Source organism: Corallococcus sp. AB011P (assembly GCF_003611605.1).
Lineage (GTDB): Bacteria > Myxococcota > Myxococcia > Myxococcales > Myxococcaceae > Corallococcus > Corallococcus coralloides.
On record NZ_RAVX01000002.1, the window covers coordinates 657,665 to 714,520 of the forward strand.

A 56,856-nucleotide genomic window follows, 5' to 3' on the forward strand; every position below is an offset into this window, starting at 1 on the left:
GGACTACGCGGACGCCTGTGGAGCCACCCTGGCCCGCGCCCATGCGCGCACCGGCGACGCCGCGCTCATCGCTGGATACCTGGGCAGCAATGACCACTTCGACGAGGCCGTCACCGAGTTCGCCTGCGCCTATTCAGACCAGGTGGACTCGGACTACGGGCACTTCATCGACGCGCAGGCGAAGGCCCTGGAGGCGCTGACGCACTGAGGTCAGAATGCCGCGCTTCCTGATCTTGGGGAGCGCCATGAGGCTGGCCGGAGCCGTCACGTTGTTGCTGCTGCTCGCGACGGGGTGTGCGACCCGCCGCGTCGTCCATATCGATACCGGGAGAGGACCACGGGTTGCCCACGAGCCGGTGGAGGTTGCCCCGGTCCAGGTGAGCGAGGACGCATTCACGTCCGCCCTCACCCAACTCATCCTGGACATGCGCATGGACGTTGCGTTCCGTGAGATGGAAGCGACGGATGCGCGAGAGCGGGTGCTGTCAGAGACCGGGGTAACGGATCGCCGTCGCGGTCGGCAGAACGGATCGCATCCGCTGATCCCTCAGCACGGGCCGCTGGCGGCCAGTTGCCCTGCGCCCGCCTCCGAAAAAGGATTAGTGGATGACCGACGAAAACTTCTACGACATCGGGATCGCGGACGTTCCTCAGTGGGCTCTGGAGTTGCCTGCCCTGGCATCTGGCGGTGAGCTGGATGATCCCTGGATGTTCGGTGACGGAAGACACCTGCCAGACCCCGGACCTCTCACGAGCAGACCTTTCCATGAGGGGCCGCGGCGCTCCTTCTCGGTGGCGAACTCAGGGAGGACCCCCATCGCGGACGAACAGGTCGCGAATGTTTTTCGCAAGCTGGCGCCCGACGACGTCCAGGCCTTCCCCATCAAGGTCGAAGGGGAAAGCAGAAACCTCTACATCATCAACGCAACCAAACGTTTCAGGTGTGTTGATGAAAAGAGCTCCAAGGAAGTGCACATCTATCCTTCAGATGGAGTCGCGCCGGAGAGGGCCGGAACGTACCGTGCGATTCACGACCTGCGGATCAACCCTGCCAGGGCAGAAGGCGCCCGGGTCTTCCGCATCCAAGGATATCTCTCCGCGCTCATCGTAGCGGCGGAGATCAAGCGTGCGCTGGAGGAGGTCGGGAACCTGGGGGTGTTCTTCACTCGCGTGACGGGGCCGCGAAGCGCCCCCTGAGTGAGGAGCGCTCCACGGGCCAGCTGGCCTGGCTGTCCCGTGCCGCACGGCCACGGGCGGCGGTGTGTCACGCCGCGGGCACCACCGTCGAGCGCCGCCCTGCCTGGCGGTGCCTTCAAGCAGTTCCCGCCAGTGAGCGGCTACCCGCCGCGCAGCGGCTGTAAGTCTTTGTCAGTCCCACCCGGCCAGTCCTTCACTCCCGTCCCGGGTGGCTGAATCCTGTCAGTCCCGAGTCGGGAGGGGACATGACGATTCAGTTCGGGTTCATCGACCAGGGTGATGGCGCCAACCTGCGGACGCTCCCCGCGGAGATGAAGGGCTCCACCTGCCTGACCCCAGCACCCCTGCCTCCGGGCACGCGGGTGAGCGTCATCCGGGACCATGCCCAGGCGCCTGGCTGGTCCTACGTGTCCACCGTGGCGGGGGGATACCTGCTGCAAGGCTATGTGCAGACCTTACGCATCACGACGCAGCTGCCGGAGCCCGCGGCGACGCTCTATCAGGTCCGCCCAGGGGACCGCCTGGAGCCCATCGCCGCGCGCCTCTACCGGCAGGCCATCCAGCCGGGGCGGGACCTGCGCTTCTACGAGAATGTCATTCATCACGTGAACGTGAAGGGTGGCCGCAAGGGTGTCGTCCAGCGCCTCGACGGTGACGTCCGGCTGGTCGCGGGCGAGCGCATCTGGCTGGTGAGCATCGCCTTCGCCAACCAGCTCCAGGGACTCGTGTCGAGCGGCTCCATCACCCACGAGGCGATGGCCCAGGCGCGCCGGGCTGCACGGCACCTGGAGGACGTCATCACCTCCGTGCGGCAGGCGGATCAGTACTTCGGAGAGGTCACCGGCCAGTACGGCCAGGCCATCCTGGACAACTGGCTGGAAATCTCCGCGATGGTGGTGGGCTTCATCGCCGCGGAGGCGCTGTCCACCTTCCTGGCGGCGACGCCCACCGGCGTGGGACAGCTCGCGGCGGCGCTCATCCAGTTGGGACTGGCGGCGTTCGGAGCCTACGGCCTTGTTGAAGCGGGAGGGGAGGCCCTGAAGCACGCGCAGCTGTGGCTCACCCAGGCCTGGGAGGCCAACGGCTCCCCGGAGAAGCTCAAGGAGGCCAGCAAGTCCTTCCTCCGGATGCTGGTGAGCATCGCGATGGCCGCGCTGGCGTTGATGGGCGTGAAGACCAACGCGGGACGTGGGTTCAAGCTGATGACGTCCGTGAAAATCACCCCACCCCAAATCTACATGATGGCGGCGGCGAGTCCCGGCGGTGCCTACGCGGGCGTCCCCGTGTTCCAACCGGGCTCCATCACCGCTGCCCCCAGCATTCCGCTTCCCTTCAATCCCTGGGGCTCCGGCACACCGTTGCTGTCAAAGGCCGTTGAGGAGGGCGGGACGTCCAGGCCGGACTCCGAGCCCACGCTGACCGAGCGCACGCTCAGCGACGCCGAGCTGGAGAGGCTGCTGGAGAAGCTCCCCAACTGGGACAAGCTCAAGGACTTCGTCGGACGCCGCATCCCGCAGGAGGGGACGCCGGAGTTCAACGCCTTCAAGCGGGAGCTCCAGGCCGCCGGCTACCGCCTGGAGAAGTTGACCTCGGACTCCCAGCCCTTCCGGCTGCGCCGTCCGGACGGGAGGGCCTTGGGCGACGAGTATGGGGCGCTCACGGTGACCCAGGACGGGCTGGTGGTGCTCAAGGTCGGCAAGGGCACGCCCCGCCTCAGCGTCTTCACCCGCTACCGGAAGAACTACCTGGACTGGGTGGAGAAGACCCAGGGCCCGGCGGCACGGGCGGCGGCGGAGGTCCGGATCTCCGCGGGCCATCCCATGCACCACCTCATCCCCGACGGGGTCGCCCAGAAACACCCGCTGACCCGCATGGCCATGGAGCGGAGCAAGGGCTATACGATTGACCGGGGCTCGAACATCCTCGACATGCACTCCGGGCTCAACGTGGAGGGCCAGCTCATCCACTCGGGCAGCCACCCGCGCTACAGCAAGCTCGTGGAGACCCGGCTTGAACTCGCATTGGATAAACTGGGCGCGAAGGGCCCCCCATCCAGTTGGACGCCCAAGGTCATTGAGGAGGCCATCCTCAATGTCGAGAACGAGCTGCGCCATGCCATCCAATCTGGGAGCCTGAAGGAGCCGGTCATCAAGGTGATTCAGGAGCAACGCGGCGGTAAGGTGCTCACGGGGAAGAAGCTGGCCTTGCTGGAGTTGTCCTCCCACGGAAAGTCACACACCACATGATGTATGCATTGACGGCTGACACCGCCCACATCGAGGAAGAAGATGTCCATGACGCCGAGATCATCGAGTTCGACGGCTTCGAGTGCGTGTCGTTCCGCGATCCCGGCATTGACTATCAGCGCCAGCAGGGCGCGCCCGAGGTCATCGAGTTCGTCGGCAACCTGGAGAACGCCGCCTGGCTCGACCACCTGTTCACCGCGCCCCGGGGGTGGTTGCTGATCTCCCGGCGCATGGTGCGCGTGCTCGAGTCAGTAGGCCCGTTCCGCCACCGCCTCATCCCCACGGTCATCTACTCGGAACGCATCAAGCACCTCGTGAGCAAAGGGTACCCCCGGAGGCGGACCTGGCATTCGGTGACGGACCCTGCGCTGAAGAACGAGGACTTCGTCATCCTCCAACTGCTGGACCGGACCGACTGCCTCGACCGGGAGCGCACCCTCGTGAAGGGCGTGCCCTTCCACCAGTGCGGCGAAGAACTCCTGGGCCAGGAGGACGCAGAGCCGCTCGTGCTCCGCCCTCCGCCGGGAGGCTTCCCGCCCGTATTCTCCGTCCCCGAGCTGCTCTACTACTGCTACACCGAAGAGGCACGGCAGGCGTGTGAGCAGGCGGGATTGAAAGGGCTGTGGTGGCGTCCCCAGCCTTGAGCCCGGGAACGGCCCTGGACAAGGCGTCCAGGTCTTTCGCATACAAGATAGCCCTTCGCGCTCGCTGTATCAGCGGAGCTCAAGCGCGCGATTGAGAGAGCCGGGCACCTGGGAGTCGCTTTCGAGCGCGTGACGGGTCCGCAACGCACACCCTGAGTGAGGAGCGCTCCACGGGCCAGCGGGCCTGAAGTGCCTCTCTTGAGGATGGCCGTCCCTGATCGGCCGCTGCTACCATGACCGGGATTGCCCCGGAGCGGCCTCCGCATGCTGCAACCCGCTCCCCCTTCGCTCCGGGTGCCTGGAAAGAATGCCGTCATGAGTGAGCCGAACCTCTCTTCCTTCATCTGGTCGGTCGCGGACCTGCTGCGCGGTGACTACAAGCAGTCCGAATACGGGAAGGTCATCCTCCCGTTCACGGTGCTGCGGCGCCTCGACTGCGTGCTCGAACCCACGAAGGCCGCCGTCCTCGCGGAGAAGGTGGTCCGCGAGAAGGCGAAGCTCAACCCCGAGCCCTTCCTGCTCAAGAAGTCCGGCCAGCACTTCTTCAACACGTCGCCACTCGACCTGAAGAAGCTCATGGGCGACCAGCACAACATTGGCGAAAACCTGCGCGCCTACGTGCAGGGCTTCTCCCCCTCCGTGCGGGACATCTTCGAGCGCTTCGAGTTCCACGCGCAGATCGACAGGCTGTCGAAGGCCGGGCTGCTGTACCTGGTGACGGAGAAGTTCGCGAACATCGACCTGCACCCGCGCGTCGTGAACAACGCGCAGATGGGTTCGGTGTTCGAGGAACTGATCCGCAAGTTCGCTGAACTGTCGAACGAGACCGCCGGAGAGCACTTCACACCTCGCGAAGTCATCCGGCTCATGGTCAACCTCCTCTTCATCGAGGACGACGACGCGCTCGTGAAGCCCGGCATCGTGCGCCACCTGTACGACCCGACAGCGGGCACTGGCGGCATGTTGAGCGTGGCCGGCGAGCACCTGGCCGAGATGAATCCAAATGCCCGCCTCGTCATGTATGGACAGGAGCTGAACCCCGAGTCCTACGCCATCTGCAAGGCGGACATGCTCATCAAGGGGCAGGACGTCGCCAACATCGTCTTCGGCAACACGCTCTCCGCGGATGGGCATCCCGGCAAGCACTTCGACTACATGCTGTCGAATCCGCCGTTCGGCGTGGAGTGGAAGAAGATCGAGAAGGAGGTCCGCAAGGAGGCCGAGCAGCAGGGGTTCAACGGCCGCTTCGGCCCGGGTCTGCCGCGCGTGAGCGATGGCTCGCTGCTGTTCCTCCTGCACCTGGTGTCGAAGATGCGGCCGGAGAAGGACGGTGGAAGCCGCTTCGGCATCGTCCTCAACGGCTCGCCGCTCTTCACGGGTGGGGCGGGTTCGGGTGAGAGCGAGATCCGCCGCTACATGCTGGAGAACGATCTGGTGGAGGCCATCATCGGCCTGCCCACGGACATGTTCTACAACACAGGCATCAGCACCTATGTGTGGATCGTGAGCAACCGGAAGCCTGCCCAGCGCAAGGGCAAGGTCCAGCTCATCGACGCGAGCAACTTCTTCCAGAAGATGCGCAAGAGCCTTGGCAGCAAGCGCAAGGAACTGAGTCCCGAGCACATCAAGGACATCACGCGCATCTTCGGCGCCTTCAAGAAGGTGACGCGGGAAGGCGTACCCATCAGCCGCATCTTCAAGAACGAAGACTTCGGCTACCGCACCATCACGGTCGAGCGTCCCGAGCGTGACCACAAGGGCCATCCGGTCCTGGGCACGAAAGGGAAGGGCAAGGGCAAGCCCATGGCGGACGCGAACCTGCGCGACACGGAGAACGTCCCGCTCTCCGAGGATGTGGAGACGTACTTCCAGCGTGAGGTGGTGCCCCATGCGCCGGATGCCTGGATTGACCACGAGAAGACGAAGGTGGGTTACGAGATTCCCTTCAACCGGCACTTCTATGTCTTCAAGCCGCCGCGTCCGCTCGCGGAGATTGATGCTGAACTGAAGGGCGTTACCGACCGCATCCTCACGATGATCGGAGGGCTGTCGAAATGACCTTTCCTCGCTACCCCGAGTACAAGGACAGCGGTGTCCCCTGGTTGGGTGAAGTTCCCGCCCATTGGGAAGTCTGTTCGTTGAAGCGGATTGTTAGGATGCAGAGCGGCGATTCAATAACCAGTGAAGTCATTGACGAGACCGGCGAATTTCCCGTGTATGGCGGAAATGGTCTTCGAGGCTATGGATCGCGGTTCACGCATGACGGGAATTTTGTCCTCATTGGGCGACAAGGCGCCTTGTGTGGGAATATCAATTACGCTGTGGGGAAATTCTGGGCATCCGAGCATGCGATCGTCGTTTCGCCAATCAAGCCCGTTATAACCAAGTGGCTAGGCGAGTTACTTCGCGCAATGAATCTGAATCAATATTCAATCTCGGCAGCCCAGCCAGGCCTATCGGTGGATTCTATTGCGCGTCTCACGACTTGTGTTCCATCCACGCAGGAACAGGCTGCGATTGCGAATTTTCTTGAGCGCGAGGCATCCAAGATCGATGAGTTGGTGGCCGAACAGCAACGATTGCTCGAACTGCTAAATGAAAAACGTGAAGCCGTCATCTCCCACGCCGTCACCAAGGGGCTGAACCCTGACGCGTCCATGAAGCCCTCGGGCGTCGAATGGTTGGGTGAGGTGCCTGCGCACTGGGAAGTTATGCAAAGTCGAAGGCTCTTCAAAGTGCGAAATGAACCTGCCCACGAATCAGACAGGCAACTAACAGCCTCCCAGAAACACGGAATACTGCTTCAGTCCGAATTCGTTGAATCCGAAGGTCGAAGAGTTGTTGAGGTCATAAAAGGAGCAGACAGCCTTAAGCATGTCGAGCCAAATGACTTTGTAATCAGCATGAGGAGCTTCCAGGGAGGCATTGAATGGAGCAGGCTTCGCGGCTCAATAAGCTGGCACTACGTAATGCTTACCCCCATCAAGAGCGTGCATGGGCCATTCTTCGCATACTTACTCAAAAGCCCTGGATACATTCAGGCACTCCGGTCAACAGCCGACCTAATTAGAGACGGCCAGGAACTAAGGTATTCGCATTTCATACAGGTTGACCTACCGCTTATTCCAATCAACGAACAGGCAAGAATAGCTAGCTTTCTTGATCATGAGACAGCGAAGATTGATGCCCTCATGGCCGAAGCTCAGCGCGCCATCGACCTTCTCCAAGAACGCCGCACCGCCCTAATCTCCGCCGCTGTCACCGGCCAGATCGACGTTCGCGCCATCGCCGGAAAGGCCGCAGCGTGAGCCTCCACAAGGAAATCAGTTTCGAGTCCGAGATCTGCACCCACCTCGCGTCTCACGGTTGGCTCCATGCGGACAAAGACGCAACCCACTACGACCGTCAACGCGCGCTCTTCCCCGCCGACGTCCTCGCCTGGGTGCAGGCCACCCAGCCCAAAGCCTGGGAGACGCTGACGAAGAACCACGGCAGCAATGCCGGGGAAACACTGCTCAATCGCCTGCGTGACCAGCTCAACCAACGTGGCACACTCGACGTCCTGCGCCACGGCATCGAATTGCTGGGCCTCAAGCAGCCGCTCAAGCTGGCCGAGTTCAAGCCCGCGCTCGCCATCAACCCCGACATCCTCGCGCGCTACGAAGCCAACAGGCTGCGCGTGGTGCGGCAGGTGCACTACTCCGTTCACAACGAGAACAGCATCGACCTGGTGCTCTTCCTCAACGGCCTTCCGGTCGCGACGGCCGAGCTGAAGACCAACTTCACCCAGAGCGTCACGGACGCCATCGACCAATACCGCTTCGACCGCCTGCCGCACCCCAAGGGGCAGGCCGCCGAACCGCTGCTCTCCTTCCCGAGCGGCGCGCTGGTGCACTTCGCCGTGAGCAACAGCGAAGTCCACATGGTGACGCGGCTCGATGGACCGGCGACCGGGTTCCTGCCCTTCAACCAGGGCGACGACGGCGGCGCGGGCAACCCTGTGAACCCGTCCGGCGGACACCGCACCGCATACCTGTGGGAGCAGGTCTGGGCGCGCGAGAGCTGGCTCGAAATCCTGGGCCGCTACCTCATTGGCCAGCGTGATGCCAGGAAGCAGCTCAGCCGGATTCTCTTCCCGCGCTACCACCAACTGGACGTCACCCGGAAGCTCCAGGCCGCCGTGCTCGCGGACGGGCCCGGCACGAAGTACCTCGTCCAGCACTCGGCCGGTTCGGGGAAGACGAACTCCATCGCCTGGACGGCGCACTTCCTGGCCGAGCTGCACGACGCCCAGCACCAGAAGGTCTTCGACACGGTGCTGGTCGTCTCCGACCGCAACGTCATCGACTCCCAGCTTCAGGAGGCCATCTTCGACTTCGAGCGCACGACCGGCGTGGTGGCGACCATCACCAACAAGGACGGAAGCAAGAGCGGCAAGCTCGCCGAGGCGCTCTCCGGCAAGAAGAAGATCGTCGTCTGCACCGTCCAGACGTTCCCCTTCGCCATCGAGGAAGTGCGGCGGCTGGCCGCGACGCAGGGCAAACGCTTCGCGGTCATCGCCGACGAGGCCCACAGCTCACAGACCGGAGAGACGGCCTCCAAGCTCAAGGCCGTCCTCTCCCCCGCGGAGCTGGCGGAGCTCAACGACGGCGGAGAGGTGAGCAGCGAGGACCTCCTCACCGCGCAGATGTCCTCACGCGCCAATGACGCAGGCATCACGTTCGTCGCGTTCACAGCCACGCCGAAGAGCAAGACCCTGGAGATCTTCGGCACCCGGCCGGACCCGTCGCGCAAGCCCGCGCCCGACAACGTCCCGGTCCCCTTCCACGTCTACTCCATGCGGCAGGCCATCGAGGAGAAGTTCATCCTCGACGTGCTGAAGAACTACACGCCCTACAGCCTTGCCTTCAGGCTCGCCCACGAAGGCAAGGCGGTGGACGAGAAGGAGGTGGAGAAGAGCGCCGCGCTGAAGCGGATCATGGGCTGGGTGAGGCTCCACCCCTACAACATCGCGGAGAAGGTGCGGATCGTGGTGGAGCACTACCGCGCGCACGTGGCTCCGCTGCTCGACGGCAAGGCCAAGGCGATGGTCGTCGTCGCCAGCCGGCTCGAAGCCGTGCGCTGGCAGCTCGCCATCGAGAAGTACATCCAGGAGCATGGCTACAAGCTGGGAACGCTGGTGGCGTTCTCCGGAGAGGTCGTGGACCCGGAGTCGGGCCCGGAGCCGTTCACGGAGAACAGCCGGACGCTGAATCCCCACCTGAAGGGACGCGACATCCGGGAGGCGTTCAAGGGCGGCGAGTACCAGGTACTGCTCGTCGCCAACAAGTTCCAGACCGGCTTCGACCAGCCGCTGCTCTGCGGCATGTACGTGGACAAGCGGCTGGCGGGAATCCAGGCGGTCCAGACACTCTCCCGGCTGAACCGGGCACATCCCGGCAAGGACACGACGTACATCGTCGATTTCATCAACGACGCGGCCGACATCCTCGAAGCCTTCAAGACGTACTACACGACGGCGGAGCTGGCGGCCACGACCGACCCGAACGTGGTGTTCAACCTGCGCGCGAAGCTCGACGCCGCTGGCTACTACGATGACTTCGAGGTCGAGCGTGTGGTGGGGGCGGAGCTGAACCCCGGCTCGAAGCAGAGCGATCTCATCAAGGCTGTCGAGCCGGTGCTGGACCGTCTGATGAAGCGCTTCAAGGCCGCGCAGGAGGCCTTCAGGGCAGCGGATGAAAGCGCCAACGCGAAGGCCCGCAAGGACGCCAGGGCCGAGCTGGATGCGCTCGTCCTCTTCAAGTCGGACATGGGCGCGTTCTTGCGGCTCTACACCTTCCTCTCGCAGATCTTCGACTACGGCAGCACCGCCATCGAGAAGCGGGCCATCTTCTACCGGCGCCTGTTACCGCTCCTGGAGTTCGGGCGCGAGCGCGAGGACATCGATCTTTCGAAGGTCAAGCTCACGCACTACACCCTGAAGGAGAAGGCCAAGGCCCCGATGCTGCTCGCCGTGGGAGAGAAGCCGACGCTCTTTCCGGCGACGGAGGCAGGCGCGGGCAGCGTGCAGGAGAAGGAGCGCGCGCGGCTCAACGAGATCATCGAGCGGGTGAACACGCTGTTCGAAGGCGAGCTGTCGGATCAGGACAAGCTCGTCTACGTGAACAACGTCTTGCTGGGAAAGCTGCTGGAGTCTCCCACACTGGCCCAACAGGCCGCGAACAACTCCAAGGAACAGTTCGCGAACTCGCCTGACCTCCAAGAGGAGATCATGAGCGCCATCATCGCCGCGCTCGACGCGCATGCGCTGATGAGCAAGCAGGCGTTGGACTCCAAGACAGTCCGGGACGGCATCAAGGACATCCTGCTCAACCATTCGATGCTGTGGGAAGCCCTGCGCTCCAAAGGAGCAAGCCACAGGTGACGGCCGTCGGTGGTGAGCCCGCTTCCTTCTGCGATTGGATCTCCTGATGCGGCTTCCATGGCTGGTGCTGTCTCTGCTCTGGGCGCTGGTCGGGTGTAGCAGTGCGACGAAGGCCGTCCGGCTCGACACGGGGCGCGGTGCGCCTGTCGTCCACGTGCCTCGTGCGGATGGAACGGCCCGGCCGGTCCCGCTTGATTCGGGGACTCTGAAGGAGGCCGTGGCGCGGCTGGCCCCGGGGCTCCGGTTGTCACCCAGGGCCCAGGATGCGGCCCGGCGCCTCTTCGAGGTGGAGCCCCGGAGCGGTTCGTACCTGATGGATGTGCAGCGCCGCCGCATCACGCCGCTCGGGCCGGGTGAGCACCTGTCCTCCGAGCAGACGCAGCCAGACGTGGAGCTGACCCGCGCCTATTTGCGCTGGTGCGGGCGGACCGGACGGGCCGGTGACTGTCTGGGACTGCTGAAGGAGAGCCCGGTCATCACGGGGGACGCGCGCTTCGCCCTGGCGCTCGCGTTGGCGAAGGGGGCGGTGCTGGACGAACTGTGGGACGCCGTGAAGGACATGGCGAATCCCGAAGCACTGATACAGGCCGCTTTGTGGACAGCGGTCACGTATGCGCTGCTCTGGACCGTGCCTGAGCCCGCGACGAAGGGCGTGGCGGCGGTGCTCTCGGCAGGGCTCATCGCCTACGTGGGCATCGACACGTTCTGGGCACTCATCCAGGGCTTCCGGCACCTGATGGCCGAGTCGGACGCAGCGCTGACATTCGACGAACTGCGCGGGGCGGGAGAGCGATTCGGCAAGGTGATGGGCCGGCAGGCGGCGCGGGCGTTCGTGATGCTGGCGACCGCGGCCATTGGAAGCACGGGGGCGACGCTGGGGGTGAAGCTTCCGGGCCTGCCAGGGGCGGCCCAGGCCGCGGTCCGGTCCGAGGCTGAAGCAGGCGTGGTCTACGCGGCCGTGGGGCAGGTCGAGACGGTTGCCATCGCCGCTGACGGCTTCACGGTCGGCCTCGCGCCGGGCGCCGTGGCCATGTCATCGAATGGAACGCACGGCGGTGGGAGCGCTTCCACTGGATACAAGGCCTGGCAGACACACCGGGGCATGACGAAGGCACGAGGGAGCGCGGGCACGAACAGGGAGTGGCACCACGTCGTCGAGCAGACCGAGGGGAACGTTCGCCGGTTCGGGCCTGACGCGATACACAATACCGAGAATGTCATCGCCCTGGACAAGACGCTCCACGACCTGGTCAGCGCGTTCTATTCAAGGAAGCGTGCCTTCATTACCGGCTCTCCGGATATGACGATTCGAGAGTGGCTGAGTACGCAATCGTATGCGGCTCAGCGGGAGTTTGGCTTGCTCGCAATTGAGAACATCAAGGCTGGGATGTGGCGATGACCCTGGAAGCCCTTGTCAAGCAGTTTGCCGACAACGTTGCCGCGCAGACTGATGCCATTTTCAAGCCTGGGGCCGACCCTGACGATCGCCATGGTGACCTCTACATCCAAGCGTTCAAAGAGCTTCGTGCACTTGGAGATTCCGGTCGTGAGGCGCTTGCGAGCCTCTTCACGCATCCGAGGGCCGATGTCAGGGTCGCGGCTGCTTCATTTTTGCTTCGCTATCGAACCGCCGAAGCCAAAGCTATTTTGGATGAGGTGGCTCAGCGAAAGGGGTTCTTTGCTTTCGAGGCGGGGCAGGCACTGAAGCGCTGGGAGGAGGGCACTTGGGCACTGGACCCAGAATAGCGAGCGGTCCGTTCGTAAATGGCTTCGCGGACCGACTTGTGGGATTCAAAGAGCCCTCAAGCGATGAGCCCCCTTGCGCGGATTGGGAACGACAAGACAGGAATCGGGCATGAGCTCGGATACACTTGTTGAACACTTTGCCGAGCATGTCGCGGCACAGACGGACGCAATCTTCCAGGTGGGTGCGGACCCCGAGGACAAGCATGGCGACCGATACATCGCGGCTTTGGATGAACTCCGTGCCCGAGGTAACGAAGGAAGAGAGGCGCTTTGCATCCTCCTGAAACACCCCAGGATGGACGTGAGGGCCACGGCTGCTGCCTTCCTGCTCCGTTACCGCACCGCCGAAGCCAGAGCGGTGTTGGAGGAGGCTGCAAAAGGAGAGGGGCTCGTTGCCTTTGGCGCCCAACAGACGCTGCAAGGGTGGGAAGAAGGCGTCTGGGACCTGGATCCGGAATAGCGGCGGGCCCCGCTTGAGCATGAAGACCCAGGACTTCAAGGCATTAGGAACAGAGGGGTTGATTGCGCGTTTTCGCGAGGTTTCAGCCAGGCACGGGCGCTTGCTGAACGCGCGCGACACTCGGGCTGCGAACAAGGACTACCGTCTCGCGGCAGCCGTCAGGAAAGAGCTGCGTACCCGTGGGCCCGATGCGGAGAAGCGCCTGCTGGTATTGCTGACCGATCCGGAGCCAGGGACGCGGTATTGGGCCGCGACGGCCGCCCTGGGCTTCGCGCCCAGCGACGCAGAACGTGCGCTTGCCATGTTGGCGGAGCCGCCGCCGACTCTGCTGAGTGTGAGTGCGGCGATGCCCCTGCGCGCGTGGAAGAACGGAACCCTTCCCCTGGAAGAGTAGAACCGTTCCAGTGGGTATGTCGGATGCGTGGAGGCCCCTGGGCGCTCAGCCTGCCATCCGCGTCCAATCGTCTTCGTGAGCGAAGAGCCTCACGCCCAGGCGTTCACAGACGTCCGCGTGCGCCTGGGCGGCGGGGCCTCCCACCCAGAGGGGCAGCCCCTTGGGCAGCGCGGCCTGGATGCGCGTCAGCACATCCTCGAACACCGTGGCGCCCCGGTTCGTCACCGCCGACAGGCCCACCACGTCTGGCTTTGCCCACGCCACCGTCTCGCCCAGTCCTTCCGCCGGCACGCGCTGCCCCAACAGCGTCACGCGCACCCCCGTGTGGCGCAGCCGCAGCGCCGCGCCCAACAGGCCAATCTCGTGCTCCTCCTCCGGGAAGCACGCCAGCACCGCGTGCTTGCGCCCTCCCCGGGGTGCACCGTGCAGCAGGCTCACCAGCCGCTCGCGCACCACCTGCGTCACCAGGTGCTCCTGCGCCACCGTGAGGGTCCCCGCATGCCAGCGGTCGCCCACCTCGCGCTGCACCGGCACCAGCACGTCCTCGAAGGCCTTCAACGGCGGCAGCGCTGTCAGCACCTCGTCCAGGATGCGCACGACGCGGGGTTGGTCATACGCCTCGGCCGCGGCCAGCACCGCCGCGCGCCATGTCTCCGGCTGCGAGCCGGAGCCGGTCCGCGCCTGGGGACTCTCGGCGGACGGAGGAGTCACCACGTCCAGCTCCGCGCGCAGTTGGGGCACCAGCTTCGCCGCCTCGCTGATGGCCACCCCCTCGTCCGTCAGCGCCTTGAGCCGCTTGAGCAGGGCCACGTCGCGGTCGGTGTAGACGCGGTAGCCCGCGGGCGTGCGCTCCGGCTCGAGCACCCCGTAGCGGCGCTCCCAGGCCCGGATGAGCTCCACCCGGACCCCCGACAGCTCCGCGGCGATGTGGATGCGATAGGTGCGCTCAGCCATGGTGTGCGTGCTTTACGGTCGGTTTTGCGCGTTTCGCGCCTGCTGCCAGACGGCGATGAGCTCCTCCGCGGACTCCGCATACTGCGCGCCCAGGGTGAACAACGTCTTCAGGTGCTCCCGCGCCCCAGGCCCGCCTACCACCACCGGCGCCGGCGCGCACGCATGCATCGCTCCGGACAACACCGCGACGAAGTCGTCCGAATCCCGGCGGCGGATGAACGACAGCGCCACCAGGTCCGGGCGCACCAGCAAACACGCCCCCTCCAACGCCTCCGAGGGCGTGTCCGCGCCCAGCAGCGTCACCCGCCAGCCCCGCGCCTTCAGGTGCACTCCCAGCGCCAGCAGCCCACCCTCGTGGTGGTCCCTCGCCGGACACGCCAGGAGCGCCCGGGGCCCCTCCCCCACGCGCTCCATTCCCGCCAGCAGCATGCGCAGCCGCTGCCGCACCAGCGCGGACGCCAGGTGCTCGCGGGCCACGTCCAGGCGGGAGGCCATCTCGCGCAGAAAAGGAATGAGGACCGTGTCGCAATACGTGGTCGCGCCCAGCCCCACCTGGGCCGCGGACAGCGCCGCGTCCGCGGCCTCCGCGTCCAGCACCATCACCGCCGCCCAGAAGCGCTCCAGGTGCCGCGCTTCCGGCGGGACAGTTGTCCGGGGCTCGTCGCGCACCTGGGCGATGGCCTCGCTCACCGAGAGGCCCTCCTCCATCAGCTTCGCCACCCGGCGGACAGCCTCCACCTCGTCACGTGAATAGACGCGGTAGTTGTTCTCGCTGCGCTCCGGGCGCGGGAAGCCATGGCGGCGCTCCCAGGCGCGCAGCGTGGCCTCGCGGATGCCGGTGAGCCGGGCGATGGTGCGGATGCGCAGACTCATGGGCCCAGGCCTCGCGCGCGGTCCCAGCGCTCCGCCACGCCTCGCGCCCCCGACACCTTTTGCGTGAAGCCCTCCAGGCTCGTGGCCTCGGACACCCGCCGCACCACCGCTTCCAACCCACTCTGGAAGCGCTCCAGCGGACCGGCCTCGTGGACCTCGCCCACCTCCAGCAACACGTCCGGCCGCTCGTGCTCGAAGAAGGCGTAGCGGATGGCGATGGGCACGCACTCCGCCTTCGCCGCGCGGGCGAGCAACTCCACGCCGCGCTCCAGCTTCAGCGGGTGGACGCCGAAGGGCCGGTGCTCGCCTTCCGGAAAGACACACACGGCCGCGCGTGGCTTGCGCAGCAATTCCTTCGCGTACCGCAGCGAGGAAAGGGACGACATCGCGTCCTGCTTGCGGATGCTGAAGGCGCCCATCTTCGTGTGGAAGGGATAGCGGCGCAGGTTCTCCTCGTCCATGAGGCAGTACCCGTCCCAGTTCGCCGCCTGGCAGAGCTGGTGCAACACGAAGCCGTCCCACCAGTTGGAGTGGTTCAGGTAGACGAGCCGGCCCACGCCATCGGCGGGCAGCTCGCCGCGCACCCACAGGCCCCGGAACGTCGAGCGGACCTTCCACCCGATGTACCGGTCCACCGCCCACCCGAAGGGCCCACCCTTGGCCGCGCGAATCAAGACGCCCGAGCCTCCCTGAGCCGCAGGAGCGCCGTGAACAGCGCGAGCCCCAGCGACACCAGCACGCTCGTGATGAGGAAGAAGAGGATCTCCTCCAGCGGCACTGCGCCAATGTACACGCCCACGTGCCGTCCCTCTCCGAAGTTCCAGATGCCGGTGGAGATGGCCAGGTGGTCCGCGATGGACAGGTACACGCCCACGACCAGGGCCGGGGGCAGCACCGCGCGCAGCACCTCGCCCGAGCGGGACTTGTAGTGGTTCACGAGCACCGCCAGCTGGATGGCGATGACGGGCAGCGTCCACCCCAGCAGGTGGATGAGGTACGCCCAGCGTGTCTCCATCATGGCGATACCTCGGAGGGCTCCAGGGCCCGCTCCGTGCGGACGGGCTTCTGCTCTTGAGACACGGGCTGAGGCTTCTTCGCCAGCACACGCTCCAACCGGTCGCGCGCCCACAGGCCCACGAGCAGCGTCTGGAGGCCGAAGAAGAGGTACTCCTCCAGCGGCAGGTAGCCCAGCTTCACGCCCCAGATGCGCTCCGGGTCGAAGCCCCACAGGCCCCACTTCACGGCCATGTTGTCCCACGGCGACGTGGCCGCGTAGACGATGATGAGCAGCAAGCCCAGGGGCGCGAGCCCCCGCCACGACAGCGTGCGGCGGTAGCGCACGAGCAGGAACAGGATGGGCAGGACGACGAAGAGCCCCAGGAAGCGCGCGTAGGTCATCCCGGGCCCCCACTCCACTGCGACGCCACCCGCACCATGCGTCCCCCAGCTTCCAGCGCGTAGGTATGGCCGCGCCAGGTCACCCTCCCCTGCCGCGTCAGCGAGGCCGCGAAGGCCGCGAGCAGCAGCAACTCACCCTGCACCCAGTCCGTCAGCGCGTGGCCCCGGTCCGCTTCCGAGGGCACGCGGCTCAACACGGCGAGGCGCAGCGACAGCAGCGTGCGCACGGCGACGAGCGCCGCCACCGCGAGCCATACGGTGACCTCATGGAGCCACGCGGCGAGCAGCAGCAGCGGCACGGTGGGCGTGAAGAGCAGCGGCACGGTGGGATACAGACCCGGCCGGTGGCTCGCGAGCACCTGCATCCACCGCGTGAAGCGCTCCAAAGGCACACGCCAGGATGCCCCGTTGGCGACAGGCACCCACGCGGGCGCGGGGCTCAGCGCCACGTCCAGTCCCTGCGCGTGAAGCCGCTTCGCCAGCTCCAGGTCCTCGCCAATGTGGTCCGACAGTCCGGCCAGCTCTTCCGCCGCGCGCGGTGACAGCCCGAGCGCCTTGCCGCACACGGCCTGCGCGCCCGCGCTCATCGCGTGCAGCGCGCGGAAGCTGTGATGCGTGTAGCGAAGCAGCCCCGCCATCGCGCGGCCCGCCGCGTCCACCGCGCCCACGGGCGTGGGAGCGGCGGTGCTCAAGGCGGCGCCGGCTACAAGGGGAGAGGCAAGGCCCTCCACCAGCGCGCCCGTCACCGCCACGTCCGCGTCCACCGCGAGCACCACCCGTCCGCGAACGTCCAGCGTCTCCAGCGCGTAGAGCAGGTGGCCCACCTTGCGGTTGGGGCACACGGGGTCGCTCGGAAGCCAGCGCACGCCCTCGGCCAGGCGCGGCCGGTACGGCGACAGCACCACCTGCTCCAGCGGCCCCGCGTAGTCGATGGGGTGCGCCAGGTTCTCCAGCTCCAACGGCGTGGGCGCATCCACGGGGCGCAGGAGCAGCACGGAGGGCAGCGCCCCCCCAGCCGTCACGGGTGCACGGCGATACAGCCGCGCCAGCGCCACCGCGCTGAAGCCACCGGCCATCACCGTCCACCCGAGCGTGAAGAAGCCGAGCGCGTTCATGGCGTCCGCCCCTTGCGCTCACGCAACGGAGCCGCACGCGCATGCCGTTCCACGCCCTCGGGCATGGACTCCGCCCACATGGCTGGGAAATGAGAATCCTGCGCGGTCCCCCCGCCGGCGGCGCGCCGCACGAACCTGTCCGACTGTCGGACAGGTTTGGAAACCCCTGGCCCGGCCCCGGCACCTGCCAGGGTCGGGAGGCTTCCGCCCTGTGCGAACAGCGGAAACCTGTCCGACTGTCGGACAGGTTTGGTGACCCCTGGCCCCGCCCCGTTGCGTGCCGTGGTCAGGCGGTTGCTGCGCCATGCGGGCAGCGGGAACCGGTCCGACTGTCGGACAGGTTTGGTGAAGTGCGGGGATGGCCGGGGGCCTGGAGGCATCCAGCTGAGTCCTGCCTGCATGAGCGCGGTCATGCGGCCCTCCCCATGCGCGTGCGGAAGTGCGCCATCCAGCGGATGAACGGGGAATGGAAGCGGCGGAAGTCCGCCACCTCTCCCATCGTGTCCAGCGTGTCCCGCCTCGACTCCAGCCGCGCGTAGAAGGGCGAGGACTCCAGCAGGTGCGGTACGCCCACCACCTCGTCGCCCGTGTGCAGCTTCGAGGGGACGCGCAGCCCCCAGCCCGTCAGGTTCGTGGGACGCGCCTCGGGGTTCGGGCCGCGCTCGCACACCACGCCATTCGACCCCGCCACCATGCGCACCGGCGCCACGCCGTCCGGCAGGTGGTAGTCCACCACCGTGTGGTTCGCGTGGTGCGTGCGCGCCCAGTGCCAGCCGGACAGCCGCGAGCCCAGCAACTCCTGGCCGTGGTTCGTGTCGTGGTAGCCCATCCCCTCGGCCGTCACGCCCAGCGTGGACACCTCCAGCCGCGCCTCCGACCGGGGCGCCAATGCCTGCCAGTAGTGCGGCAGACCCGGCATGAGCTGCACCTCCGTGCCCCGCCCCGTCAGCGGCCGCAACGTCAGGCTGGCGCGCACCGGACGGCCCCACGGCGCCGTCCCGTCATCCACCTCCATGCGCACCGTGCCATCCACCGCGTGCGTCAACGTGGAGCGGCCGATGCGCAGCCGCCCCGGCCCCTGCAACTCCACGCGCGGGTACTCGCTCAGCACCCACAACTTGCGCACACCCTGGTGGTAGAGCGCGAAGTTCACCGCGCTGTACGCCAGCGGATGGCCGCCACGTCGCGCCGCGACGGAGTAACGCGGTGAGAACAACGACCCCAGCATGAAGATGCACACCGCGCTGTACGGCCCGGCGGTCACGTCGGCGTAGAACCAGCGGTACGCCCCCGCCATGTCCGGCAGCGCGGGCAGCGCGCACGACTCCGCCGCGTCGGACAGGCGGTTCTGGGCGAGGACGGACTTCATGCGACCTCCCGCAGGTGCGCGGACGCCATCTGGGCCGCGAACCTGCCCGACAGCATCACCAGCGGCACCCCGCCGCCCGGATGCGTACCGCCGCCCGCGAAGAACAACCCCGGCGTGCCACCCCGGATGCGCGGCCTGCGGAACGGACCGAAGCGGCCATGCGGCAGGAAGCCATAGATGGAACCCCCCGGAGCCCCGCGCGCCGCCAGGTCCACCGGCGAGCGCTGCCCCACCACGCGCACGCGCCCCTTCAACGCCGGGTAGTGCCGGACGAGCTTCTCGAACATCTGCTCGCGCACGCGCTCCGCGCTGGATTCCCAATCGCGCCGCGCCTGCTCCGCCCTGCCCTCCTCCAGCGGCATGGCCGGCGCGTTCACCATCACGAACAACCCCGTGCGGCCCGGTGGCGCCATGCTCGAATCCGTGGCGGACGGGTTGCAGACATACACCGTCGGGTCCGTGGCGAGCTGTCCCGCGAAGAGCTCATCGAACTCCTTCCGGTAGTCCCCGCCAAACATCACCGCGTGGTGCGGCACCGCCGTGCGCCCCTCCACCTCCAGGAGCAGCACGAAGCCGGACAGAGACAGCGGCTCCGACTCCCGGCGCAGCGACGCCAGCGGATCCGCGTTCACCACCACGCTGTCGAACACCTCCGCGACCGGCTCCACTCGGTAGCCTTCGGTGATGCGCTCGAAGCGCGCGCGTGTGTCCAGGTGCACCGTCACGCCCAGCCGCCGCACCGCCTGCCCCAGCGCCTCCACCAGCGCGCCAATGCCGCCGCGCACGTGGTGCACGCCATACGCATGTTCGATGTGCGGGATGAGCGCGAACGCCGCGCTGGACGCGTACGGCGACCCGCCCGCGTAGGTGGCGAAGCGGCCCACGTACTGCCGCAGGTGGTCCGTCTGGAAGTGCTTCGCCGCCAGCGCGTGCAGCGTGTCCAGCTTCATCCCCGCCAGCATCGCGCCGATGCCCCGGCGGGCCACGCGCGCCATGAAGCCGGCCATGCCCTCGAAGGGGGCCTCCAGGTAGGGCTCTCCCGCCGCGCGCCAGATGGCCGCGGCCTCCGCGTAGAAGGAGTGCACGCCCTTGCGCTCCACGGGCCGCAGCTCCGCGGCGCTGTCCGCCATGCGCTCCAGGTCCTTGTACGCCGTGAAGCCGCACCCGTCCGTGAAGTGGTAGGTGCACTGCGGCTCCAGCTCCGTGAACGGCGGCAGCAGGTCCAGCGCGTCCAACTGTTCGAACGTGCCGCGCACCAGCGCCGGCAACGTGAGCAGCGTGGGGCCCGTGTCCAGCGTGAGCCCCTCCACCGCCACCGCCTGCGCCTTGCCGCCCAGGGACGGGCCGCCCTCGAACAGCGTCACCGCGTGGCCCTCCTTCGCCAGGAGTCCCGCGGCCGTCAGCCCGCCAATGCCGCCTCCAATCACCGCCACGCGCGAGGCCTTCATCGCGAGCCTCCCGTGCCCGTGGGCAACAGCGGCACCGGCGCGGACGGCAGGTCCAGGGACGCTTCCGGCAGCGCGGCCCGGGGCCGCAGGAACACTTTCGCCGTCAGCTCCAGCTTGCGCCCCGTCGTCGTGTGGGCCCGGCCGCTGAACACGTCGTAATCCCGCGCTTCGATGTCCCGCAGGATGTCGCCGTAGATGGCGCCCATCAGCCGCACCATGCGCTGGCTGCCAAAGCCCGTGAGGTAGCGCACGCCCGCCGCCGCCCGCGCGTAGTACGCCCGCGCGCGCTGGATTTGAAAGCGCATGAAGTCGCGCCACTTCGCGTCCACCCGCCCCGCCCGCAGGTCGTCCTCGGTGATGCCAAAGGCACGCAGCTCCTCCGAGGGCAGGTACACCCGGCCGCGCTCCAGGTCCTCGCGCACGTCGCGCAGGATGTTGGTGAGCTGCATCGCGCGGCCCAGGTCCGCCGCCGGCTCCACCGCGCGCGAGTCCTCGCAGCCCAGCACCGGCGTCAGCATCAACCCGACCACGCCCGCGACGCGGTAGCAGTACAGGTCCAACTCCTCCCACGTGTCGTAGCGCACCTTCGTCAGGTCCATCTCCATGCCGGAGATGAGGTCCTGGAAGGGCTGCTCCGGAATCCGGTAGTGGTGGATGGTGTGGCGCAGCGCCGCGAACTCGCTCGGGTCCCACGGCGACGGCGCCTCCGCGGAGGGCTGGCGCGCGGAAGGCGGGCCCAGCTCCTTCGAGGCCAGCTCCGGCAGCGGCAGATAGACCTCCGCCACGCGCTCGCGTGCACGAGCCAGCCGCGTCGCCAGGTCCATGGGCGCTTCGCCCGGCAGCGCGCTCTCGCCCGCGTCCACCAGGTCGTCCAGCCGCCGGCAGAAGGCATACAGCGCGAAGGCCGCCTTCCGCCGCTGTCCGAAGAGGAGATACGACGCGAAGAAGAAGCTCTTGGCGTGGTGGCGCGTGACGACCCGTGCGCGCCGGTAGCCCTGAGCGATGAGCGGTTCAGAAGTGGTGACGCTCATGCCGCCACCTCCACCGCAGGAACGCCCGCGCGAGGCGACAGCGCCACGCCCTGCTTGCGCGCCCACGCCGTCAGCCGCTCCGTGACGAGCCGCGCGGAGATGAGCACCGTGGGCAGGCCCGTGCCCGGCTGCGTGGAGGCGCCCACGAAGAAGAGGTTCTTCACACGAGGATCCACGTTGGCCGGACGGAAGGGACCAATCTGGAAGAAGTTCTGCGCCAGCCCGAACGCGCTGCCGCGCGCCAGGTTGTACGTGCCCGCCCAGTCATCCGGGGTGAAGACACGCTCCACTTCGATGTCCGCCTCCAGGTCCGGGTAGCCCAGCTCCGCCATGCGCTGGAACACCTTCGCGCGCACCTTCGGGCCCTCCACCTTCCAGTCCATCCCCGGGTGCTGATGCGGCACGGGCACCAGCACGTAGAGCGAGTCCTTCCCCTCCGGCGCCAGCGACGGGTCCGTGCGCGTGGGCACGTTGACGTAGAAGCTGGGGTCCTCCGGCACACGGAAGCGCTGGAAGATGTCTTCGAACGAGCCCGCGTAGTCCCGGCCGAACATCACGTTGTGATGCAGCAGGCCCGGCACCTTCTTCTTCATGCCCAGGTAGAGCATGTAGCCGCTGGAGGTGAAGCGCAGCTTCTCCCCCCGCTTGAACGGCGCGTCCTTCGGATCCAGCAGCTTCTCGTACGCGTACGGCAGGTCCGCGTTGCAAAGCACGGCGTCCGCGGACACCACTTCGCCGCCCGCGAGCCGCACGCCCGTGGTGCGCCCGCCTTCGGTGAGGATGCGCTCCACCGACTGGCCGTAGTGCAGCGTCACGCCCTCCTCGCGCGCCAGACGCTCCAGCGCGAGCGGAATGGCATAGAGGCCGCCCTTCGGGAACCAGATGCCCACGCCCAGCTCCGTGAAGGGCAACAGGCCATACACCGCGGGCGACTCGAAGGGAGACACGCCCAGGTACATGGTCTGGAACGTCATCGCCGCGCGCAGCCGGTCGTCCTGGAAGTAACGGCTGACGTCCGCGTACATGCGGCGGTGCGCGCGTGCCTTGAAAATCTTGGCCAGCACCCCGGGGGAGAAGTAGTCGCTCACGCCATTGAAGTTGCGGCCCACGAAGTGGTCCAGGCTGATGCGGTACTGCTCACGGCCCTGCGCCATGAAGGCCAGGTAGCGCTGGAAGCTGCCCGGCTCCACGCGCTCCAGCTCGCGGCCCATGGTGCACAGCTCGGACGTGAAGGTGACGTCCGAACCGTCGCGGAAGTGCACCCGGTAGTTCGGGTCGCACCGCACCAGCGTGAGGTAGTCCTCGATGCGGCGGCCCAGCGCGCGGAAGGTCTCCTCGAACACCTCCGGCATCAGCACGATGGTGGGGCCCACGTCCCAGGTGAACCCATCCACCTGGAGCTGGTTGCACCGGCCTCCCGGGCCGTGCGTCTTCTCGAAGACCTGGACGTCGAAGCCCTGCCGCGCGAGCCTCGCCGCCGCGGCCAGCCCGCCCACCCCCGCGCCCACCACCACCACCCGCTTGCCCTGTGCGCTCATGACGGTGTCCTCAGGAAGCGCGACGCGACAGCCGGGTGATGAGGGAGTCCAGCAGGTCCCTCAGGCCATGGGGGTTGGGCAGCCCCTGCAGGCTCCGCCGCGCCGCACGCGACGCCCGCTCCACCGCGCGCTCACACGCCGCACGGCCGCCGAAGTGCTCCACCAGCTCCCGCGCACGGGCGAGCGCCGCGTCGTCCTTGCACTCCACCGGCAGCGCCCACAGTTGCTCCAATTCCTCGCGGCCCTCGGGCGTGGCGCGCACGTACGCGGCCACCACCGGGAAGGTGCGCTTGGCCTGCACGAAGTCGCCGTCGGACGCCTTGCCCGCCACTGCCGCGTCGCCGAACAGGCCGATAAGGTCGTCGCGCAGCTGGTACGCCAGGCCCACCGAGCGCCCCACCCGCTCCAGGCCCTCCAGGAGCCCCGCGTCCGCGCCGCCCAGCATCGCGCCGCACACCAGCGGGGCGCAGAAGCCGTAGCGCGCCGTCTTGAGGTGCGCCACGCGCAGCGTCTGGAAGAGCGACATCTCCGCCAGCGGCACGCGCGCCAGGTCCAGGTCCAGGTACTGCCCCGCCGCCGTGTGCCGGCACACGCCCAGGTAGTAGCGCGCCACGCTCGAAGCTCCCGGCAGCCCCGACTCCAGCATCGCCTCCAGCGAGCGCGCGAAGAGGTGGTCGCCCATCACCACCGCCAGGTCCTCGCCCGGACGGCCCGGGGCCAGCATCCGGTGCAGCACCGGCCCGCCCCGCCGCAGCTCCGCCTGATCCGCCACGTCGTCGTGGATGAGCAGGAACGTGTGCAAGAGCTCCAACCCCGCGGCGAAGCGCCACAGCCCCAGAGGCACCGCGGTGCTCCCGCGCGCCAGCCCGTGCCCCGCCAGCACCAGCGCCGGCCTCAGCCGCTTCGCCGGCCGCAGCGCATAGGCCCTCGCCTGCGCCGCCGCGTGTGTCCAACGTGCGTCCAGGGCCTGCTCATCCGGCAGCTCGAACAGCTGCGCGAGCGCGGCCTCCACCTGCGCCTGCACGAGCTGCAACCAGGCTTGTTCAGGGTGTGCTGCTCCGGCGGAGGTCTGCTGCACGTTGGGAAGCAGGGTGGCCATACAGCGGATCTCCGAAGTCGGGAGCACGGCAGCAGCCTTCTCACCTAGAGGTAGCGTTTGCGTCCAGAGATTGTCAAGGCTATGTCTAAGATTTGCAAAAACCTTGTACACGGAGACTCCCGATGAAGGCGTGGATCGCAGGCGCGTTGACGGTGACCCTGGCAGCGGGAAGCGCGGGTGGCGCCGCCCCGGCTCCGGAGCCCGTGGACGCGACGTTAAGCACCAGCAGCGGAGAGCGAGTTCAGCTGGCGCGCTGGCGTGGGAAACCCGTCATCCTCTTCTACGAGGACAAGGACTCCACGACACTCAACGCCCCTCTGAAGGCGGAGCTGTTCACCCGGGGACGCGAGCGTGGCCTCCTGAAGAGCGCGTTCGTGGTCGCGGTGGCCAATCTGGAGAAATACGACTTCTTTCCCGCGCGGGGGATCGCCCTGTCGTACGTGCGTGACGAGGAGAAGAAGGCCGGCGTGCCCATCCTGGTGGACCTGAAGGGCACCCTGGGCCAGCCGCCCTTGAAGCTGCCCACCAAGACGTCCACGGTGATGCTGCTGGACGCGGAGGGCGCGCCGGTCTACCGCCACTCCGGGCGCATGAAGCCGGAGGAGCAGGCCCGCTTCTTCACCGCCCTGGGAGAGCTGGTGGGCCAGGACCTGACCGCGGACCGAGAAAAGGAGGCCCACCCTTGAGGGTGACCTGCACGGGCGCCACCGGCTTCCTCGGTCCAGGCCTTGTCCAAGGTTTGTTGGAGGCCGGCCACACGGTGCACGTGCTCAGCCGGAGCGTGGAACACGCGCTCGGCCGGCTGCCCGCCGGGGTCACGGGCTCCTACTTCGACGGGAGCACGCCGATGTCGCCGGACGCGCTCGCGGGCGCGGAAGGCGTGGTGCACCTGGCCGGGGAGCCGGTGGACCAACGTTGGACGCACGAGGCGAAGCACCGCATCCACCTCAGCCGCGTGGAGGGCACCCGCGTGCTGGTGGAGGCCATGAAGCAGGCGGGCAGCGTGCGCCACTTCGTCTGCGCGTCGGCGGTGGGCTTCTACGGCGGCGCCCGGGCGGGGCAGACGCTGACGGAGGAGGACGCGCCCGGCGACGACTTCCTCGCGCACGTGTGCCAGGGCTGGGAGGCGGAGGCCGTGCGCGCGGAGGAGGCGGGCATCCGCACGGTGCGCCTGCGCATCGGCGTGGTGCTGCACCCGGCGGGCGGCGTGCTGCACCGGATGCTGCCGGTGTTCCGCATGGGCGCGGGCGCGAAGGTGGGCAACGGCCAGCAGTACGTCAGCTGGGTCCACAGAGAAGACCTCTTCCAGCTGATGCGCTTCGCGCTGGAGCACCCCACGCTGTCCGGCCCGGTGAACGCCACGTCACCGGAGCCCGTCACCAACGCGACCTTCGCGCACACGCTGGGCGCGGTGCTGGAGCGGCCCGCGGCGCTGTCGGTGCCGGGCATCGTCCTCAAGGCGCGCTTCGGAGAGATGGCGCGCGTGGCGCTGGAGGGCCAGCGGGTGATGCCCCGGCGCGCGCTGGAGGCGGGCTTCCAGTTCCGCCACCCGGACCTGACCGGAGCGCTGCGCGACCTGCTGTCCCCCTAATACATTTCGAGCCACGCATGGACGACACCCGGACGCTGGAAGCCCGCGCGCGCGAAGAGGGCACGCCGCTCATCGACGGAGACACCGCCACCTTCGTGTGGAAGGGCCCTCGACAGGTCTTCCTCCAGGGAGACTTCCAGGACTGGCGAGGCACGCCCCTGCCGCTGGAGCGCGTGGGCAAGGGGCTGTGGGCGCGCTCGCTGGCGCTGCCCGAGGACGCCTACGTCGAATACGCGCTCCAGGACACGAAGGGCCGCCGCGTGCGCGACGCCTTCAACCCGCGCCGCTCCGACAACGGCTTCGGTGACTTCAACCACTGCTTCTGGATGCCGAAGGGCGAAGCGACACCGCTGGGCAAGCGCCTCAAGACCGTGCCGAAGGGCCGCGTGACGCGCCACCAGGTGGCAACGCACGAGTGGGCCGTGGGCAGCAAGCGCGCGGTGGCCCTCTACGCGCCGCCCGTGAAAGGCCCCGTGCCGCTCATGGTGGTGTTGGACGGCGACGACTACCTCCAGCGCGTCCAGCTGCCCGTGGTGGTGGACAACCTGATCGCCGCGGACCGCATGCGCCCGGTGGCCATGGCCTTCGTGTCCAACGGCGGCCCGGCCCGCACCACCGAGTACGCGTGCAGCGAAGCCACCGTGGCCTTCCTGCACCAGCGCGTGCTCCCCCTGGCCCGCGAGCACCTGTCCCTGGTGGATGAGCAGCGCACGCCGGGCGCGCACGCGGTGCTGGGCTCGTCACTGGGCGGCCTGATGGCGCTCTACGCGGCCCAGCGCCTGCCGCACGTCTTTGGCCACGTCCTGTCCCAGTCCGGCGCCTTCTCCATCGAAGGCACCGACATGGTCGTCTTCGACCTGGCCCGGCGCACCGGCCAGCCGCCCCTCCATGTCTGGATGGACTGCGGCCGCTTCGAGGGCCTCCAGGACGGCAACCAGCGCCTCCTGCCCCTCCTCCAGGCGGCCGGGCACCGCGCCACGTACCGGACCTACAGCGGGGGCCATAATTACCCCGCGTGGCAGACCAGCCTCCCGGCCGGCCTCGAAGAAATCTTCTCGCCCCCCGGGTGACGCATCGCGGCGGAACGCCGGATTTCCGTTCTGGATGAAAGCCCCCTGGAATCAAGGGGTTGGCCGGGACGGAAGGCGGCCAAGGCCGGATGATCCAGGATTGGGAGGGGGCTCTGACGCGGCATGCGGGCGGCCGGACGGAGCCTGTGGACCGGGGGGCTACGCAACCCTGGGGAAGGACAGCCCGATAACAGATGTAGGTGCGCAACCCGGCGTGAGTATCGCGACGGGCCTTCCCCCGCGCCTGGAGTCCCCCCATGTCTCGCGTCGATGGTGGCAATCGCCCGTCCATTCCCCCGAAGCGCTCGGAGTTCGAGCGGTCCGAGCGGAGCGACGCCACGCGTGACAGCAAGCCGGGAGCCCAGGGCCGGACGCCCGCCAACGCCAACGTGCGCTCCTTCCAGGGCCGCAGCGACTTCGAACCCGCGCGCCCCGCCCCCGGGCGCCCCACGCCTGCGCAGTCGCAGGCCGTGAAGGCCCCGGTCTCTCCGGCGGACGCGGAGTCCATCGCCCAGGCGGACATGGAGCTGGGGCTCCTGGCGGAGTTCCCGGACGCGGACGCGCAGAGCGGCATCGCCTCCGCCATGCTGCACGCGCACGCGGACGCGCCCGTGTCGCAGAACCGCATCGTGGAGCGGCTGAAGCAGGACGGCCGCCTGGAGTCGCTCTTCGGCGAGGTCTTCCGCGAGGACAACCCGTACGTGGAGCAGCCGCACAAGAACGCCATCGTGAAGGCGCTCGACACGGCGCTCTCCCGCGGCACGGTGACCGGCGACGACCTGCGCGCCTTCTCCCGTGGCACCTACGCCCAGGAGTGGCAGCAGATCGGCGCCGCGCTGGGCACCCGCCAGAAGTAGCCGGCCGCCGGACGCGGGGCCCCCAGGCTCGGAGCCCCTTGCCGCTTCACGCTTCTTCACGCGCATGCCGGTTGCGCCGTGGCGCATGCGCGCGAGGATGGGCCTCCCATGGTGGAAAGCCCGTTGCGCATCATCCTGTTCATCCTCCTCGTCAGCGTCGCGTCGGTCCAAGTCCACGTCTACCTGTACCGGCGCCTCTTTCGCGACACGTCCACGAACCGGGCCTGGCGCACCGCCGGCAAGGTGCTGCTGACGGCGCTATGCGTGCCGCTGCTGCTGTCCTGGGTGGTGACACGCATCATCCCCTCCGCGTTCATCGTCGCCGTGTTCGCGTGGACGTGGATGGGCGTCGCCGTCTACCTGCTGCTCTCCCTGGCGCTGCTGGGCGCGGTGCGCTGGCTCGTGGCGCGCACGCGCGGCCACCGGGGCGTCGCCGCGCCGCTCGCCACGCCCGCGCCGGACCCCGCCGCGCCGCCGTCCCTGGCGGACCTGGCCGTCACCGTGCCGCCCCCGCCTCCCGCCGTGCCCCCGGTGCCCCCCGTGGACGAAGCGCGCCGGTTGTTCCTCGCGAGGGCCACCGCGGGCGGCGCGGCGCTCGCGGCGGGCGGCCTCACCGGCTACGGCATGTGGAGCGCCTTCCATCCGCCCGTGGTCAACGAGGTCACGGTGCGGCTGCCCGGCCTGCCCAAGGCGCTGGATGGTTTCACCATCGTCCACATGAGCGACATCCACGTGGGTCCCATCATCCAGCGGCGCTTCATGGACGAGCTGGTGCGGCGGGCCAACGCGCTCAAGCCGGACCTGGTCGCCATCACCGGCGACCTGGTGGACGGCACGGTGGCGGACCTGCGCCACTCCGTCGCCGCGCTCCAGAACCTCCAGGCGCGCGCGGGCACGCACTTCATCACCGGCAACCACGAGTACTACTGGAACGCCAGCACCTGGGCGGACGCGCTCACCGGCCTGGGCGTCACCGTGTTGCGCAACCGTCACGTGACCATTGGCGACGCGGGCGGCGCGTTCGACATGGTGGGCGTGGACGACTGGTCCATGCGTAACGGCCCCAAGGGTTACAACCTGGACGCCGCCCTCCAGGGCCGGAATCCCGACCGCGCCGCGGTGCTGCTCGCACACCAACCATCCAATTGGGATGTGGCCGCGAAGGCGGGCATGGGCTTGCAACTGTCCGGACACACCCACGGCGGGCAGTTCTTCCCGTTCACCGTCGCCGTCTCCGCCATCTGGAAGCACGACGCCGGCCTCTTCCAGGACGGCGACAACCACCTCTACGTCAGCCGGGGCACCGGTTTCTGGGGCCCGCCCCTGCGCGTCGCCTCGCCGTCTGAAATCGTTAAGGTGACGCTCCTGGCGTGAGGTGTAGATTTACCCGGAAATGAGCAAGGAACCAGCGAAGCGCGAAATCAAACAGGAACGGGCCGCGCGAACGCGGGTCGAAATCCTGGAGGCCGCCATCACGTTGTTCGCTCGGCGGGGCTACCTGTCGACGACGATGTCGGACCTGGCGAAGGCCATCCGGATGACGCCGGGCGCGCTCTACTGGCACTTCCCTACCAAGGAAGACCTGCTCCTGGCGGCCATCGATGAACTGCACCAGCGCTACCTGATGGAGTTCGCGCCGCTGCTCGCCGAGCGCCGCATCCTGACCGGCCGGGAGCAGCTGGTGTTCGTGGTGTCACGCACGTCGCAGTTCCTGCGCTACCACCGCGAATACGGCATCTTCTTCGGGATGCTGTCCGCCGAGTCCGCGGAGTCCAACGACCGCGTGGCGGAGGCGCTGCGCGAGAAGATCTCCCTCTACGTGGCGGTGCTGGCGGGGATGATCCGCTACGGCCAGAAGCGGCAGGAGTTCCGCCAGGAGGTGGACCCGCTGCACATGGCCCACACGATGATGGGCGGCTACCTGGGCATCCTGCTGCACCACAACCTGTTCCGCGCCGCCGTGAACTACGACCCGCTGATGGCGTCGTTGGATCAAATCCTCTCCGGCGGCCTCCACGTGCGCGGCCCCATGGCCTGATGCGCTGACCCCACCGGGCCGGGCGGCCCGGAAGAACAGACGCCCGGTCCCCCATGCGAGGGACCGGGCGTTTTTCATTTCAGGGAGGCTTTCATCCCCGCTCCCCTCGGGTGAAGGGAGCGGGGCGGGATGCCGGGACTACGGCGTCTCGGTGGGGCTCGACGAGTTCTGCGGATCGCGCGCCGTGCGCGGCACGAAGTCCGCCGCGTTGTCGTCCGTGTCCTGGCCGTTGCCAGCGAGCTCGTCCGCGCCGCCCGCGCCCATGGTCGCGGCGGTGGACGACGCCCGGGCCTTGCGCTCGATGCTGCCGCCCCGGCCTCCGGGAGCGGGGGCCGCGGCGCCTTCCACGACCGTGCGGCCGTTGCCGAAGCCCACGGTGTCCACCACGCCCGTGAGAGACGTGGGGTCCACCGTCACATCCGCCGTGCCCAGGCGGACGTTGCCCGTGGAACCGGAGATGTCCGTGTTGCCCCACGTGTGGTCCGCGGGGACCGTCGACGTGGAGTAGCCGCCGGCGGCGACCAGGTAGTAGCCGTGGGCCTTGATGGTCGCGGAGGGGAGCGTGGCCAGCACCGTGAAGTTCGTCGTGGTGCTGGTGGTGCTCGCCGTGCGGTAGAGCAGCTTCCAGCCGGTGATGTTCACGTCGGCGTTCGTCGGGTTGTACAGCTCGATGTAGTCATCCGCGTTCACGGTGACGCCCTGGCCGGCGATCTCGCTGATGACGACGTGGCCCTGGGGCGGGGCCACCGTCACGGCCGCCTGCTTCGTCACGCCCTGGTAGGACGCGGTGAGCTGGCCGTCGCCCGTGGCCTCGGTGGCGGTGAAGACGACCGTGGCGGCCGTCTGACCCTCCGGCACCGTCACCGTCGAGGCCGCCAGCGAGCCCAGCTCCGCGGGCGTGAACGCCACGTCCACGACCGCGCCGCCCGCGGGAGCCTTGCGGTCCAGCGTGACGGTGAACGTCTGCGTCGTGCCCACCGTCACCGTCACCGTCTCCGGCGTGACGCTGGCGAGCTTCGCGGGAGGAGGCAGCACGGTCAGCGCCGCCGACCGCGTGATGCCGTTGAGCGAGGCGGACACCGCGCCCGTCCCCTCCCCTTCCGCGGCGGCGGTGAACGTCACCGTCGCCGTCGTCTGGCCCGCGCCCACCGTCACCGACGTGGCGGACAGCGCGCCGAAGGGCGTGGCCGGCGAGGCCAGCGCCAGCAGCACCTGCACGGGCTCCGTCGGAGCGTACTCCAGCGTCACCGTGAACACCTGGGCCGCGCCCGCGTTCACCGTGGCGGTGGACGGGGTGAGCGAAGAGAGCCGCGGCACGTCCGTGATGACGTTCACCGTGGCGCTCAGCGTGCCCAGCGTCACCGTGCCGGAGCCGGTGCTGGCGTCGTCCACGGTCAGGTCGAAGGTGGCCGTCAGCGCGTCCGTCGTCACGACCGGGGCCGAGAGGGTGCCGAAGCCCACGGGCGTCACCTCCAGGTCCAGCGTGGTGCCCGCCGGCACCGGCCGGTCGAACGTCACGGTGAAGCGCGCGGTGCCGCCCGGCGCCACGCCCACCGTCGCCGGGGTGAGGTCCGTGATGCTGGCCGCCTCGGTTTCACCCAGCACGCGCAGCGCGGTCGTCTGGGAGGACGTGCCCAGCGTCGCGGTGAGGGTCACCGAGGCCGCCTCCGCCTTCGCCTCGAGCGCCACCGTGGCGCTCGTCTGGCCCGCGGGGATGACCACCTGCCCGCCCGCCGCGGACAGGGCCGCCGCGTCGCTGGAGGAAATGGTCACGGTGACGTCCACCGGGTAGGCGTTCGCCATCGTCACGGTGAGGGGCTGCGGAATGGCCCGGGTGCCACCCACGCGCGCGAAACCGCCGGACGTGAAGCCCGTCAGCGCCGGCAGGGGCGGCAGCGGGATGACCATGTCCGCCGCGCTCCGGGGCAGCAGCTTGTGGTCGCCGAAGGTGAACGTGAGCACGCCGCGCAGCGTGGTGTACTCCGTGCCCAGCACCTGCGGGGCATAGGCGAAGGACTGGTCATCCACCATCAGGCCCGAGGACGCCGGGTTGCCGGCCTTGTTCTCGTCCACGATGAACTCGCGCTTGTCGTTCTCCAGGCGGGTGTTGAAGACGTTGCGGACCTCCACCAGCGCGCCCTCCAGCGCATTCGCCTTCGGGCCGTTGGTGCGGATGTCCTCCGTGCGCACCACCGCCGGGGCCGGCAGCGGGTTGGCCGCGCTGTGCTTCGTCACCTTGCCGTCAATCACCTCCAGCAGGCCGAAGTACTCCTTCAGCGTGCCCTCCACGCGGATGTTGTCGCCCACCGCGACGTCGGACTTGGGGCTGTAGATGAAGAGGCCGGAGTCCTCCACGCCCTTGCCAGCCGGGTAGTTCGCCACCTGCACCCAGTAGCCGCGGTCCGCCTTCACATCCACCGCGGTCACCACCACGTCGTCCACCGCCATCTTCATGTTCACCAGCGACTGGTTGCCGAAGCGGGGCGTCGCCTTCACGTCGTAGACGCTGGTGGCGCACACGCCGCCGGCGAGGACGGTCCCCGAGCAGAAGTCGCACGCATCACCCAAGCCGTCGCCGTCCGTGTCCTTCTGGTCCGGGTTGGCCACGAGCGGGCAGTTGTCGGTGGCGCTGGAGACGCCGTCGTAGTCGAAGTCGGACGGGTCCGCGACCGAGCACGTGGCCGCGTCATTCGGGCAGCCGTCGCACAGGTCGCCCTTGCCGTCGCCGTCCGTGTCCTTCTGGTCCGCGTTGGCCACGAACGGGCAGTTGTCCTTCCAGGTGGGCACGCCGTCGTGGTCGTCGTCCTCGCCGCGGAAGGCCTGGCACGCGGTGGTGCCCGCCTCCAGGGGGCACGGGTCGCACGCGTCACCCACGCCGTCGCCGTCCGTGTCCATCTGCCGCCCGTTGTCCATGGGGCGCACGGGGTTGAAGATGGTGGGGCAGTTGTCGACGGCGTCCTCGATGCCGTCCGCGTCCGCGTCCGCCGCGCTCGCCACGCCCGTGTAGACGGTGGAGCCGTTGACGGCGGCCACCGGGAAGGTGGTGTTCACCGCGCTGCGCGAGGGCTCGCAGGTGGGCTCGTTCTCCGGGGTGCCGCACGCGAACAGCGGGTACAGGCCCTGGGTGTCCGTGGAGCCCTGGAACTCCGCCAGCGTCTTGCCAATCTCCGACTTCACGCACGCGGCCTTCGGGGTGCCGCACACGTCCAGCGCGTCGCAGGCGTCCGTGCCCTTGAGGCCGTCCACCAGCGCCTGGTCGCCGTAGAGCGGCTTGCCGCCGCGCACCGTCAGCACCACGTCCGCCGGCTGCGCGGTGATGACCGCGCGGAACGGCGAGGCCGCGTTCGCGCCCACGCGGAAGATGGCCAGGTCCGCCACCTTGCCCGGGGCGATGCGGCCCACGCGCTCGTAGATGTCCACCGCGTCCGCGGCGTTGGCCGTCACCATGCGCCACAGGTCCTCGTCCGTGAAGGTCTTGGCGTAGCGCGTGGTGTTGAGGTGGTCCGCGCACGCCAGCTCGCGCAGGAGGTTCATGGAGCCGGAGCGGATCCAGTCCGTGCCCAGGGAGATGGACACGCCCAGCCGCTTGTAGGCCGTCACCATCGCCGTGTCGCCGTACAGCGAGATGTTGGAGCGCGGCGACCAGACGAGGCCGGTGCCGTGCGCCGCCATCTCCGAGATCTCCCGGGCGGTCAGGCCCACGCCGTGGATGATGGACGAGCGCGGGAACAGCACGTTGCCGCCGCCCGTGGACAAGCAGCGGAACTCGTTCTGAGCCGTGGCCGCGATGCCCTCCGCGATGTGTGGCAGGTACGCCGACGTGCGACTGGTGATGGTCGCCGAGGACGGGAACGAGGAGTAGGAGCAGCCGTCCGACAGGGTGCTGCCGCCGGTGTCACCCAGCGGGAAGGTGTCCGAGTCCGCGTACGGCATCCCCAGGCCCTCCTGGTTCGCGATGCCCGCGGAGCCGCCCGTGTCCATGTTGCGCAGGAATCCCGCCTGCCCGCCCGCGCCCGCGATGGCGGTGGTGCCCGCCATCACCTGGCGCAGCTCCGACCAGCGGATCGCGTCCGCCTTGGAGTTGGCCTTGTTTGCCAGCTCGGTGTGATTGTTCTTGCCCGTGCGCCAGTCGTGGCGGTGCTCGTAGCGCTCCACGCTGGTGCTCGCCAGCGGCGCGTTCGGGTAGGTGATGTGGTCATGCGGGTTGATGAGGCCCGGGGAGATGACGCCCGTGGGGCACGTCACCACCGTGGCCTCCGCGGCGCCCGCCGCCTTCGAGCAGTCGCACTCGGAGCAGGTGATGACGCCCTGGGCGTCCACCAGCACCTGGCCGCCCACCAGCGTCTGCCCGTCCTTGAGCACGATGCCCGTGAAGAGCTTGCCCGCCGTGCCCTCCTTCGTCACCGCACAGGTGGCGCCGTTCGCGAGCGGCGCGGGAGGCGTGGCCCAACACTGGACCGTCTGGGCGGTCGTGACGGTACAGTCCGCCTCGCACCCGTCGCCTCCCATGGTGTTGCCGTCGTCACACGCCTCCGTGGGTGCCTTGACGCCGTCACCACACTTCGCACCCGGGAGGGTGCAGTTCGCTTCGCACCCGTCGCCACCCCGGGTGTTGCCGTCATCGCACTGCTCCGCGCCTTCCTTCTTTCCGTCACCGCAGACCGCATTGACCTCTGGATCTGAACTGCAGGCACTGCCCAACAGAAGGACCGCGCCCAGGGCGGCCAGCAATAGACGGGGGGAGCTGCGCATGAAGCCTCCTGCCCGAAGGCAGTGCTTGAAGAAGGACCAGGTGCGACGAGGAAAACCCCCCGTGCCTCGCATGCGGCGTGGGGTGGGGGTGCAACATTTCAGCGATACCTGACCCCTGAAGTCCACTTCGTGGGGCTCCAAGGGCATTCCGTGTGGCGGAAGGTATGGTAGGAGCACACCCAACGTGTGGGGGAGCAGGCGGATGACGCGTCCTGCCACGTTCTAGAGTGGGGGGGACATGATTACCCGGAATCCATCCAGCACCGTGTCGCGCTTCCTGGACTCGCACCTGCGGCGGGACGCGCAGGCCCGGGAGCTGTCCGTGGCGCGCTTCATGAGCATCCTGTCCGCCATCTGCGTGGTGGTGGCCTCGGCGCTGGGGCCCGCGATGGGCTGGGACCTGACGCTCGCGCTGATGGGGCTGTCCGCGGTGCTGTCGGGCTACTACGGCTGCATGTGGTGGGTGTTGCGCTCCGGCGCGTTCCACCCGGCCATCCCGTGGCTGAACGTCTTCATTGAAGTGAGCATCCCGGCGGTGGTGCTGGCGTTCGACCTGCACTTCAAGGGCCCGGTGTACGCGCTCACCGCGCCCACGCTGGTCATCTGGGGCACGCTGGTGACACTGGCGGGCCTGCGCAGCAACCCGCGCCTGGGGCTGGCCGCGGGCGCGCTGGTGGCGGCGGAGTACCTGGCGCTCTACTTCGGCTTCGTGCGGCCGCTGTTGCCGGAGGAGCCGCTCGTCACGCTGGGGCCGCTGTTCATCTGCGTGCGCGCGTTCTTCTTCGTGGCCACGGGCGCGCTGACGGCGACGCTGGCGCGGCACTTCCTGGAGCGCACGCGCAGCGCGCTCGCGGCGCTGCGCGAGCAGGAGGTCATGGGCAAGTACGTGCTGCACGAACGCGTGGGCGCGGGCGGCATGGCGGAGGTGTACCGGGCCACGTACTCGCCGGAGGGCGGCTTCGAGAAGCAGGTGGCCCTGAAGCGCATCCTGCCGTCGTACGCGGACGACGCGGCGTTCGTGACCATGTTCCGGCGCGAGGCGGAGCTGTGCTCGTCGCTCTACCACCCCAACATCGTCCAGGTGTTCGACCTGGGCCGCCACGGCGGCACCTACTTCCTGGCCATGGAGTACGTGGACGGGCTGCCCCTGAGCGCGCTGCTCAAGCCGCGGAACCGCCGGCCGCTGCCCCTGTCCGCCGCGACGTTCCTGGCCGCGGAGCTGGCGTCCGCGCTGGACTACCTGCACCGGCGCACCAGCACGGACGGCGTGCCCTTGCGGCTGGTCCACCGCGACCTGAACCCGCCCAACGTCCTGGTGTCGCGCATTGGCGAGGTGAAGCTGTCGGACTTCGGCATCGCGCGGGACGCGGTGCGCGCGAACCTCACGGTGGCGGGCAGCGTGCGCGGCAAGCTGGGCTACATGGCGCCGGAGCAGGCCATGGGCAAGGACATCGACGGGAGAGCGGACCTCTTCGCCCTGGGGCTCACGCTGCACGAGGCCCTCACCGGCCGGCGCGCGCTGAGCGGCCACTCGGAGGAGGTGCTCCTGCGCGCGGCGGTGGACCAGGAGGTCGTCCCGCCCTCGCAGCTCAACCCCGCGGTGCCGCTGGCGCTGGACCTCATCGTCATGCAGCTGCTCCAGAAGGACCCGGAGAAGCGCACGCCCAACGGCGCGGCGCTGCGGCAGCAGCTGCTGGCGCTGGACGGCCCCGCGGCCCCCTTCCCTCACGGCCAGGGGGAGCTGGGGCGGGTGGCGCGCGAGGCGAAGGCGCTGGCGGAGCAGCTGACGCAGGAGACCGTGGAGACGGCGGCCGTGGGGAAGCCGCCGCTCGCGCGCCTGGCCTGACCCAGGGGCGTGGCTGCGCGGGGCACGGGAGCGCGTTAGAACGCGGCGCGTTTCCTGTCGCCTGGAGCCCGCCGCCTTGGACATCGCCGTCATCACCTACGCCGGACTGCCGCAGCTGAACCCGCTGGACGCGCCGCTGGTGCCCGCGCTGCGGGCGCTGGGCCTGGATGCGCAGCCGGTCATCTGGGACGACCCCACCGTGGATTGGAGCCGCGTCCGCGCGGCGGTGGTGCGCAACGCCTGGGACAGCCACCTGCGCCGCGAGGAGTTCGTCGCCTGGGCGGACCGCGTGGGCAGCGTCACGCGGCTGTTCAACCCCGCGGACGTGCTCCGGTGGAACACGCACAAGGGCTACCTGAAGACGCTGGAGGCGCGCGGCCTGCCGCTGACGCCCACCGTCTGGGTGCCACCCGGCGGAACGCTGGACGTGGCGGCGACGGCGCGCGAGCGCGGCTGGGACGCGGTGGTGCTCAAGCCCGCGGTGGCGGCGGGCGGGCTCAAGGTCTTCATCGTCCGGCGCGAGCAGTGGGACGACGCGAGCGCGAAGGTGGCGGAGCTGGCGAAGGAGGGCGACGTGATGGTGCAGCCCTACCTGCGCGCCTTCGAGACGGAGGGCGAGCGCTCGTACATCTTCTTCAACGGCGTCTTCAGCCACGCGGTGCGCCGCCCGCCCACGCTGACCACCGCGCCCCGGGGCTTCGCGGAGCCGCACGGCTTCACGCCGGACAACGCGGCGGAGCAGCGGATGGCGCACGAGGTGATGGAGGCATCCGGAGGCGCTCGGCTGTTGTATGCGCGCGTGGACGTGGCCACGGACAACGAAGGGCGCACCCGGCTTCAGGAGGTGGAGGTGACGGAGCCGTGCCTCTTCCTGCCCATGGACGCGGGCGCGGCGGAGCGGATGGCGAAGGCCGTCATTGCCCGGTTGTAGCCTTTCGGGCTGGCGCATTCGCCCACTCGTGGACACCTGGAACGCCGTCAGTGCGACGCGAAAGCGGCGGATGGGGTTATGACTGGGCCATGCGAGCCCTGTTGCTCTCGCTGCTCATCCGGCAGCACATGGCACTCCAGGAGAAGTTCAACGCCAAGTACCCGCACGCGTGGCTGGTGTGGGAGGCGGGAGCGTGGAACGTCCCCGAGGAGCAGAACGTGGCGGCCACGCGGCTGCCCATGATGGACCTGCGCGACTGCCTGCCCGCGGGCGACGCGCTGTGCTTCGAGCTGATGGGGGTGGCGGACCGCGGCCCCCTGAAGCTGGGGCGCGCGTCGCACAACACCTTCGTCGTCAATGACGCCACGGTGTCTCGCGAGCAGTTCGCCCTGCACCCCTCGCCGGACGGCGGCTGGAAGGTGGAGCGGCTGGCGCAGTCGCGGCCGGTGACGGTGAACGGAGAGGCGCTGGAGGCGGAACAACCGCGCCTTTTGCGCACGGGCGACGAGCTGAAGGTGGGCGACGTGCGCCTCACCTTCCACGACGCCCCCTCGTTCCACGCGCGCATCGGCCGCATCGCCGCGCAGGTGCTGGCGCAGGCCGCCACACCGCCCCAGCGCTGAGGCCCGCGCGGGCTGCCTCGCCCGCGCCGCCGATCGTGTCGCGAACGTCCGGGCGGCGCTGCGAAGCCGCCTACCGCCCCACGGTGCCGAGCGTCGTGTCCCGGGGATTCGGCGCCGTGGCGACCCACACCGCGCCGCCCGCGAGCAGCGCCACCGCGCCCGCGCCCGCCCAGACGTACCAGCGGCGCGTCCACGGCTTGGAGGCGCCCGCCTCCGTCTTCACGGACGCGTCCGGCACCTGCATGGCCAGGGCTTCCGAGGCCCCGTTCTTCTCCGGCGCGGCGGACGGATTCGCGGCGAGCTTCGCCTCGTTGGCGCGCGCCTCCGCCAGCGCGGCCTGCTCCCGCGCCTTCTGGAGCTCGCGGTCCCTGGCGAAGCGCTCGCGCTCCCGGCGCTGCTCCTCCTGGACGCGCGCCTTCGCGTCCATCTCCGCGACGAGTTCGCGCACCACGTCCGCGTTGGCCGGCTCCCCCTGCGACAGCGACAGGTAGCGCCGGTAGAAGAAGGACGCGCGCGACGGGTTGTTCAGCTGCCGGTGGCACTGCGCGATGTTGAAGAGGAACGCGGGCAGCGGCTTGATGCGGTACGCCTCGCTGAAGGCCTTGAGCGCCCGGTCGAACTCGCCCAGGTCGTACGCCAGGTTGCCCTCGGAGAACTTCTCCCGCGCCTGGTCGTCCACTGCGGTCGCCGTCGCCTCCTCCGCCACCACCGGGAACGGCGTCCCCAGCGCGAGCGCGAGCGCCAGGCTCAGGGCCTTGGGCTCACTGCGACGCGAACGGATCAATGACCGCATCCCTGCTTCCTCCCTTGCGGCCCGGCGCACGCGCGGGGGCTCGGCGCGGCCCCGCGCTTGCCTTCACCAGCGGCACGGACAGCTCCGCGGCGGCGGCACCCTGCTTCAGCTCCACCGCCCGCTCCAGCGGGACGTAGCCCGCGAGCTCCACGCGCAGCTGCGGCGGCACGGCCTTCCGGCTCAGCGCCTTCGTCAGCGGTGTGACGCCCAGCTCCTCGCCGGTGTCCACGCGCACCACCTTCGCGCCCGGCGGCGACGAGTTCACCGTGAGCGTCACCGCGTCCGCCGCGCCCGCCGCGGGTGTCCCCTGCGCGGCCGCTTCCGTGGCGGACGCCACCACCGCCGGAGCCTGCCCGGCCTGGGAGGCGCGCATCGAGTGCAGCCCCTTCCACGTGGTGATGCCGGACACCAGCGCGAGCGCCGCCAGCCCCACGGACACCTGGAGCCGCCGGGAGCGCAGCAGGCCCGGCACGCGCATGCGCAGGGTGGGCCGCTCCGCCTCCTCCACCACCAACGCATCCGTGCGCGGCTCCGGTGCCGGCGCGGTGGGCATCAGGAGCAGCGCCGTGGTGACCTCCGCCAGCTGCTGGGGCCGTCCCTCCGGCTCCTTCGCCAGGCAGCGCATCACCAACTGCGCCAGCTCCAGCGGCACGCGCTCGCCCGAAGGCAGGTGCGACGGCAGCGGCGGCGGCGGCTGGGTGATGATCTGCACCACCAGCTGCCCGAAGGCCGGCGCCTGGAAGGGCGGGTGGCCGGAGAGCATCTCGTAGAGGATGTTGCCCACCGCGTAGATGTCCGCGCGCGCGTCCACCGGCAGGCCCGCGGCCTGCTCCGGCGCCATGTACGCCGGGGTGCCGATGATGGTCCCGTCCAGCGTGCCGGTGAGGCTCACGCCCGTCTGCGTGGTGATGAGCTTCGCCACGCCGAAGTCCAACACCTTCACGAAGTCCTGCTGCCCGGAGCGCTGCGTGATGAAGAGGTTGTCCGGCTTGATGTCCCGGTGCACCACGCCCACCTGGTGGGCCGCGCCCAGCGCCGCGCACACCTGCACGCCCATGCGCTGCACGCGCTCCAGCGTCAGCCCCTCCTCCTTCAGGAGCGCCGCCAGGCTCTGCCCGCGCAAGAGCTCCATCACGCAGTAGACGTGCCCGTCGGGCGACTCGTCCACGAAGTCGAAGACCTCCACGATGTGCTCGTGGTTGATCTGATTGACGGTGCGCGCCTCCTGGAAGAAGCGCTGCACGAACGAGCTGTCCCGCGCGTGCTCCGGCTTGAGCACCTTGAGCGCCACCTGGCGCCCCAGCCGCACGTGCCGCGCCTGGAACACGCGGCCCATGGACCCTTCGCCCAGCAGCTTCTCCAGCTGGTAGTTGCCCAGCACCGCGCCTTCCTGGGCCTCCTGTCCGGCCGGTGACATCACGACTGGCGCTCCGCCACCGTCGGTCACGGCGTCACCCGATTCGGACAGGACTGTGTGAGCGAGGAGGTCGTCGGTGCCCATGGGGGGATCAGGTTTCCATGCCGAGGCGACCCTGCAACCCAGGGGAGGGCATCTATCGCGCGTGAAGCGGAAAAACTTTCGGCACGTGACGATTCACCCGCCGTGTACCGGATGGACAGGTGGCATGTGCGGCGACTGCGCACCTTGAGTCCACGGACATTGAAATACTTCTCCATACAGCCCACTCCCGTCCAAATCCCCCGGCGCAAGATGGTCGCCGCTTGGATGCGGCGGGTCAACGTGGGCGGAGGTCGTCAGGCACCGGGGGGCACGGGGAGTGTTCCCGTTCGTGTTCCCGTTCCGCGAAGGGGGCGGCGGGCGGGTCGCCTGGCCACCGCGCGGCGGGGGGGCAGCTTGGTGGGGGAAGCTTGCCGGTGGCCGGGGGGGTCCGCATCCCTCAAGAGACAAGGAGGCGTGAAGATGGCGGACAAGAGGCTCTGGATCCTGGTGGCCAACGCGAGTCGCGCCCGGCTCTTCGCCACGGATGCGAAGGCGGAGAAGTGGGACCTCATCGAGCAGTTCCAGCATGACGAGAGCCGCACCAAGCCCGTCGAGCTGTTCAACCAGGCGGACAACCCCAACGCGGGCACGCTGCACGGCCCGGTGCCGGAGAACGACCCGAACGGCCGCAGGGAGCTGGAGCACGAGCGCTTCGCCCGGGAGCTGTCCGGGCGGCTGGACAGGGGCGTGGACTCGCACGCGTTCGACCAGGTGGTCATCGCGGCGCCTCCGGCCTTCCTGGGCATGCTCCGGGGGCTGCTCAGCACGCGCGTGAAGCAGCGGGTGCGGCTGGACCTGGACGCGGACTACTCCAACCTGCCCGCGAGGGACCTGCCTGACCGGGTGCCGGTGCTGTAGGCGGCCAGTCGGCCAGGAGGTTCAGGGCCCGGGTTCTGGTATAGGAATCCGGGTCCTCTTCTTTAGCGCCGGCGTGCCATGCCTTCTTTCAAACTGCCGTCCCTGACGCTGCGTGGGCGGCTGCTGCTGTACATGACCCTGGTGTCGTGCGTGCCGCTGCTGGCGCTGACCGGCATGCAGGACAAGCTGATGCGCCAGCAGACGGAGGCGCAGATCAACACCTCCCTGCGGATGGAGGCGGAAGGGTTCAAGGACCTGCTGGAGTCCACCCTGGCGGAGCGCGAGTCGAGCGCCCACAGCTGGGCGGAGGACCCGGTCCTGCGCCAGGCGCTGCGCACGAAGGACCCCACCGCGAGCGACGCGATGCTGTCGCTGCTCCAGCGGCGCTACCTCACCCTCAACGGCATCGTGCTCTTCAGCGACGACGGCGCGGCGGTCTCCGCCAGCACGCCCGCGCTGCGCGAGTCCTACGCCGGGAGCGCGGAAGCGGTGCGCAAGGCGCCGTGGTTCCAGAAGGCGCAGGCCGGCACCACCACCGCCGAGGGCGTGGAGGCGGAGGACCCCATCTACAGCGTGCACGTGCTGCCGCTGGCGGTGCCGGTGATGGACGAGCGCGGCCAGCGGCTGGGCGTGCTGCTCGCCGCGTTCGACTGGGGCCAGGTGGGAGAGCTGGTGAAGCCCGCGCTCACCCGCGCCCAGCTCCGGGGCCACACCAGCTTCTCGCTGGAGGTCCAGGGCACGGATGGCCGGACGCTGTTCGATACACACAAGGGCGCGTACGACGGCACGGGCCGCGTGTCCGTGGTCGCGGTGAACGGCTCGGAGGTGCGCGACGTGGGGGACGGGTGGAGGTTCATCGCCCAGGTGGACCCCGCGGAAGCCTACGCGCCCCTCAACGGGATGCGCCGGCTGGTGCTGGGGCTGGCCGCCATCTTCGTGGCGGCGGTGGGCCTGGGCTCGTGGGTGCTGGCGCGCGGCATCACCCGTCCGCTGCGCGCGCTTGGTGAGGTGGTCCGCCGCGTGGTGAAGGAGGGCGACCTCACGCAGGAGATGGAGGTGAAGGCGGGGCGGGACGAGGTGGGCGAGCTCACGCAGGCCTTCGCGCAGATGATGAAGAACCTGCGCGAGACGGCCACCAGCCTCCAGGAGGGCACGCACGTCCTCAGCGAGACCGTGGCGGAGCTGAACCTCGCCTCCGAGGTCCAGGAGCGCAACGTGGCCCGCCAGGCCGCCGCGCTCCAGGAGACGCAGGTGACGGCGCAGGAGATCAAGCAGACGTCGCTCCTGGCCGCGGAGAAGGCGGAGACGGTGCTGGGCGTGGCGTCGCGCGCGGAGGAGGTGGGCCGCGCGGGCGAGGTCGCCATCCGCGACAGCCTGGGCGGCTTCCAGGGGCTGCACGAGCAGTCCGGGGAGATGGCCATGCGCATCGTGCAGCTCAACGAGCGCACGCAGCAGATTGGCGGCATCACCCAGACGGTGAAGGACCTGGCGGACCAGTCCAACATGCTCGCGCTCAACGCGGCCATCGAGGCGGTGCGCTCCGGCGAGCACGGCAAGGGCTTCAGCGTGGTGGCGCGCGAAATCCGCAACCTGGCGGACCAGTCCATCCAGGCCACGGAGAAGGTGCGCGACATCCTGGGGGACCTGGGCCACGCCATCATCTCCACGGCGAAGATGACGGAGCAGAGCCACTCCAGCGTCGCGGAAGGGCTGGAGCAGGTGCGCACCAGCGGCGAGCACCTGAAGGAGCTGGCCACCATCGTCCAGGACAACGCCGCGGCGGCGAGGCAGATCGCCGGGGCAGTGAACCAGCAGAACGCGGGCATCGCCCAGATTTTCAGCGCGGTCACGGACCTGTCCTCCATGATGACGGAGACGCAGACCAGCCTGAAGTCCACCACCGGCGCGGCGAAGCGGCTGCAGGAAGTCGCCAGCCAGATGGAAGGCGTCGCGCGCGCCTACCGCATCTGAAACGGGAGCCACCGTGTCCGCCGTCCCCGCCGTGAAGGCCGTGCTGCTGGACCTGGGCAACGTGCTGGTGTTCCACGACAACTCGCTGCTCTTCGCGAGGCTCGCGGCACGGGCGGGGTTGGAGCCGCAAGAGGCCGCGAGGCGGCTCACCGGCGCGGGCTGGACGGCGGCGAACCGGGGCCTGCTGGACGCGGAGGGCATCCGCAAGGACGTCTGCGGCGCGCTGGGTGTGGACCTGCCCATGGAGGAGTTCGCGCCCCTGTGGAGCAGCCACTTCAAGGTGCACGACGCGGTGCTGCCGCGCGTGGAGGGGCTGGCGGGCCGCGTGAAGTTGGTGCTGGTGTCCAACACCAACGCGCTGCACGTGGCCTATTTGAAGCCGCTCTTGCCCGTGCTCCAGCGCTTCGACGCGCTGGTGATGAGCTGCGAGGTGGGGCACGTGAAGCCGGAGCCGGCCATCTACCAGCTCGCGCTCCAGAAGGCGGGCTGCGCGCCGCAAGAGGCCGCCTTCTTCGACGACCTGCCGGAGTTCGTGGACGCGGCCCGCGCGCTGGGAGTGCGCGGGTTTGTCTTCACGGACGCCCCTGCGTTCGACGCGCAGTTGAAGTCGCTGGGGCTGTGAGCCCCGACGCGGATGGATTCCGAATCCATCCGCTCGAATGGATATTGACGTGACGGCCTCTCATGCCGATACATTCCGGGCTGAAATCCATTCGAACGGATGGATTTTGGGAGTCCACGGCACATGGCTCGACCGGAAACCTCCTGGCTCCGCCCCCTCGCGGAAGCCGTCAGGGCGCAACGCACGAAGCTTGGATTGACCCAGCAAGAGGTCAGCGTCCTGGCGGGATGCGGACCTGTCTTCATCTACGACGTGGAGAGCGGGAAGAAGGCCACGCTGCGCCTGGACAAGCTCCTGGACGTCCTCCACGTGCTGGGACTTCGGCTGACACTCGAGCCGGGCCAGCAACGCCTGCGGGTGAGCGAGCCGGCGTCATGATCCGCCCGACCGACATCGAGGTCGCGGAGGTGTGGCGCGGGTCCACCCATGTCGGCTCCATCACCCGAACCGCTCACGGCTCCATCTTCGAGTACGCGGCGGACTTCTTCGAGCAACACGCGGCAAGGCCTGGCGGCATCGCGGTCCACCTGCCCTACTCGAGACGCCGCACCGAGACCCTGGGCGCCAACCTCCACACCTACTTCGCGGGACTCCTTCCTGAAGGACTGCGCCTGCGGGTCCTCCTCCAGAACGTCAAGACGTCGGAAGACGACCTGCTCAGCCTGCTGGTGGCGGCGGGGGCCGATACCGTGGGGGACCTCTCCGTCGTTCCCCAGGGACAGACCTTCCCGCGACCCGTCCCTCGCGGAGCGAAATGGAAGCCCGAGTCCGTTCTCTTCACGGACCTCTTCGCCCAGAGCCTCCCGCGACTGGGGACGGAGAACACCGAGCCGACGATTCCAGGCGTCCAGGAGAAGCTCTCCGCCTCCACCATCTCCTTCCCGGTGTCTTCGTCGGGGCAGCGTGACTACATCCTGAAGCTCAACCCGAGGGACAAGCCCGAGCTCGTGCGCAACGAGCACTTCTTCATGGGCATGGCGAAGCAGTGCGGCTTGCGCGTCGCCACCACGCGGCTCATCCATGACCGCGATGGGAACGACGGGCTGCTCGTCGAGCGCTTTGATCGCAGTTGGGAAAAGGCGGAGAAGCGCCTGCGCCGCATCCACCAGGAGGATGCCTGTCAGTTCCTGGATCGCTATACCAGCGACAAGTACCGGCTCACCTGCGCGGCCATCGCCGAGGGCCTTCGCGAGAACTGCGCCGCGCCCGTTCCCGAGCTTGCGCGCTTCCTCCACCTGCTCGCGTTCAGCTACCTCATCGGGAACGGGGACCTGCACGCCAAGAACGTGAGCATCCTGGCGGAGGGGCCCGGAGGCGGTTTCCGTTTGTCACCCGCCTATGACCTGCTGACCACCCTGCCCTACGGCGATCACCGCATGGCCCTGAAGTTCGAAGGGCGCGACGACAACTTCCGGCGCGCGCACTTCATCGCCTTTGGCGAGCGCTACGGCGTGAATGCGAAGGCCGTCAGCGTCATGCTCGACAAGCTGTGCACCCGCGCGGAGCCCTGGCTGGAGCGCCTGGAGGAGATTGGCTTCGACGCGCGCCGCACGGACTTCCTGCGGCGGACGATGCACAAGCGCCTGCAGGAGCTCCGCGCTCCGTAGCGCTCCTACCGGTAGCGCGCGAGCGGTGGCTCGCCCTGGGCGGCCTCCGTCCACTTGAGCATCGCGGGCAGGCCCAGCACCGCGTCGCGGTACGCGGCGTTCTCCGGACGGAACGGGACGCCGTAGGTGACGAAGCGGGTGACGACGGGCGCGAAGAACGCGTCCGCGATGGAGAAGGCGCCGAAGAGGAAGGGCCCGCCCTTGCCGTAACGCTCGCGGCAGCCCACCCACAGCGCCTGGATGCGCGCGATGTCCGCGTGCACGCCCGGCGCGTCCACGCCCGGCACCGTCTTGCGCGCCAGCAGGTCCATGGGGAGGTTCGTGCGCAGCGCCGTGAAGCCCGAGTGCATCTCCGACGTCACCGAGCGCGCCATCGCGCGCATCGCGCGGTCCGTGGGCCACAGCTTCGCTTCCGGGAAGGCCTCCGCCAGGTACTCGCAGATGGACAGCGAGTCCCACACCACCGTGTCGCCGTGCTTGAGCACCGGCACCCGGCCGCTGGGCGAATGCAGCGCGATGAGTGCCGCCGTCTCCGGCGTGTCCAGCGGCACCAGCACCTCCCGGAACGGCTGGCCGGTGTGGGCCAGGGCCAGGTAGGGGCGCAGCGACCACGAGGAGTAGTTCTTGGAACCAACAACCAGGGTGAGCTCGGACATGGCGCGGCACCATACCGCCGCGCGTCCGGCCGTCAGCTTCAACCGTCCGCGCGCGCGCGCTTACGGCCCAGCAGTGAACGCACGCGCGACATGAGCGCCCGCTCGCCGCGGCCCTCCACCGGCGAGTCGATGCGGAACACCGCCACCGGCAGCCGGATGTTCTTCAATTCGTTGCGGCCCAGCTTCACGGGAGGCGCCTTCAGCCGTCCCTCCAGCTGCGCGGCCACCGTCTCACTGACGTAGACAGTGCCTGGGCGCGCCAGGGACTCGATGCGGGCCGCCAGGTTGACACCCTCGCCGAAGATGTCTCCGTCGCGGTGCACCACCATGCCCAGGTGCGCGCCCGCGCGGACGGACATCCGCCGCTCGGTGGGCACGGCGCGGTTGCGAGCATCCACGGCGGCGCGCCACTCCAGCGCGAAGGCCACCGCGGGCAGGCCCGATTCGAACTCCAGGAGGAAGCCGCCCTCCTCCATCCGCTTCACCTCGCGGCCACCGTGGCGAGCGAGCAGTCCTCGCACCAGTTGGCCGTGCTCTTCATGCAGCGCTTGTTGTAGCGACTCATCCCGCCAGCGTTGACCTGCAGGGGCCTCCATGTCCGTGAACATGATGGCCGACATCGTCCGGGGCTCCGGGGCCTCCACCACCATCGTGCATCCTCCCTCCCCCCGGCATGAGACGACCGAGATGCTACCGCACGTCGGGTGCCAGCTCCCAACCACCCCGAGAAGGCGCCCGGACGGAGACGTTCCGGGGAACGCAACCGTGCGAAGACAGAGGCGGATTCAAGTCCGCATCCCCAAGGTAGCGACTTCCTGACGCGACGCACCAAGCACCCGGCAGGTTCTGGACCGAGGTTGTCCTGCACCCGACGCGTCGCGGTGGGAGACGTCCAGTGCGAGTCAGGTGATGGGCGCGCGCCCCGTCCGCGCCGGTCACGAAAGGCCTGCGCGCGATGATCCACTCAGACGAGAAGGTCCGGCAGATGGCGCGCTCGCTGCTGCCGTCGAAGCACCGGGAGGCCGCGCGCTTCGCGAAGGCGCGCATCCACCGCGCGGCCCGCCAGGAGGCCCGTCAGGAACTGGCGGTGTGGATGAAGGCCGGGGACGTGGAGCACGACCTGCCCTCCTTCGCGCCGTGGGAGCGCAAGGAGATCAGCATGGAAGTGCGGTGGCGGCGCGACGGCGACAAGGTGATGCCGTTCATCCGCTGGGCCACCGCTCGCACGCGCGAGCTGCGCCGGGAGGATCGCCTGAGCCACGTGCGCAGCCTGCTGCCCAGGGGCGTCATCGGCGAGCACGCGCTGGGCCACGTGGAGCACACGACCGCGTTCGAAGACCCCATCGAGAAGGCGTGGCGCAATCGCTACTGGCTGCGCAAGCAGGCACAGCGCAAGGGGGCACTGCTGGATCGAGGTGAGCAGGCGCGACTTCTGCGCGCGCTCATCCAGGAGCCCGACGGTCAGCGCACCTTCAATCGCTTCCTGCGAGAGCGTCACGCCTGGGCATCCGCGCCGCGCAACCAGGGGTCCTGGCCCAGGAAGGGACTTCCGCCGCACCGGCCGCTCATGGGCCTGCATGACGTACTGCCCTTCCTGGACACCCTGACGCGGCATCCCTGGGGCAACGCCGTCCGCACCTGGGGACAGCAGGAACCGCCAGCGCACTGGGTGCGGCTGTTCCTCCAGCACTTCAAGGCGCACCGGGGTCACATCGCTTCCGTGCGCGCAACGCTGGAGGCGGAGGGACTGCTGTCCTCCCGCCCCCTCGGGCAGCCCTACCTCAGCGAGCCGGAGCCGCGGACGCCGCCTGCGCGCCCTTCAGCTCGTTGACCACGCGCGCGGCGCCGTACACGTGCTCCAGCGCGGCCATGATGCCGTCGCCGTGCACCGCGACCGCGCGGTTCGTCTCCGGCACGTAGAGGTAGCGGCCTCCCAGCGACGGCAGGTTGCCGTCGAAGATGAGCCCCACCACCTGCCCGTCCCGGTTCACCACCGGCGAGCCGGAGTTGCCGCCGATGATGTCGTTGGTCGTCGCCATGTCCAGCGGCGTCGCGTCCGGCACCTTCCCCTTCGCCTTCACCCACGGCGCCGGCAGCTTGAAGGGCTCCTTGCCCGTGTCGCGCCCGTAAGCACCACCGAACGTGGTGAGCGCGGGCACGGCCTTACCGTTGTCATCCCAGCCCTTCACCTGCCCGTAGTTGAGCCGCAGCGTGAACGTCGCGTCCGGTGCGCCCGCCGTGCCGTTCACCAGCAGGTACGCCTTCGCCAGCCGCTCGCCGTTGCGCTTGAGCACCGCCTCCACCGTGTCCTCGTAGCGCTTGCGCGACGCGCGCGTCTCCGCGTCCACCTTGCGCGCCAGGACGATCATCGGATCCTTCGACGCATCCACCGCCGCCTTGCCACCCTCCAGTAGCGCCTTGCGCACCTTCACGTCGCCCAGCTTGGAGCCACGCACCAGCGCCTTCGCCAGGTCCGCCGGGGCCTCCTTCTCCAGCACCAGGCGCACGAACGGATCATCCGCGCCCAGCGTCTCGCGCAGCTTGTTGAAGCCGAACGTCAGCGTCAGCGTCTCCAGCTCCGCCGGGATGGGCGCCTCCCGCAGCAGCCGCTGCTTCAGCGCGGGCAGCTGGCCGTCGGTGTACTCGCGCAGGCGCTCCGCGTTGGGCTTGGGCAGCTCATCCGCCGCGCGCACCAGTGCCTGGGCGTAGGAGAACAGGTCGGAGCGGAACGCATCTCCCGCGCCCTTCATGCGGTGGTCGTTCGTCATCCGGCGCCACGCGTCCAGCGCCTGAGCCGTCTCGTCCCACATGCCCTGCGTCAGCGCCTTGGCCTGGGGATTCGCGTCGATGCGCTTGCGCAACTCCGCCTCCTCCTGCCGCTTGCGCGCGAGGACCACGGGGTCCGCCAGCGTCTCCTGCCGGCCCTTCAGCGCCTTCAGTCCGTTCTCCACGCCGCGCAGGCTGGAGCGCGCCACGCGGAAGCGCTCCGGCGACGCGCTGGTGAACTCGCGCAGCGCGCCCCGCATCTCCGACAGCTGGAGCAGCGTCTGGGGCAGCGCCACGTCGCGCTGGAACTCCAGCTCCGCCACCGTGCTCTTGCGCTCCGTGCCGCCCGGGTGGCCGGAGACGAAGACCAGGTCCCCTTCCTTCGCGCCCTCCTTCGCCCACGGCAGATAGTCCGGGCTCTTCGCCGGCGCGTCGTTCTGCCACACGCGCACGAAGGACACGTCGTAGCCGTAGCGCGGGAAGTTGAAGTTGTCCGCGTCCCCGCCGAACGCCGCCATGGAGAACTCCGGCGCGAAGACGAGCCGCACGTCCTGGAAGCGGCGGTACTTGTAGAGCTGGTACTTGCCGCCGTTGTAGAGCGTCACCACGTCGCACCGCACGTCCGCGCCGGTGGTGCACGCGGCCTCCACCGCAGCCATCTCCTTCTTGAGCGCGGTGTTGAAGGCCGCGCCGGACAGGCTCTTCGTCGCCGCGTTCATCCGCTCGGTGACGTCCGTCATCTCCACCAGCTGGTTGGCTTCGACCTTGGGACAGCGCCGCTCCTCCTTCGCCGTCTTCGCCTGGAAGCCCTTCGCCAGGAGGTCGTCCTTCGCGGTCGTCAGCTCCTCGATGCAGCTGCGCACGCAGTGGTGGTTCGTCATCACCAAACCGTCCGGCGACACGAAGCTGGCGGAGCAACCGCCCGCGAGCCGCACGGAGCCCAGGCGCACCTTGTCCAGCCATGCCTGGGTCGGCTCGAAGCCGTAGGCCTTCTTCACCTGGGCGGCGGGAAAGGCGTCGTAGGTCCACATGCCCTCTTCCGCCACGGCGGGGAGGGACGACAGCAGGCCAAGCGCGAGCAGTGTGCGGTACACGGAGAGTCTTCCTTCGTGGGTAGGGGAAACGGGCGGCCGTTTTGTCAATGCAACCGGGCGGGCGTCAACCGCGTGGGACGCCGGGTATTCCAAGCCCATCCCGGGAGCGTGGGGTATGCTGGGCGACCCATGTCCGTGAAGCACCACGTCTACCTCGTCCCCGGATTCTTCGGCTTCACCAACCTGGGCGAGCTCCTCTACTTCGGCCACGCGTACGAGTTCCTGAAGCAGGACCTCGCCCGCCGGGGAGTCGACGCGGAGGTGGTGACGATCGTCTCCCACCCCACTGCCTCCATCCGCCAGCGCACCGCGGATCTGCTCAAGGCCGTGAGCGAGACGGCCTCCGGGGACGACGGCCCCATCCACCTGGTGGGCCACTCCACCGGAGGCCTGGACGCCCGCCTGTTCGTCTCCCCCGGCGCGCAGGTGTCGGACACGCTGGAGCTGGAGCCCTTCGCGCGCCGCGTGCGCAGCGTGGTGACGCTGTCCGCGCCACACGCGGGCACGCCCCTGGCCACGTTCTTCCTGGGCCTCTTCGGCCAGCAGCTCCTGAAGCTCCTGTCGCTGTTCACCATGTACGTGCTGCGCTTCGGCCGGCTGCCCCTGAGCGTGGTGTTCCGCTTCGGGCACCTGATGTCGCGGGCGGATGATCAGCTGGGGTGGAAGGCCACGCTGCTGGATCAGCTCTTCGACCAGCTGCTGGGGGACTTCTCCAGCGAGCGGCGCGACGCGGTGACGAAGTTCCTGTGGGACGTGGGCCGCGACACGTCCCTCATCCCGCAGCTCACGCCAGAGGGCATCGACCTGTTCAACGGCGGCACGCATGACCGGCCCGGCGTGCGCTACGGCTCCGTGGTGACGCAGGCCCGGCCGCCGTCCCTGCGCACGCGGCTGGCGGCGGGCCTGGACCCGTACGCGCAGCTCACGCACACCATCTACGCGTTCGTGTACGGCCAGACGCAGCGGATGCCGCTCACGCAACTGCCCCTGCACACGCCCGCGCAGACGGCGGCGCTGGTGCAGGCCTATGGCGCCATGCCCGGCCCCACCGCGTGTGACGGCATCGTGCCCACGCGCTCGCAGGTGTACGGCCGCGTGCTGACGGCAGTGCGCGCGGACCACCTGGATGCCATTGGCCACTTCGACCAGCCGGCGCACCAGCCCCCGCACGTGGACTGGCTCATCTCCGGCTCCGGCTTCCGCCGCCCCCAGTTCGAGGCGATGTGGAAGACCATTGGCGACTTCCTGTTGGAAGATGAGCCGACGCGGTAGCCGCTTCCCACGTTCCACCCCGGAGCCGCCCCATGAAGACCCTTCGCCTGTGGTCCGCCTGTCTCGCGCTCACCGCCTGCGCCAGCACGCCCCCTGCTTCACGGGCATCGCCGGCCGCGACTGGCGTGAAGCTCTACGCCATCCACTGCGGCCGCGTGGAGCTCGGCGACTCCGGCTTCATGGCGGACGACGGCTCGATGAAGGGCGTGCCCGCCGAGACCGTTGTCCCGTGCTACCTGATCCGCCATCCGAAGGGGGACCTGCTCTGGGACAGCGGCCTCTCCGAGAGCATCGCGGACATGCCGGACGGCATGCGTCCGCAGGGCCAGCCCGTGCACTTCGAGGTGAAGAAGAAGCTCACCGCCTCGCTCGGCGAATTGGGACTGGCACCGGCCGACATCGAGTTCGTGTCGTTCTCCCACCTGCACTTCGACCACGCGGGCAACGCCAACCTGTTCGCGGGCTCGACGTGGCTCGTGGATGCGGAAGAGCGCGACGGCGCCTTCTCCGAGCAGGCCCACCAGCGCGGGGAGGTCCCCCACTACAGCGCCCTGGAGCAGGCGAAGACCGTGCGCATCGAGGGCGACGCCCCCTACGACGTGTTCGGCGACGGCACCGTCTCCATCCACCAGGCCCCGGGACACACGCCCGGCCACACCGTGCTGCTGGTGAAGACGGCGAAGTCCGGCGCCGTCCTGCTGACCGGCGACCTGTGGCCGCTGCGCGAGTCCCGCGAGCGGCAGCTGGTGCCGGTCTACAACGCCAGCCGCGAACAGACGCTGGAGTCCATGAAGCGCGTGGAGGCGCTGGCCCAGGAATCCAACGCCCGGGTCATCCGCGAGCACGTGCCCGAGGACTTCGCCGCGCTGCCCGCGTTCCCCGCCGCGCTGGAGTAGGCCCTACCCGCGCTTGAACACGGCCAGGAAGCGCGATTCGGCGACGCACTGGCCGTCGGTGCCCAGGAGGCGCACGGGAATCCACGCCTCCGCCTTGTCGCCCGTCGCGCGCAGCTCCGATGCGAGCTTCTGAAGCAGCTCCTCCCCCGGCTCACACACCGCGCTCACCGCCGTCTTCGCCTTCGCGTGGAAGGCGACCTCCATGCGGTTGACCAGCATCTTGTATTGGCTCGGCGGGAAGCGGCGGAAGAGCATCACGCCCATCGTCAGCTCCATCACCGTCACCTGGGCGCCCAGGTACACGCTGCCCACGTGGTTCTTCGTCTTGCGGTCCAGCGGCACCGTCGCCTTCACGCGCGCGTCCGTCACCTCGTCCACGCGGTAGCCCATGGCCTTCGCCAGGGGGACGATGTTCTTCACCGCCAACGTCGTCAGCGCGTTCGCCGCGCCCGGCGACACCTGCCGCACCTTCTCCACCAACTCCAACGCGAACATCCGGTCCTCCACCCTTCCCGTCTGACGTCCCGCGCGCATCCTAGCCACCCGCCGCGTCCGGCATAGAGTCCGCGGACCTATGGGCGAAAGCGTGGACGTGGTCGTCATCGGCGCGGGCGTCGCGGGGCTCACCGCGGCCCGGGACATCGCTCGCACCGGCGCCACCGTCGCCGTGCTGGAGGCGCGCGACCGAGTGGGCGGCCGCACCCTCACCCGCGAGCTGGGCGGCGGGCTCGTGGACCTGGGCGGCCAGTGGGTGGGCCCCAGGCAGCGCCACGTGCTCAAGCTCGCGGATGGCCTGGGCCTCCAGCGCTTCCCCCAGCACCACCGGGGCACCAAGGTGCTGGAGGTGCGCGGCGAGCGCCGCACGTACCAGGGCAAGGTCCCGTCCCTGCCCCTACTGTCGCTCTTGGATTTGCAGCGCGTCATCTGGAAGCTGGATGGACTGGCGAAGCGCGTCCCTCGTGAGCAGCCCGCCGCCGCGCCGAAGGCCACCGAGTGGGACGCCCTCACCGTCGAGGACTGGAAGCAGCGCCACGTGCCCACCTGGGGCGCCCGCGCCGCGCTGGACATCGCCACCCGCGCGGTGTTCGCGGCGGAGCCCTCCGAGCTCTCCTTCCTGAGCTTCCTCTCCTACGTGCACTCCAACGGCGGCCTCATGCCGCTGACGGAAATCGAGGGCGGTGCCCAGGCGGAGCGCTTCGTGGACGGCGCGCAATCCCTCTCACGGCGGCTGGCGGAAGCACTGCCCCCGGACCGCGTCGTCCTCTCCGCGCCCGTGAAGGCCGTGCACCAGGACGCTCGCGGCGTCACCGCCACCACGGAGGACGGCCGGACCTTCCGCGCGCGCTACGCGGTGGTGGCCACCCCGCCCGCGCTCGCGGAGCGCATCGACTTCGGCGCGGACCTGCCGCCGGGCCGCCGCCGCGCGCACACGGACATCCCCATGGGCAGCGTCATCAAGGTCGTGGCCACCTACGCCACGCCCTTCTGGCGCGAAGCGGGCCTGTCCGGCGAGGCCGTCAGCGACGCGGGCCCGGTGCGCCTGTGCTTCGACGACTGCGGTCCGCACGGCCACCACCCCGCGCTCGTGGGCTTCTTCCTGGGCGACACCGCCCGCGCGTGGACCGGCCGCCCCATGGAGGACCTCCACCGCGCGGCGCTCGCGGACTTCGCGCGCTTCTTCGGCCCCCAGGCCCTGTCGCCCGTGGCCATCGCCGCGCTGGACTGGAAGCAGGAGGCGTTCAGCACCGGCTGCTACGTGGGCCTGCCCCGCCCCGGCACCCTCACCGCCATTGGTGACGCGCTTCGTGCGCCGTTCGGCCGTGTGCACTGGGCGGGCACCGAGACGGCCATCGAAGGCTGTGGCTACCTGGACGGCGCGGTGGAGTCCGGCGAGCGCGCCGCCACGGAGGTCGCCGCCCGGTTGACCGCCCCCGACGTGGGCTGATCATCGGCGGCGCCCGGCCGCCCGCCCTCCGGGCCAGCCGGGCAGCCAGGCGACACACGCCGCGCCATGGCCAAGGGCCCGCCCCATCCCCACCCTGTGGGAAGCGCCGAGACGTCATGCCGACGGCCTGCCGCGCGCAACCCACCCAGCGAGGGATCAGGACCATGTACACGACCAGCCACGTGAACCTTCCCCAGGATGCGCGCGAAGAGCTCATCGACATGCTCAACACGCTGCTCGCCAACGCCATCGACCTGCACTGGCAGGTGAAGCAGGCCCACTGGAACATCCGGGGCACGCACTTCTACAGCCGCCACCTGCTCTTCGACGAAGTGGCCAAGCACGCGCGCAAGCACGCGGACTCCTACGCCGAGCGTGCGGGCGCGCTGGGCGGCTACGCCCAGGGCACCATCCGCCTGGCCACCAACAACAGCCAGCTGCCCGAATACGACCTGCAGGCCGTGGACGGAGAGGCCCACATCCGCGCGCTGGTCGAGCGCGTGGGCCGCTACGCCGCCAGCCTCCGCGACGGCATCAACAAGTCCGACGAGGCGAACGACCCCGTCACCGCGGACATCCTCACCCAGACCCTGGGCGAGACCGAGGAGGACCTCTGGTTCCTGGAGAGCCACCTCAACGGCGACGCGCGCGCGGGGGTCTCCATGCCCCCCAAGGGCGGCAGCCGCCGGGGCCGTCAGGCCGAGGACATCAGCCAGGCCAGCACCTGACATCTGACGCCACCTGCCTCCGCCTCCCCGGCAGGTTCTCCTGCGCGGGGACGGCGGGGAGCGTATAGAACGCGTCCCCGGATTCCAGGAGGACACGTCCCATGGCGGCAGGGCTTCCCGAAGACCGTCTCGACGGCAAGGTGTGCCTCATCACCGGGGCCACCGGTGGCATCGGCCAGGAGACGGCCAAGGCGCTGGCGCGGCGGGGGGCCACGCTGGTGCTGTCCGGCAGGGATGGGGCCCGCACGGCGGCCACGGCCGCCGCGGTGCGAGAGGCCGCCCCCGGAGCGCAGGTGGAGACGCTGCTCGCGGACCTGTCCTCGCTCCAGTCCGTGCGCGACCTGGCGAAGGCGTTCCGCGACCGCCACCCGCGGCTGGACGTGCTTATCAACAACGCGGGCCTCATCATCGACCGGCGGCAGGTGACGGTGGACGGCTACGAGGCCACGTTCGCCACGAACCACCTGTCCCACTTCCTCCTCACGCACCTGTTGCGCGACCTGCTGGTGGCGAGCGGCCCCGCGCGCATCATCAACGTGTCCTCGGAAGGCCACCGCCTGGCGTACTCGAACTTCCTGGACGACCCGCAGACGGAGAAGCGCCGCTATGACGGCATCCGCGTCTACGGCAACGCCAAGCTCAGCAACATCCTCTTCTCGCGCGGGCTGACGAAGCGGCTGGCCGGTACGCAGGTCACCGCGAACGCGCTGCACCCCGGCGCGGTGCGCACGGGCTTCGGGCACAACAGCGAGGGCTTCTTCAAGCACCTCATCAAGCTGGCCGGGCCCTTCATGCTCTCCGCGGAGAAGGGCGCGAGGACGTCCATCTACCTGGCGTCGTCACCGGAGGTGGCGGGCGTCAGCGGTGAGTACTTCATCAAATGCCGCAAGGCGAAGCCGTCGTCCGCCGCCCGGGACGAAGCGCTCGCGGAGCGGCTCTGGCAGGTGAGCGAGGAGCTCACGGGAGTGAAGGCATGATCGACCTGTACACGTTCAAGACCCCCAACGGCCGAAAGATCTCCATCGCCCTGGAGGAGCTGGGCCTCCCGTACAAGACGCACTCGGTGGACATCTCCAAGGGCGAGCAGTTCAAGCCCGAGTTCCTGGCCATCAACCCCAACAACAAGATTCCGGCCATCGTGGACCACGACGCGCCGGGTGGCCGGCCGTTCGCGCTCTTCGAGTCCGGCGCCATCCTGCTGTACCTGGCGGAGAAGACGGGCTCGCTGCTGCCCGCGGATCCGCGCGGCAAGGCGGAAGTGACGCAGTGGCTGATGTTCCAGATGAGCGGCCTGGGCCCCATCCTCGGACAGCTCAACCACTTCGGGCGCTTCGCCTCCACGAAGCATCCCTACGCCATCGACCGCTTCCAGACCGAAGCGAAGCGCATCCTGGGCGTGGTGGAGCAGCAGCTGTCGTCGCGGGACTACCTGGCCACCACGTATTCCATCGCGGACATCGCCACATACCCGTGGCTGAAGGGCTCGCGGGACTCCTTCCCGGAGCTCTTCAACAACATGCCCAACCTCATCCAGTACCTGCACCGCGTGGGCAGCCGTCCCGCCGTCCAGCGGGGCATGCAGATTCCCTGACGTCTGTTTCCATCCATGGCCTCGCTCGAACAGCTCGTCTTCGACAACAGCTACGCCCGCCTGCCCCCCGGGTTCGCCGCCCGGGTGGCCCCCGCGCCCTTTCCGGACGCGCACGTGGTGAGCGTGAACCCGGCGGCCCTGCGGCTGCTGGGATTGGACGCGGAGGAGGCCGCGCGCCCGGAGTTCGCCCGCGTGTTCGGCGGGGCCACGCCGCTGCCCGGCATGGAGCCCCTGGCCATGGTGTACGCGGGGCACCAGTTCGGTGTGTACGTGCCGCGCCTGGGAGACGGCCGCGCGCTGCTCCTGGGCGAGACGCGCGGCCCGGACGGCGACAGCTGGGACCTGCAGCTGAAGGGCGGCGGGCCCACGCCCTTCTCTCGCGGTGGTGACGGGCGCGCGGTGCTGCGCTCCACCGTGCGCGAGTACCTGGCCGGAGAGGCCCTGCACGCGCTGGGCATCCCCACCACGCGGGCCCTGTGCATCCTGGGCAGCCGCACGCCGGTGTACCGCGAGGAGGTGGAGACCGGCGCCATGCTGGTGCGCCTGGCCCCGTCGCACGTGCGCTTCGGCACCTTCGAGTTCTTCCACCACACCGAGCAGCCCGGCCACGTGGCCACGCTCGCGGACCACGTCATCTCCGCGCACTTCCCGCACCTCGCGGGACAGGAGGGCCGCCACGCGAGCTTCTTCGCGGAGGTGGTGGAGCGCACCGCGCAACTGGTGGCGCGCTGGCAGGCGGTGGGCTTCGCGCACGGCGTGATGAACACCGACAACATGTCCATCCTGGGGCTCACGCTGGACTACGGCCCCTATGGGTTCCTGGACGACTTCGACCCTGGCTTCGTCTGCAACCACTCCGACCACCAGGGCCGCTACGCGTTCGACCAGCAGCCGCGCGTGGCGCTGTGGAAC

The 56,856-nt window shown here is 69.2% G+C and carries 51 protein-coding genes (2 of these 51 only partly in view); 33 read left to right on the top strand and 18 right to left on the bottom strand.

The genetic code is table 11. From position 1 onward, the window contains the following. From D7X30_RS07880 to D7X30_RS07945, 11 genes are all read left to right on the top strand, one after another. On the top strand, positions 1-208 hold the 3' portion of the coding sequence (locus D7X30_RS07880) for a DUF2252 domain-containing protein (protein ID WP_120562219.1). Its footprint begins 1,268 nt before the window's first position; the window shows 208 of its 1,476 coding nt (coding positions 1,269-1,476); its start codon lies off the left edge, out of view; its stop codon occupies positions 206-208. Positions 209-606: 398 nt separating this feature from the next. Then, positions 607-1,197 carry an imm11 family protein gene (locus D7X30_RS07890; protein WP_120562220.1) on the top strand — a complete coding sequence of 197 codons (591 nt, stop codon included), beginning with the start codon at positions 607-609 and terminating at the stop codon, positions 1,195-1,197. 245 nt (positions 1,198-1,442) lie between these two features. Further along, complete coding sequence (locus D7X30_RS42240) at positions 1,443-3,443, top strand: AHH domain-containing protein (protein ID WP_199724203.1); 2,001 nt, start codon at positions 1,443-1,445, stop codon at positions 3,441-3,443. Next, positions 3,443-4,087, top strand: a complete 645-nt coding sequence (locus D7X30_RS42245; RefSeq protein WP_233591487.1) for a hypothetical protein — start codon at positions 3,443-3,445, stop codon at positions 4,085-4,087. The genes D7X30_RS42240 and D7X30_RS42245 overlap by 1 nt, the downstream gene beginning before the upstream one ends. Before the next feature lie 315 nt (positions 4,088-4,402). Then, a complete protein-coding gene (locus D7X30_RS07915) occupies positions 4,403-6,145 on the top strand; it encodes a class I SAM-dependent DNA methyltransferase (protein ID WP_120562221.1) in 1,743 nt (580 codons plus the stop codon). Beyond that, positions 6,142-7,395, top strand: a complete 1,254-nt coding sequence (locus D7X30_RS07920; protein WP_120562222.1) for a restriction endonuclease subunit S — start codon at positions 6,142-6,144, stop codon at positions 7,393-7,395. The genes D7X30_RS07915 and D7X30_RS07920 overlap by 4 nt, the downstream gene beginning before the upstream one ends. Beyond that, on the top strand, positions 7,392-10,511 hold the full coding sequence (locus D7X30_RS07925; protein ID WP_120562223.1) for a type I restriction endonuclease subunit R: 3,120 nt from the start codon (positions 7,392-7,394) through the stop codon (positions 10,509-10,511). Before D7X30_RS07920 ends, D7X30_RS07925 begins: the two co-directional genes overlap by 4 nt. A gap of 217 nt (positions 10,512-10,728) precedes the next feature. Further along, entirely contained in the window at positions 10,729-11,910 is a 1,182-nt protein-coding gene (locus D7X30_RS07930) for a hypothetical protein (protein WP_233591448.1), read from the top strand. Then, positions 11,907-12,257, top strand: a complete 351-nt coding sequence (locus tag D7X30_RS07935) for a DUF2019 domain-containing protein (RefSeq protein WP_120562609.1) — start codon at positions 11,907-11,909, stop codon at positions 12,255-12,257. The genes D7X30_RS07930 and D7X30_RS07935 overlap by 4 nt, the downstream gene beginning before the upstream one ends. A 109-nt stretch (positions 12,258-12,366) precedes the next feature. Continuing rightward, positions 12,367-12,717, top strand: coding sequence for a DUF2019 domain-containing protein (locus D7X30_RS07940; protein ID WP_120562225.1), 351 nt, complete (start codon positions 12,367-12,369; stop codon positions 12,715-12,717). 19 nt (positions 12,718-12,736) lie between these two features. Further along, the gene (locus D7X30_RS07945) at positions 12,737-13,111 is read left to right on the top strand and encodes a DUF2019 domain-containing protein (protein WP_120562226.1); all 375 of its coding nucleotides are present in this window, start codon (positions 12,737-12,739) and stop codon (positions 13,109-13,111) included. A gap of 45 nt (positions 13,112-13,156) precedes the next feature. Here the strand turns inward: D7X30_RS07945 and D7X30_RS07950 are convergent, their stop codons facing one another. From D7X30_RS07950 to D7X30_RS08000, 11 genes are all read right to left on the bottom strand, one after another. Then, entirely contained in the window at positions 13,157-14,065 is a 909-nt protein-coding gene (locus tag D7X30_RS07950) for a MerR family transcriptional regulator (RefSeq protein WP_120562227.1), read from the bottom strand. Positions 14,066-14,077: 12 nt separating this feature from the next. Further along, on the bottom strand, positions 14,078-14,938 hold the full coding sequence (locus D7X30_RS07955; protein ID WP_120562228.1) for a MerR family transcriptional regulator: 861 nt from the start codon (positions 14,936-14,938) through the stop codon (positions 14,078-14,080). Further along, positions 14,935-15,612 carry a lysophospholipid acyltransferase family protein gene (locus D7X30_RS07960; RefSeq protein WP_120562229.1) on the bottom strand — a complete coding sequence of 226 codons (678 nt, stop codon included), beginning with the start codon at positions 15,610-15,612 and terminating at the stop codon, positions 14,935-14,937. Before D7X30_RS07960 ends, D7X30_RS07955 begins: the two co-directional genes overlap by 4 nt. Continuing rightward, entirely contained in the window at positions 15,609-15,956 is a 348-nt protein-coding gene (locus tag D7X30_RS07965) for a lycopene cyclase domain-containing protein (RefSeq protein ID WP_120562230.1), read from the bottom strand. The genes D7X30_RS07960 and D7X30_RS07965 overlap by 4 nt, the downstream gene beginning before the upstream one ends. Continuing rightward, positions 15,953-16,336: a lycopene cyclase domain-containing protein gene (locus D7X30_RS07970; RefSeq protein WP_120562231.1), complete on the bottom strand. Its 384-nt coding sequence runs from the start codon at positions 16,334-16,336 to the stop codon at positions 15,953-15,955. Before D7X30_RS07970 ends, D7X30_RS07965 begins: the two co-directional genes overlap by 4 nt. Further along, positions 16,333-17,451, bottom strand: coding sequence for a glycosyltransferase (locus D7X30_RS07975; RefSeq protein WP_120562232.1), 1,119 nt, complete (start codon positions 17,449-17,451; stop codon positions 16,333-16,335). The genes D7X30_RS07970 and D7X30_RS07975 overlap by 4 nt, the downstream gene beginning before the upstream one ends. Positions 17,452-17,860: 409 nt before the next feature. After that, a complete protein-coding gene (locus D7X30_RS07980) occupies positions 17,861-18,820 on the bottom strand; it encodes a carotenoid 1,2-hydratase (RefSeq protein WP_120562233.1) in 960 nt (319 codons plus the stop codon). After that, positions 18,817-20,268, bottom strand: a complete 1,452-nt coding sequence (locus D7X30_RS07985) for an NAD(P)/FAD-dependent oxidoreductase (RefSeq protein ID WP_120562234.1) — start codon at positions 20,266-20,268, stop codon at positions 18,817-18,819. Before D7X30_RS07985 ends, D7X30_RS07980 begins: the two co-directional genes overlap by 4 nt. After that, the gene (locus D7X30_RS07990; RefSeq protein ID WP_120562235.1) at positions 20,265-21,299 is read right to left on the bottom strand and encodes a phytoene/squalene synthase family protein; all 1,035 of its coding nucleotides are present in this window, start codon (positions 21,297-21,299) and stop codon (positions 20,265-20,267) included. The genes D7X30_RS07985 and D7X30_RS07990 overlap by 4 nt, the downstream gene beginning before the upstream one ends. Continuing rightward, the gene (locus tag D7X30_RS07995; RefSeq protein WP_120562236.1) at positions 21,296-22,837 is read right to left on the bottom strand and encodes an NAD(P)/FAD-dependent oxidoreductase; all 1,542 of its coding nucleotides are present in this window, start codon (positions 22,835-22,837) and stop codon (positions 21,296-21,298) included. The genes D7X30_RS07990 and D7X30_RS07995 overlap by 4 nt, the downstream gene beginning before the upstream one ends. A 10-nt stretch (positions 22,838-22,847) precedes the next feature. After that, positions 22,848-23,936 (bottom strand): polyprenyl synthetase family protein, encoded by a 1,089-nt coding sequence (locus tag D7X30_RS08000; protein WP_120562237.1) that lies wholly within the window; start codon positions 23,934-23,936, stop codon positions 22,848-22,850. A gap of 122 nt (positions 23,937-24,058) precedes the next feature. Here D7X30_RS08000 and D7X30_RS08005 point away from each other — a divergent pair, with 122 nt between their 5' ends. The 6 genes from D7X30_RS08005 to D7X30_RS08030 all read left to right on the top strand — a co-directional run bounded on the left by D7X30_RS08005 (position 24,059) and on the right by D7X30_RS08030 (position 29,492). Then, positions 24,059-24,622: a hypothetical protein gene (locus D7X30_RS08005; protein WP_120562238.1), complete on the top strand. Its 564-nt coding sequence runs from the start codon at positions 24,059-24,061 to the stop codon at positions 24,620-24,622. Further along, positions 24,619-25,527 (top strand): TIGR01777 family oxidoreductase, encoded by a 909-nt coding sequence (locus tag D7X30_RS08010; protein WP_120562239.1) that lies wholly within the window; start codon positions 24,619-24,621, stop codon positions 25,525-25,527. Before D7X30_RS08005 ends, D7X30_RS08010 begins: the two co-directional genes overlap by 4 nt. 17 nt (positions 25,528-25,544) lie before the next feature. Continuing rightward, positions 25,545-26,597 carry an alpha/beta hydrolase-fold protein gene (locus D7X30_RS08015; protein WP_120562240.1) on the top strand — a complete coding sequence of 351 codons (1,053 nt, stop codon included), beginning with the start codon at positions 25,545-25,547 and terminating at the stop codon, positions 26,595-26,597. 257 nt (positions 26,598-26,854) lie between these two features. Next, positions 26,855-27,454 (top strand): hypothetical protein, encoded by a 600-nt coding sequence (locus D7X30_RS08020; protein WP_120562241.1) that lies wholly within the window; start codon positions 26,855-26,857, stop codon positions 27,452-27,454. A gap of 108 nt (positions 27,455-27,562) precedes the next feature. After that, on the top strand, positions 27,563-28,828 hold the full coding sequence (locus D7X30_RS08025; protein WP_120562242.1) for a metallophosphoesterase: 1,266 nt from the start codon (positions 27,563-27,565) through the stop codon (positions 28,826-28,828). Positions 28,829-28,847: 19 nt separating this feature from the next. Continuing rightward, the gene (locus D7X30_RS08030) at positions 28,848-29,492 is read left to right on the top strand and encodes a TetR/AcrR family transcriptional regulator (RefSeq protein WP_120562243.1); all 645 of its coding nucleotides are present in this window, start codon (positions 28,848-28,850) and stop codon (positions 29,490-29,492) included. 138 nt (positions 29,493-29,630) lie between these two features. Here the strand turns inward: D7X30_RS08030 and D7X30_RS08035 are convergent, their stop codons facing one another. Continuing rightward, positions 29,631-34,244, bottom strand: a complete 4,614-nt coding sequence (locus D7X30_RS08035; protein WP_120562244.1) for a thrombospondin type 3 repeat-containing protein — start codon at positions 34,242-34,244, stop codon at positions 29,631-29,633. Between the two features lie 238 nt (positions 34,245-34,482). On the opposite strand from D7X30_RS08035, the gene D7X30_RS08040 reads away from it, so the two are divergent. From D7X30_RS08040 to D7X30_RS08050, 3 genes are all read left to right on the top strand, one after another. Then, a complete protein-coding gene (locus D7X30_RS08040; RefSeq protein ID WP_120562245.1) occupies positions 34,483-36,090 on the top strand; it encodes a serine/threonine-protein kinase in 1,608 nt (535 codons plus the stop codon). A 76-nt stretch (positions 36,091-36,166) separates the two neighbouring features. Then, on the top strand, positions 36,167-37,021 hold the full coding sequence (locus D7X30_RS08045; protein ID WP_120562246.1) for a RimK family alpha-L-glutamate ligase: 855 nt from the start codon (positions 36,167-36,169) through the stop codon (positions 37,019-37,021). Between the two features lie 89 nt (positions 37,022-37,110). After that, a complete protein-coding gene (locus D7X30_RS08050) occupies positions 37,111-37,644 on the top strand; it encodes an FHA domain-containing protein (RefSeq protein WP_120562247.1) in 534 nt (177 codons plus the stop codon). Positions 37,645-37,714: 70 nt separating this feature from the next. Here the strand turns inward: D7X30_RS08050 and D7X30_RS08055 are convergent, their stop codons facing one another. Continuing rightward, positions 37,715-38,437 (bottom strand): tetratricopeptide repeat protein, encoded by a 723-nt coding sequence (locus tag D7X30_RS08055; RefSeq protein WP_120562248.1) that lies wholly within the window; start codon positions 38,435-38,437, stop codon positions 37,715-37,717. Then, positions 38,406-39,938, bottom strand: coding sequence for a serine/threonine-protein kinase (locus tag D7X30_RS08060; RefSeq protein ID WP_120562249.1), 1,533 nt, complete (start codon positions 39,936-39,938; stop codon positions 38,406-38,408). The genes D7X30_RS08055 and D7X30_RS08060 overlap by 32 nt, the downstream gene beginning before the upstream one ends. Before the next feature lie 420 nt (positions 39,939-40,358). Between D7X30_RS08060 and D7X30_RS08065 the strand changes: the two genes are divergently transcribed. The 5 genes from D7X30_RS08065 to D7X30_RS08085 all read left to right on the top strand — a co-directional run bounded on the left by D7X30_RS08065 (position 40,359) and on the right by D7X30_RS08085 (position 44,996). Continuing rightward, complete coding sequence (locus tag D7X30_RS08065; protein WP_120562250.1) at positions 40,359-40,796, top strand: host attachment protein; 438 nt, start codon at positions 40,359-40,361, stop codon at positions 40,794-40,796. A 78-nt stretch (positions 40,797-40,874) separates the two neighbouring features. Then, entirely contained in the window at positions 40,875-42,767 is a 1,893-nt protein-coding gene (locus D7X30_RS08070) for a methyl-accepting chemotaxis protein (RefSeq protein ID WP_120562251.1), read from the top strand. Between the two features lie 13 nt (positions 42,768-42,780). Then, complete coding sequence (locus D7X30_RS08075) at positions 42,781-43,389, top strand: HAD family phosphatase (protein ID WP_120562252.1); 609 nt, start codon at positions 42,781-42,783, stop codon at positions 43,387-43,389. Between the two features lie 123 nt (positions 43,390-43,512). Next, positions 43,513-43,767: a helix-turn-helix domain-containing protein gene (locus tag D7X30_RS08080; protein WP_120562253.1), complete on the top strand. Its 255-nt coding sequence runs from the start codon at positions 43,513-43,515 to the stop codon at positions 43,765-43,767. Next, positions 43,764-44,996 (top strand): type II toxin-antitoxin system HipA family toxin, encoded by a 1,233-nt coding sequence (locus D7X30_RS08085; protein WP_158619215.1) that lies wholly within the window; start codon positions 43,764-43,766, stop codon positions 44,994-44,996. Before D7X30_RS08080 ends, D7X30_RS08085 begins: the two co-directional genes overlap by 4 nt. A 5-nt stretch (positions 44,997-45,001) precedes the next feature. On the opposite strand, the gene D7X30_RS08090 is transcribed toward D7X30_RS08085, so the two are convergent. After that, complete coding sequence (locus D7X30_RS08090) at positions 45,002-45,652, bottom strand: glutathione S-transferase family protein (RefSeq protein ID WP_120562255.1); 651 nt, start codon at positions 45,650-45,652, stop codon at positions 45,002-45,004. 38 nt (positions 45,653-45,690) lie between these two features. Further along, positions 45,691-46,302: an adenylate/guanylate cyclase domain-containing protein gene (locus tag D7X30_RS08095; protein ID WP_120562256.1), complete on the bottom strand. Its 612-nt coding sequence runs from the start codon at positions 46,300-46,302 to the stop codon at positions 45,691-45,693. 305 nt (positions 46,303-46,607) lie between these two features. On the opposite strand from D7X30_RS08095, the gene D7X30_RS08100 reads away from it, so the two are divergent. Beyond that, entirely contained in the window at positions 46,608-47,483 is an 876-nt protein-coding gene (locus D7X30_RS08100; RefSeq protein ID WP_120562257.1) for a hypothetical protein, read from the top strand. On the opposite strand, the gene D7X30_RS08105 is transcribed toward D7X30_RS08100, so the two are convergent. Further along, positions 47,434-49,512, bottom strand: a complete 2,079-nt coding sequence (locus D7X30_RS08105) for a S46 family peptidase (RefSeq protein WP_120562258.1) — start codon at positions 49,510-49,512, stop codon at positions 47,434-47,436. The genes D7X30_RS08100 and D7X30_RS08105 overlap by 50 nt on opposite strands. Before the next feature lie 129 nt (positions 49,513-49,641). On the opposite strand from D7X30_RS08105, the gene D7X30_RS08110 reads away from it, so the two are divergent. Then, complete coding sequence (locus tag D7X30_RS08110; RefSeq protein WP_120562259.1) at positions 49,642-50,784, top strand: triacylglycerol lipase; 1,143 nt, start codon at positions 49,642-49,644, stop codon at positions 50,782-50,784. Between the two features lie 32 nt (positions 50,785-50,816). Beyond that, on the top strand, positions 50,817-51,680 hold the full coding sequence (locus D7X30_RS08115) for an N-acyl homoserine lactonase family protein (protein ID WP_120562260.1): 864 nt from the start codon (positions 50,817-50,819) through the stop codon (positions 51,678-51,680). Positions 51,681-51,683: 3 nt separating this feature from the next. Here D7X30_RS08115 and D7X30_RS08120 read toward each other — a convergent pair whose 3' ends face one another. Continuing rightward, the gene (locus tag D7X30_RS08120) at positions 51,684-52,214 is read right to left on the bottom strand and encodes a DUF4442 domain-containing protein (RefSeq protein WP_233591449.1); all 531 of its coding nucleotides are present in this window, start codon (positions 52,212-52,214) and stop codon (positions 51,684-51,686) included. A gap of 40 nt (positions 52,215-52,254) precedes the next feature. On the opposite strand from D7X30_RS08120, the gene D7X30_RS08125 reads away from it, so the two are divergent. The 5 genes from D7X30_RS08125 to D7X30_RS08145 all read left to right on the top strand — a co-directional run. Further along, complete coding sequence (locus D7X30_RS08125; RefSeq protein ID WP_120562262.1) at positions 52,255-53,625, top strand: FAD-dependent oxidoreductase; 1,371 nt, start codon at positions 52,255-52,257, stop codon at positions 53,623-53,625. 164 nt (positions 53,626-53,789) lie between these two features. Beyond that, on the top strand, positions 53,790-54,353 hold the full coding sequence (gene dps / locus D7X30_RS08130) for a DNA starvation/stationary phase protection protein Dps (protein ID WP_120562263.1): 564 nt from the start codon (positions 53,790-53,792) through the stop codon (positions 54,351-54,353). 101 nt (positions 54,354-54,454) lie between these two features. Beyond that, positions 54,455-55,330 (top strand): SDR family oxidoreductase, encoded by an 876-nt coding sequence (locus D7X30_RS08135; RefSeq protein WP_120562264.1) that lies wholly within the window; start codon positions 54,455-54,457, stop codon positions 55,328-55,330. Next, entirely contained in the window at positions 55,327-55,944 is a 618-nt protein-coding gene (locus D7X30_RS08140) for a glutathione S-transferase family protein (protein WP_120562265.1), read from the top strand. Before D7X30_RS08135 ends, D7X30_RS08140 begins: the two co-directional genes overlap by 4 nt. Positions 55,945-55,959: 15 nt before the next feature. Further along, on the top strand, positions 55,960-56,856 hold the 5' portion of the coding sequence (locus D7X30_RS08145; RefSeq protein ID WP_120562266.1) for a YdiU family protein. 570 nt of this gene lie beyond the right edge of the window; only the first 897 of its 1,467 coding nucleotides appear in the window; it begins with the start codon at positions 55,960-55,962; its stop codon lies beyond the right edge, outside the window.

Coding starts and splice junctions, on each gene's coding strand:
- D7X30_RS07940 (WP_120562225.1), top strand. CDS start 12,367: ATGAGCTCGGATACACTTGTTGAACACTTTGCCGAGCATGTCGCGGCA.
- D7X30_RS08095 (WP_120562256.1), bottom strand. CDS start 46,302: ATGGTGGTGGAGGCCCCGGAGCCCCGGACGATGTCGGCCATCATGTTC.
- D7X30_RS08070 (WP_120562251.1), top strand. CDS start 40,875: ATGCCTTCTTTCAAACTGCCGTCCCTGACGCTGCGTGGGCGGCTGCTG.
- D7X30_RS08110 (WP_120562259.1), top strand. CDS start 49,642: ATGTCCGTGAAGCACCACGTCTACCTCGTCCCCGGATTCTTCGGCTTC.
- D7X30_RS07955 (WP_120562228.1), bottom strand. CDS start 14,938: ATGAGTCTGCGCATCCGCACCATCGCCCGGCTCACCGGCATCCGCGAG.
- D7X30_RS08100 (WP_120562257.1), top strand. CDS start 46,608: ATGATCCACTCAGACGAGAAGGTCCGGCAGATGGCGCGCTCGCTGCTG.
- D7X30_RS08035 (WP_120562244.1), bottom strand. CDS start 34,244: ATGCGCAGCTCCCCCCGTCTATTGCTGGCCGCCCTGGGCGCGGTCCTT.
- D7X30_RS08120 (WP_233591449.1), bottom strand. CDS start 52,214: ATGCGCGCGGGACGTCAGACGGGAAGGGTGGAGGACCGGATGTTCGCG.
- D7X30_RS08020 (WP_120562241.1), top strand. CDS start 26,855: ATGTCTCGCGTCGATGGTGGCAATCGCCCGTCCATTCCCCCGAAGCGC.
- dps (WP_120562263.1), top strand. CDS start 53,790: ATGTACACGACCAGCCACGTGAACCTTCCCCAGGATGCGCGCGAAGAG.
- D7X30_RS42240 (WP_199724203.1), top strand. CDS start 1,443: ATGACGATTCAGTTCGGGTTCATCGACCAGGGTGATGGCGCCAACCTG.
- D7X30_RS08140 (WP_120562265.1), top strand. CDS start 55,327: ATGATCGACCTGTACACGTTCAAGACCCCCAACGGCCGAAAGATCTCC.
- D7X30_RS08090 (WP_120562255.1), bottom strand. CDS start 45,652: ATGTCCGAGCTCACCCTGGTTGTTGGTTCCAAGAACTACTCCTCGTGG.
- D7X30_RS08080 (WP_120562253.1), top strand. CDS start 43,513: ATGGCTCGACCGGAAACCTCCTGGCTCCGCCCCCTCGCGGAAGCCGTC.
- D7X30_RS08040 (WP_120562245.1), top strand. CDS start 34,483: ATGATTACCCGGAATCCATCCAGCACCGTGTCGCGCTTCCTGGACTCG.
- D7X30_RS08085 (WP_158619215.1), top strand. CDS start 43,764: ATGATCCGCCCGACCGACATCGAGGTCGCGGAGGTGTGGCGCGGGTCC.
- D7X30_RS07990 (WP_120562235.1), bottom strand. CDS start 21,299: ATGAGCGTCACCACTTCTGAACCGCTCATCGCTCAGGGCTACCGGCGC.
- D7X30_RS07890 (WP_120562220.1), top strand. CDS start 607: ATGACCGACGAAAACTTCTACGACATCGGGATCGCGGACGTTCCTCAG.
- D7X30_RS07915 (WP_120562221.1), top strand. CDS start 4,403: ATGAGTGAGCCGAACCTCTCTTCCTTCATCTGGTCGGTCGCGGACCTG.
- D7X30_RS07995 (WP_120562236.1), bottom strand. CDS start 22,837: ATGAGCGCACAGGGCAAGCGGGTGGTGGTGGTGGGCGCGGGGGTGGGC.
- D7X30_RS07945 (WP_120562226.1), top strand. CDS start 12,737: ATGAAGACCCAGGACTTCAAGGCATTAGGAACAGAGGGGTTGATTGCG.
- D7X30_RS08065 (WP_120562250.1), top strand. CDS start 40,359: ATGGCGGACAAGAGGCTCTGGATCCTGGTGGCCAACGCGAGTCGCGCC.
- D7X30_RS08005 (WP_120562238.1), top strand. CDS start 24,059: ATGAAGGCGTGGATCGCAGGCGCGTTGACGGTGACCCTGGCAGCGGGA.
- D7X30_RS07920 (WP_120562222.1), top strand. CDS start 6,142: ATGACCTTTCCTCGCTACCCCGAGTACAAGGACAGCGGTGTCCCCTGG.
- D7X30_RS08125 (WP_120562262.1), top strand. CDS start 52,255: ATGGGCGAAAGCGTGGACGTGGTCGTCATCGGCGCGGGCGTCGCGGGG.
- D7X30_RS07970 (WP_120562231.1), bottom strand. CDS start 16,336: ATGACCTACGCGCGCTTCCTGGGGCTCTTCGTCGTCCTGCCCATCCTG.
- D7X30_RS08000 (WP_120562237.1), bottom strand. CDS start 23,936: ATGGCCACCCTGCTTCCCAACGTGCAGCAGACCTCCGCCGGAGCAGCA.
- D7X30_RS08135 (WP_120562264.1), top strand. CDS start 54,455: ATGGCGGCAGGGCTTCCCGAAGACCGTCTCGACGGCAAGGTGTGCCTC.
- D7X30_RS08030 (WP_120562243.1), top strand. CDS start 28,848: ATGAGCAAGGAACCAGCGAAGCGCGAAATCAAACAGGAACGGGCCGCG.
- D7X30_RS08055 (WP_120562248.1), bottom strand. CDS start 38,437: ATGCGGTCATTGATCCGTTCGCGTCGCAGTGAGCCCAAGGCCCTGAGC.
- D7X30_RS08015 (WP_120562240.1), top strand. CDS start 25,545: ATGGACGACACCCGGACGCTGGAAGCCCGCGCGCGCGAAGAGGGCACG.
- D7X30_RS07980 (WP_120562233.1), bottom strand. CDS start 18,820: ATGAAGTCCGTCCTCGCCCAGAACCGCCTGTCCGACGCGGCGGAGTCG.
- D7X30_RS08025 (WP_120562242.1), top strand. CDS start 27,563: ATGGTGGAAAGCCCGTTGCGCATCATCCTGTTCATCCTCCTCGTCAGC.
- D7X30_RS07965 (WP_120562230.1), bottom strand. CDS start 15,956: ATGATGGAGACACGCTGGGCGTACCTCATCCACCTGCTGGGGTGGACG.
- D7X30_RS08050 (WP_120562247.1), top strand. CDS start 37,111: ATGCGAGCCCTGTTGCTCTCGCTGCTCATCCGGCAGCACATGGCACTC.
- D7X30_RS07935 (WP_120562609.1), top strand. CDS start 11,907: ATGACCCTGGAAGCCCTTGTCAAGCAGTTTGCCGACAACGTTGCCGCG.
- D7X30_RS07950 (WP_120562227.1), bottom strand. CDS start 14,065: ATGGCTGAGCGCACCTATCGCATCCACATCGCCGCGGAGCTGTCGGGG.
- D7X30_RS08115 (WP_120562260.1), top strand. CDS start 50,817: ATGAAGACCCTTCGCCTGTGGTCCGCCTGTCTCGCGCTCACCGCCTGC.
- D7X30_RS07975 (WP_120562232.1), bottom strand. CDS start 17,451: ATGAACGCGCTCGGCTTCTTCACGCTCGGGTGGACGGTGATGGCCGGT.
- D7X30_RS07985 (WP_120562234.1), bottom strand. CDS start 20,268: ATGAAGGCCTCGCGCGTGGCGGTGATTGGAGGCGGCATTGGCGGGCTG.
- D7X30_RS08060 (WP_120562249.1), bottom strand. CDS start 39,938: ATGGGCACCGACGACCTCCTCGCTCACACAGTCCTGTCCGAATCGGGT.
- D7X30_RS42245 (WP_233591487.1), top strand. CDS start 3,443: ATGTATGCATTGACGGCTGACACCGCCCACATCGAGGAAGAAGATGTC.